This is a genomic window from Subsaxibacter sp. CAU 1640, assembly GCF_023156585.1.
Lineage (GTDB): Bacteria > Bacteroidota > Bacteroidia > Flavobacteriales > Flavobacteriaceae > JBPOFM01.
Window position 1 is genome coordinate 57,672 of the sequence record NZ_JALNMI010000004.1, and the last position, 57,671, is coordinate 115,342.

Annotated in this window: 57 protein-coding genes (2 of these 57 cut by a window edge); 31 read left to right on the forward strand and 26 right to left on the reverse strand. The window is 37.0% G+C overall.

Going from position 1 to position 57,671, the window contains the following annotated elements:
- From M0G43_RS10105 to M0G43_RS10165, 13 genes are all read left to right on the forward strand, one after another.
- Window positions 1-128: the 3' portion of a glycoside hydrolase family 3 N-terminal domain-containing protein gene (locus M0G43_RS10105; RefSeq protein ID WP_248025832.1), read on the forward strand. Its footprint begins 2,788 nt before the window's first position; only the last 128 of its 2,916 coding nucleotides appear in the window; its start codon lies off the left edge, out of view; the stop codon is at window positions 126-128.
- A 48-nt stretch (window positions 129-176) separates the two neighbouring features.
- Window positions 177-1,316 (forward strand): N-acetyl-alpha-D-glucosaminyl L-malate synthase BshA, encoded by a 1,140-nt coding sequence (gene bshA, locus M0G43_RS10110; protein ID WP_248025836.1) that lies wholly within the window; start codon window positions 177-179, stop codon window positions 1,314-1,316.
- 60 nt (window positions 1,317-1,376) lie between these two features.
- A complete protein-coding gene (locus M0G43_RS10115) occupies window positions 1,377-1,760 on the forward strand; it encodes a hypothetical protein (protein WP_248025837.1) in 384 nt (127 codons plus the stop codon).
- A gap of 116 nt (window positions 1,761-1,876) precedes the next feature.
- Entirely contained in the window at window positions 1,877-2,938 is a 1,062-nt protein-coding gene (locus M0G43_RS10120) for a T9SS type A sorting domain-containing protein (RefSeq protein ID WP_248025838.1), read from the forward strand.
- Window positions 2,939-3,013: 75 nt separating this feature from the next.
- Window positions 3,014-3,283: a hypothetical protein gene (locus M0G43_RS10125; protein ID WP_248025843.1), complete on the forward strand. Its 270-nt coding sequence runs from the start codon at window positions 3,014-3,016 to the stop codon at window positions 3,281-3,283.
- Window positions 3,284-3,650: 367 nt separating this feature from the next.
- Window positions 3,651-4,535: a hypothetical protein gene (locus tag M0G43_RS10130; RefSeq protein WP_248025844.1), complete on the forward strand. Its 885-nt coding sequence runs from the start codon at window positions 3,651-3,653 to the stop codon at window positions 4,533-4,535.
- A 239-nt stretch (window positions 4,536-4,774) separates the two neighbouring features.
- Complete coding sequence (locus M0G43_RS10135) at window positions 4,775-5,344, forward strand: SMP-30/gluconolactonase/LRE family protein (protein ID WP_248025845.1); 570 nt, start codon at window positions 4,775-4,777, stop codon at window positions 5,342-5,344.
- A gap of 149 nt (window positions 5,345-5,493) precedes the next feature.
- Window positions 5,494-5,901, forward strand: coding sequence for a hypothetical protein (locus M0G43_RS10140; protein WP_248025846.1), 408 nt, complete (start codon window positions 5,494-5,496; stop codon window positions 5,899-5,901).
- 296 nt (window positions 5,902-6,197) lie between these two features.
- Complete coding sequence (locus M0G43_RS10145) at window positions 6,198-7,631, forward strand: AAA family ATPase (RefSeq protein WP_248025847.1); 1,434 nt, start codon at window positions 6,198-6,200, stop codon at window positions 7,629-7,631.
- Window positions 7,632-7,777: 146 nt separating this feature from the next.
- Entirely contained in the window at window positions 7,778-8,086 is a 309-nt protein-coding gene (locus M0G43_RS10150; protein ID WP_248025849.1) for a hypothetical protein, read from the forward strand.
- A gap of 86 nt (window positions 8,087-8,172) precedes the next feature.
- Window positions 8,173-8,979, forward strand: coding sequence for a hypothetical protein (locus M0G43_RS10155; protein WP_248025852.1), 807 nt, complete (start codon window positions 8,173-8,175; stop codon window positions 8,977-8,979).
- Window positions 8,980-9,081: 102 nt separating this feature from the next.
- Window positions 9,082-9,513 (forward strand): hypothetical protein, encoded by a 432-nt coding sequence (locus M0G43_RS10160; RefSeq protein WP_248025855.1) that lies wholly within the window; start codon window positions 9,082-9,084, stop codon window positions 9,511-9,513.
- 139 nt (window positions 9,514-9,652) lie between these two features.
- Window positions 9,653-10,108 (forward strand): hypothetical protein, encoded by a 456-nt coding sequence (locus tag M0G43_RS10165; RefSeq protein ID WP_248025857.1) that lies wholly within the window; start codon window positions 9,653-9,655, stop codon window positions 10,106-10,108.
- Window positions 10,109-10,137: 29 nt separating this feature from the next.
- Here M0G43_RS10165 and M0G43_RS10170 read toward each other — a convergent pair whose 3' ends face one another.
- Window positions 10,138-11,103 carry an IS110 family transposase gene (locus tag M0G43_RS10170; protein WP_248025867.1) on the reverse strand — a complete coding sequence of 322 codons (966 nt, stop codon included), beginning with the start codon at window positions 11,101-11,103 and terminating at the stop codon, window positions 10,138-10,140.
- Window positions 11,104-11,453: 350 nt separating this feature from the next.
- Here M0G43_RS10170 and M0G43_RS10175 point away from each other — a divergent pair, with 350 nt between their 5' ends.
- The 3 genes from M0G43_RS10175 to nhaA all read left to right on the forward strand — a co-directional run bounded on the left by M0G43_RS10175 (window position 11,454) and on the right by nhaA (window position 14,475).
- Window positions 11,454-12,020 (forward strand): hypothetical protein, encoded by a 567-nt coding sequence (locus M0G43_RS10175; protein WP_248025869.1) that lies wholly within the window; start codon window positions 11,454-11,456, stop codon window positions 12,018-12,020.
- Window positions 12,021-12,264: 244 nt separating this feature from the next.
- Window positions 12,265-12,906 (forward strand): SMI1/KNR4 family protein, encoded by a 642-nt coding sequence (locus tag M0G43_RS10180; protein WP_248025871.1) that lies wholly within the window; start codon window positions 12,265-12,267, stop codon window positions 12,904-12,906.
- A gap of 258 nt (window positions 12,907-13,164) precedes the next feature.
- Window positions 13,165-14,475: a Na+/H+ antiporter NhaA gene (nhaA, locus tag M0G43_RS10185; RefSeq protein WP_248025878.1), complete on the forward strand. Its 1,311-nt coding sequence runs from the start codon at window positions 13,165-13,167 to the stop codon at window positions 14,473-14,475.
- A 207-nt stretch (window positions 14,476-14,682) separates the two neighbouring features.
- Here the strand turns inward: nhaA and M0G43_RS10190 are convergent, their stop codons facing one another.
- Window positions 14,683-14,868 (reverse strand): hypothetical protein, encoded by a 186-nt coding sequence (locus M0G43_RS10190; protein ID WP_248025880.1) that lies wholly within the window; start codon window positions 14,866-14,868, stop codon window positions 14,683-14,685.
- Between the two features lie 8 nt (window positions 14,869-14,876).
- The gene (locus M0G43_RS10195; protein ID WP_248025882.1) at window positions 14,877-15,209 is read right to left on the reverse strand and encodes a hypothetical protein; all 333 of its coding nucleotides are present in this window, start codon (window positions 15,207-15,209) and stop codon (window positions 14,877-14,879) included.
- 328 nt (window positions 15,210-15,537) lie between these two features.
- Here M0G43_RS10195 and M0G43_RS10200 point away from each other — a divergent pair, with 328 nt between their 5' ends.
- Window positions 15,538-15,747, forward strand: coding sequence for a hypothetical protein (locus tag M0G43_RS10200; protein ID WP_248025885.1), 210 nt, complete (start codon window positions 15,538-15,540; stop codon window positions 15,745-15,747).
- 209 nt (window positions 15,748-15,956) lie between these two features.
- Here M0G43_RS10200 and M0G43_RS10205 read toward each other — a convergent pair whose 3' ends face one another.
- From M0G43_RS10205 to M0G43_RS10215, 3 genes are all read right to left on the reverse strand, one after another.
- Window positions 15,957-16,211, reverse strand: a complete 255-nt coding sequence (locus M0G43_RS10205) for a hypothetical protein (protein WP_248025887.1) — start codon at window positions 16,209-16,211, stop codon at window positions 15,957-15,959.
- A 100-nt stretch (window positions 16,212-16,311) separates the two neighbouring features.
- Window positions 16,312-16,872 carry a helix-turn-helix domain-containing protein gene (locus tag M0G43_RS10210; RefSeq protein WP_248025889.1) on the reverse strand — a complete coding sequence of 187 codons (561 nt, stop codon included), beginning with the start codon at window positions 16,870-16,872 and terminating at the stop codon, window positions 16,312-16,314.
- A 653-nt stretch (window positions 16,873-17,525) separates the two neighbouring features.
- Window positions 17,526-18,029, reverse strand: coding sequence for a hypothetical protein (locus tag M0G43_RS10215; protein WP_248025893.1), 504 nt, complete (start codon window positions 18,027-18,029; stop codon window positions 17,526-17,528).
- 141 nt (window positions 18,030-18,170) lie between these two features.
- Here M0G43_RS10215 and M0G43_RS10220 point away from each other — a divergent pair, with 141 nt between their 5' ends.
- On the forward strand, window positions 18,171-21,101 hold the full coding sequence (locus M0G43_RS10220; protein ID WP_248025897.1) for an FAD-binding and (Fe-S)-binding domain-containing protein: 2,931 nt from the start codon (window positions 18,171-18,173) through the stop codon (window positions 21,099-21,101).
- Here the strand turns inward: M0G43_RS10220 and M0G43_RS10225 are convergent.
- The gene (locus M0G43_RS10225; RefSeq protein WP_248025900.1) at window positions 21,098-21,946 is read right to left on the reverse strand and encodes a UDP-2,3-diacylglucosamine diphosphatase; all 849 of its coding nucleotides are present in this window, start codon (window positions 21,944-21,946) and stop codon (window positions 21,098-21,100) included. The genes M0G43_RS10220 and M0G43_RS10225 overlap by 4 nt on opposite strands.
- A 185-nt stretch (window positions 21,947-22,131) precedes the next feature.
- Here M0G43_RS10225 and aroC point away from each other — a divergent pair, with 185 nt between their 5' ends.
- On the forward strand, window positions 22,132-23,199 hold the full coding sequence (gene aroC, locus M0G43_RS10230) for a chorismate synthase (protein WP_248025903.1): 1,068 nt from the start codon (window positions 22,132-22,134) through the stop codon (window positions 23,197-23,199).
- Between the two features lie 54 nt (window positions 23,200-23,253).
- Window positions 23,254-24,696, forward strand: coding sequence for a dicarboxylate/amino acid:cation symporter (locus M0G43_RS10235; RefSeq protein WP_248025905.1), 1,443 nt, complete (start codon window positions 23,254-23,256; stop codon window positions 24,694-24,696).
- Here M0G43_RS10235 and M0G43_RS10240 read toward each other — a convergent pair.
- The 3 genes from M0G43_RS10240 to M0G43_RS10250 form a co-directional block, all read right to left on the reverse strand.
- Window positions 24,693-25,604, reverse strand: a complete 912-nt coding sequence (locus tag M0G43_RS10240; protein ID WP_248025911.1) for an EamA family transporter — start codon at window positions 25,602-25,604, stop codon at window positions 24,693-24,695. The two genes, M0G43_RS10235 and M0G43_RS10240, sit on opposite strands and share 4 nt — an antisense overlap.
- 592 nt (window positions 25,605-26,196) lie before the next feature.
- Entirely contained in the window at window positions 26,197-26,610 is a 414-nt protein-coding gene (locus tag M0G43_RS10245) for a thiol-disulfide oxidoreductase DCC family protein (protein ID WP_248025915.1), read from the reverse strand.
- A complete protein-coding gene (locus M0G43_RS10250; RefSeq protein ID WP_248025919.1) occupies window positions 26,607-28,772 on the reverse strand; it encodes an endonuclease MutS2 in 2,166 nt (721 codons plus the stop codon). Before M0G43_RS10250 ends, M0G43_RS10245 begins: the two co-directional genes overlap by 4 nt.
- Before the next feature lie 45 nt (window positions 28,773-28,817).
- Between M0G43_RS10250 and M0G43_RS10255 the strand changes: the two genes are divergently transcribed.
- Window positions 28,818-29,483, forward strand: coding sequence for a uracil-DNA glycosylase (locus M0G43_RS10255; RefSeq protein WP_248025922.1), 666 nt, complete (start codon window positions 28,818-28,820; stop codon window positions 29,481-29,483).
- Window positions 29,484-29,761: 278 nt separating this feature from the next.
- On the opposite strand, the gene M0G43_RS10260 is transcribed toward M0G43_RS10255, so the two are convergent.
- From M0G43_RS10260 to M0G43_RS10280, 5 genes are all read right to left on the reverse strand, one after another.
- Entirely contained in the window at window positions 29,762-30,616 is an 855-nt protein-coding gene (locus M0G43_RS10260; protein ID WP_248025925.1) for a substrate-binding domain-containing protein, read from the reverse strand.
- Between the two features lie 47 nt (window positions 30,617-30,663).
- Entirely contained in the window at window positions 30,664-31,533 is an 870-nt protein-coding gene (locus tag M0G43_RS10265; protein ID WP_248025928.1) for a nucleoside phosphorylase, read from the reverse strand.
- Window positions 31,534-32,460 carry a DUF1835 domain-containing protein gene (locus tag M0G43_RS10270; RefSeq protein ID WP_248025929.1) on the reverse strand — a complete coding sequence of 309 codons (927 nt, stop codon included), beginning with the start codon at window positions 32,458-32,460 and terminating at the stop codon, window positions 31,534-31,536.
- A gap of 3 nt (window positions 32,461-32,463) precedes the next feature.
- On the reverse strand, window positions 32,464-32,790 hold the full coding sequence (locus M0G43_RS10275) for a translation initiation factor (protein ID WP_248025930.1): 327 nt from the start codon (window positions 32,788-32,790) through the stop codon (window positions 32,464-32,466).
- Between the two features lie 85 nt (window positions 32,791-32,875).
- On the reverse strand, window positions 32,876-33,826 hold the full coding sequence (locus tag M0G43_RS10280; protein ID WP_248025931.1) for an isopenicillin N synthase family dioxygenase: 951 nt from the start codon (window positions 33,824-33,826) through the stop codon (window positions 32,876-32,878).
- A gap of 148 nt (window positions 33,827-33,974) precedes the next feature.
- Here M0G43_RS10280 and M0G43_RS10285 point away from each other — a divergent pair, with 148 nt between their 5' ends.
- Both M0G43_RS10285 and M0G43_RS10290 read left to right on the forward strand, forming a co-directional pair.
- On the forward strand, window positions 33,975-35,975 hold the full coding sequence (locus M0G43_RS10285; protein ID WP_248025932.1) for a thiamine pyrophosphate-dependent enzyme: 2,001 nt from the start codon (window positions 33,975-33,977) through the stop codon (window positions 35,973-35,975).
- Between the two features lie 160 nt (window positions 35,976-36,135).
- On the forward strand, window positions 36,136-36,558 hold the full coding sequence (locus M0G43_RS10290; RefSeq protein WP_262917173.1) for a 3D domain-containing protein: 423 nt from the start codon (window positions 36,136-36,138) through the stop codon (window positions 36,556-36,558).
- Here M0G43_RS10290 and M0G43_RS10295 read toward each other — a convergent pair.
- A complete protein-coding gene (locus tag M0G43_RS10295) occupies window positions 36,555-37,118 on the reverse strand; it encodes an ExbD/TolR family protein (RefSeq protein WP_248025933.1) in 564 nt (187 codons plus the stop codon). The genes M0G43_RS10290 and M0G43_RS10295 overlap by 4 nt on opposite strands.
- Before the next feature lie 799 nt (window positions 37,119-37,917).
- Between M0G43_RS10295 and M0G43_RS10300 the strand changes: the two genes are divergently transcribed.
- The 3 genes from M0G43_RS10300 (at window position 37,918) to M0G43_RS10310 (ending at window position 40,848) form a co-directional block, all read left to right on the forward strand.
- Window positions 37,918-38,397, forward strand: coding sequence for an Hsp20/alpha crystallin family protein (locus tag M0G43_RS10300; protein WP_248025936.1), 480 nt, complete (start codon window positions 37,918-37,920; stop codon window positions 38,395-38,397).
- 140 nt (window positions 38,398-38,537) lie between these two features.
- On the forward strand, window positions 38,538-40,052 hold the full coding sequence (locus M0G43_RS10305) for a DEAD/DEAH box helicase (RefSeq protein ID WP_248025938.1): 1,515 nt from the start codon (window positions 38,538-38,540) through the stop codon (window positions 40,050-40,052).
- A gap of 76 nt (window positions 40,053-40,128) precedes the next feature.
- Window positions 40,129-40,848 (forward strand): hypothetical protein, encoded by a 720-nt coding sequence (locus M0G43_RS10310; RefSeq protein WP_248025939.1) that lies wholly within the window; start codon window positions 40,129-40,131, stop codon window positions 40,846-40,848.
- 5 nt (window positions 40,849-40,853) lie between these two features.
- Here the strand turns inward: M0G43_RS10310 and M0G43_RS10315 are convergent, their stop codons facing one another.
- The 6 genes from M0G43_RS10315 to M0G43_RS15850 form a co-directional block, all read right to left on the reverse strand.
- Complete coding sequence (locus tag M0G43_RS10315; RefSeq protein ID WP_248025940.1) at window positions 40,854-41,120, reverse strand: heavy-metal-associated domain-containing protein; 267 nt, start codon at window positions 41,118-41,120, stop codon at window positions 40,854-40,856.
- 120 nt (window positions 41,121-41,240) lie between these two features.
- Window positions 41,241-41,621, reverse strand: coding sequence for a hypothetical protein (locus M0G43_RS10320; protein ID WP_317231456.1), 381 nt, complete (start codon window positions 41,619-41,621; stop codon window positions 41,241-41,243).
- Window positions 41,622-42,007: 386 nt separating this feature from the next.
- The gene (locus M0G43_RS10325; protein ID WP_248025942.1) at window positions 42,008-42,619 is read right to left on the reverse strand and encodes an outer membrane beta-barrel protein; all 612 of its coding nucleotides are present in this window, start codon (window positions 42,617-42,619) and stop codon (window positions 42,008-42,010) included.
- 487 nt (window positions 42,620-43,106) lie between these two features.
- Window positions 43,107-43,544: an FKBP-type peptidyl-prolyl cis-trans isomerase gene (locus tag M0G43_RS10330; RefSeq protein WP_248025943.1), complete on the reverse strand. Its 438-nt coding sequence runs from the start codon at window positions 43,542-43,544 to the stop codon at window positions 43,107-43,109.
- Between the two features lie 62 nt (window positions 43,545-43,606).
- On the reverse strand, window positions 43,607-44,668 hold the full coding sequence (locus M0G43_RS10335; protein WP_248025945.1) for an acyltransferase family protein: 1,062 nt from the start codon (window positions 44,666-44,668) through the stop codon (window positions 43,607-43,609).
- Window positions 44,669-44,842: 174 nt separating this feature from the next.
- Window positions 44,843-45,139: a hypothetical protein gene (locus M0G43_RS15850; RefSeq protein ID WP_411039866.1), complete on the reverse strand. Its 297-nt coding sequence runs from the start codon at window positions 45,137-45,139 to the stop codon at window positions 44,843-44,845.
- 112 nt (window positions 45,140-45,251) lie between these two features.
- Between M0G43_RS15850 and M0G43_RS10340 the strand changes: the two genes are divergently transcribed.
- Together M0G43_RS10340 and M0G43_RS10345 are read left to right on the forward strand one after the other, a co-directional pair.
- On the forward strand, window positions 45,252-46,520 hold the full coding sequence (locus M0G43_RS10340) for an NAD(P)/FAD-dependent oxidoreductase (protein WP_248025950.1): 1,269 nt from the start codon (window positions 45,252-45,254) through the stop codon (window positions 46,518-46,520).
- Between the two features lie 200 nt (window positions 46,521-46,720).
- The gene (locus M0G43_RS10345) at window positions 46,721-47,164 is read left to right on the forward strand and encodes a cold-shock protein (RefSeq protein ID WP_248025953.1); all 444 of its coding nucleotides are present in this window, start codon (window positions 46,721-46,723) and stop codon (window positions 47,162-47,164) included.
- Here the strand turns inward: M0G43_RS10345 and M0G43_RS10350 are convergent.
- Together M0G43_RS10350 and M0G43_RS10355 are read right to left on the reverse strand one after the other, a co-directional pair.
- On the reverse strand, window positions 47,161-47,727 hold the full coding sequence (locus M0G43_RS10350; protein ID WP_248025955.1) for a pseudouridine synthase: 567 nt from the start codon (window positions 47,725-47,727) through the stop codon (window positions 47,161-47,163). The genes M0G43_RS10345 and M0G43_RS10350 overlap by 4 nt on opposite strands.
- Before the next feature lie 7 nt (window positions 47,728-47,734).
- Complete coding sequence (locus M0G43_RS10355) at window positions 47,735-49,744, reverse strand: DNA topoisomerase 3 (protein WP_248025956.1); 2,010 nt, start codon at window positions 49,742-49,744, stop codon at window positions 47,735-47,737.
- 144 nt (window positions 49,745-49,888) lie between these two features.
- Here M0G43_RS10355 and M0G43_RS10360 point away from each other — a divergent pair, with 144 nt between their 5' ends.
- From M0G43_RS10360 to M0G43_RS10370, 3 genes are all read left to right on the forward strand, one after another.
- Window positions 49,889-52,363: a zinc-dependent metalloprotease gene (locus tag M0G43_RS10360; RefSeq protein WP_248025957.1), complete on the forward strand. Its 2,475-nt coding sequence runs from the start codon at window positions 49,889-49,891 to the stop codon at window positions 52,361-52,363.
- 22 nt (window positions 52,364-52,385) lie between these two features.
- Window positions 52,386-55,667 carry a WD40/YVTN/BNR-like repeat-containing protein gene (locus M0G43_RS10365; RefSeq protein WP_248025958.1) on the forward strand — a complete coding sequence of 1,094 codons (3,282 nt, stop codon included), beginning with the start codon at window positions 52,386-52,388 and terminating at the stop codon, window positions 55,665-55,667.
- A 118-nt stretch (window positions 55,668-55,785) separates the two neighbouring features.
- Window positions 55,786-56,364, forward strand: coding sequence for a DUF4251 domain-containing protein (locus M0G43_RS10370; RefSeq protein WP_248025959.1), 579 nt, complete (start codon window positions 55,786-55,788; stop codon window positions 56,362-56,364).
- A 642-nt stretch (window positions 56,365-57,006) separates the two neighbouring features.
- Here M0G43_RS10370 and M0G43_RS10375 read toward each other — a convergent pair.
- Both M0G43_RS10375 and M0G43_RS10380 read right to left on the reverse strand, forming a co-directional pair.
- Entirely contained in the window at window positions 57,007-57,252 is a 246-nt protein-coding gene (locus M0G43_RS10375; protein ID WP_248025960.1) for a cold shock domain-containing protein, read from the reverse strand.
- Window positions 57,253-57,425: 173 nt separating this feature from the next.
- Window positions 57,426-57,671, reverse strand: partial view of a hypothetical protein gene (locus tag M0G43_RS10380; protein WP_248025962.1) — the end only. The gene runs 372 nt beyond the window's last position; only the last 246 of its 618 coding nucleotides appear in the window; its start codon lies off the right edge, out of view; the stop codon is at window positions 57,426-57,428.

The following is a 57,671-nucleotide window of genomic DNA, read 5'->3' on the forward strand; positions in this document are numbered from 1 at the left end:
CTGATAAGGAAATTGTGTATGTCTTTTTATCCAACAGAACTTATCCTGATGCCAATAACAATGCCTTGTTAAAAGAAGGCATAAGAACTGAAATTCAACGTCTGATTTACGAAGCGATTATCGAGTAAGTACTTTTACAATCTAACGTCTAACAACTAACATCTAACCACTAAAACATGAAAATAGGAATCGTATGTTACCCAACCTTTGGAGGCAGTGGCGTCGTCGCTACCGAACTTGGTTTGGCACTCTCAAAACGAGGTCATGAAATCCATTTTATTACCTACAGCCAGCCGGTGCGCTTGGATTTATTGGGCAATAACGTACATTACCACGAAGTCAACGTACCAGAATATCCACTGTTTCTTTACCAGCCGTATGAGTTGGCTTTGAGTAGTAAGTTGGTAGATATGGTAAAGCTGCACGGCATTGAGATTTTACATGTGCATTACGCTATTCCGCATGCCTATGCGGCCTATATGGCAAAAAAGATGTTGCAGGAAGAAGGTATTTATGTGCCGATTGTCACCACCTTGCACGGTACGGACATAACCCTTGTAGGTAGCCATCCATTTTACAAACCTGCGGTGACCTTTAGCATCAACAAATCGGATGCGGTGACGTCTGTTTCTGAAAGTTTAAAGGAGGATACTTTACGTTTATTCGATATCAAAAATCAAATAGATGTCATTCCTAATTTCATTGATTTGAGCAAATACAAAACGCATTTCACCGACTGCCAACGCGAACTTATGGCAAGGGAAAGTGAAAAAATCATCACACACATCAGTAACTTCAGAAAGGTAAAACAAATACCAGATGTTGTGAATGTGTTTTACGAAATACAAAAACAAATGCCAGCCAAACTGATGATGGTAGGTGAGGGCCCAGAAAAGGCAGGGGCAGAGCAACTGTGCAAAAAGCTCGGCATTGCAGATAAAGTAGTCTTCTTTGGTAACAGTAATGAGATTGATAAAATTTTATGCTTTAGTGATTTGTTCTTGTTGCCATCACTCACTGAAAGTTTTGGTTTGGCAGCCTTGGAAGCTATGGCATCTGGCGTACCAGTGATTTCAAGCAATACAGGAGGCATCCCTGAAGTAAATATTGAGGGCGTTTCAGGATTCTTAAGCGATGTAAATGATGTGGAAGATATGGCCAAAAATGCCATCCATATCTTATCAGACAATGAACGTTTGAAAGAATTCAAGGCCAATGCCAAACAGGAAGCTAAAAAGTTTGACATCCATAACATCGTGCCGCAGTACGAAGCTTTGTATGAAAGGACGTTGAAGTCTTGTAGTAAGTTTGTGTAATTTTTGGTGCTCCATATAAAAAGATAACACCTATCTTTAAAGTCAATTGAACCATCAACAATGAATCACATCCTCACCCTTCTTATCACTCTCTTAAGCATCAGTAGCTTTGCTCAAGAGCAGGAGTACAGTCTTGAGTATGTTACTGCCGTGCTAGATTCCATAAAGATTGCCGACATCAAAGAACCTTGCGACTGCTCTGACGGTATGGAAAAAATTGCCGATATCATGGTCAAAAGTATGGAGGGTTACACCTCTCGGCAACAGATTATGAGTGATACTCTTGGCGTCAAAATTGTAAACATCACCACCATAAAAACCCAACAGGTGGCCAAGCGTTGCCAAGGCGAACTGCGCCTAACAGACAACGATATCTACGACTGCGAGAGCTTTAAACTATTGGAAGAAAAATCCAAAGTGCTTAATAGGAAGTTTGGTAATTAAATCATCCCCAACTACTGTCGTCATTATTTTCCCATCAATCTTCTTGACTCATAAGGATATACTCAAAAAAAACCTTACATTGTACATCAATCAACCTGATTAAGTTAAGATACCTTATGAGAAATCTATCAACTCTAGTTGCGCTATGTTTGTGTGTTGTAAAAGGCATAAGTCAAGAAAATGTCATCATCAATGGCTTAAATAACCCTTTGGGTATTGCTGTGAATGGTGATGAACTGTTCATCTGCGAACATCACACCACAGCGAGTATGGGTTCCATATCAAAAATAAATCTTACAGACGCTAGCCCTGTAGCCGCACAATTGATAACAGGTCTCACTTACCCTCGCGCTGTGGCAATGGTAGGAGATGAGTTGTACTACGCAACAAATTATCTATCAAAATTCAATATTAATGATGCAACACCCACACCTCAACAAATAATGCCTGTCTACCCACCGCGTGCCTTGTTTTTGGTGGGTAATTATTTATATGTATCGGGCGAAACCAGCATCCATAGACTAGATGTTACGGCCAGTACACCTGTGCTTACCACAGTGATAAGTGGCTTAACCTCTCGCACATTGGCATTTGCTTTAGATGGTGACGAACTTTATTTTGCCTATTCTAATAGGGTATCAAAGTTTAATGTCACAGATGCCAATCCAGTGGAAGAAGTCGTAATTTCTAATCTAGAAGGTAACGTTTATGCTCTAGCCATTTATGATCAGAAATTATTTATTGGCATGTCTTTGATACCAAAGATTGTAACACTAGATGTGGAGAATGGTGCATCGCAGGTAGAATTTTTTATGACACCCACTGTGGGCAACACAGTAAATTTCCTGGTCATTGGTGATGATCTTTATGTGGCAGGCGGTACAGGTAACAGTATCTATAAAATTGAAGATTTGCCAACCCTATTAAGTGTAGAAGAATCGCAACCTTTTATGGCAACCAAAGTGTATCCCAACCCTACAGACGATATAGTTCAGTTAATGGGATTGACAGAAAGTTGCAACTATGACATTGTAAATACCCTTGGCACCAAGGTAAAGCAAGGTCTCCTAGATAGAAATGGTACACTCGATATCAATCAGCTCTCGGCAGGCATTTATTATTTAAGACTAAAGGGTGCCTCACTCAAAGCACAGACCTTTAAAATAGTAAAGAAGTAGAATTTGTGAAGCTATTCAAATAGATTCCTATCCACAATAGCGATACTCTTTACTATCGCTCATATATTAACAGCTATGAAAGACGGATTTTTTAAAATGGAATGGTTGATAGAATTGATTCAAAAACAAGAGTCTGAAAGAACGGATTGGATTGAGCAATTGAAAGCGACTGAACCACAACATAGGGTGAAGCAAGCCTATATATCGTTTATAAAATTTACCTCCGATGATTTTGATGAGAATATAGAACTATCACATTCTACAGAAGGAACTATTGTTTTAGATGTTTTAAAAGATGGGCGAATAGGAGGTATCGAATTTTTAAAATACGTTCCCCATTATTAACTATCAACCATCAACTATCCACTAAAAACCACTTCCTCGCGTTTTTCCCTCTTTCCAACCCTGCCTTTTTCCATCAATTTCGCCCTTAAAAAGGTATCTTACTGGGAAAAATGACACTACAAATGTTAAATTTTTAAGCATTTCAACGATTATATTTTAAGGAACTGAAGATGCTTCAACAGGCAGATTCTTCAATCCTGTCGTGGGGTTTGTCATCATTTTTGATACACTTTATCGTCATAATTTGCATATAATCGGATATATCTGCACTTTATCCGATGTTTTTCGTATTTCCCAACTCGCTATATTTACCAAAAAATCGGACCACGAAAAACCGGTTTAAAAAATTAACCTAAATCTAAAAAAGATGAAAACCAAAAAAACATCAGAAGCAACAGAAACCTCTTTCGAGGACATCAAACAAGGAATTAATATTACTAATGAAGCTGCGTTGGCTGCTATAGCAGAACGGAACAATGCTGCTGAAAAACGACCTGCAACACGCCTAGGCGAGAATGATGAACAACCTATTAAGTCTGCAAAGAAAGACCGCAGCATTGCGGCTACGGTGGACAATGGTAAAAAGTTTAATGCGAATATTGCCACCTTTGTACCACAATGGTTGTCCAATAATGCGTTGATAGTGTTGGAGAGTCTGCTAGCGATAGTTGTACTGGCAGGAGAGTTGGTAACCAATGTGAATGATAAAGTTGTAATGCACGGTAACCTTTTGAAGGTGCGTTTTATGCTTTTTAATAACATTGATGCGTTTGGAACGCGAGTTTTAAATGAGTTGAAGGCGAGTGGTGCGCCAAGCACTACCATAGTGCGTGCCAACCATATCATCTTAAAGATGCGTGGGAAACGTATTATTGCCATTGACCCTAATGAGACTGATGAAAAACACATCAGTGCGTGCCAAACGACGTTTGTAAACCAACTGGAACATTTTAATGAGCTGATAACGCTAGTGAGCACTGTACCGAGCTATAACCCTGTGGTTGCTGAATTGCAGTTGGCCGCTTTAAAATTACGTGCTACAGAAATGCTAGAAGCCCTTGAGAATGCGGAAGTGAGCCAAGCGGAACTGACTGCTGCAAGACGTGAGCGCAACAAATGTTTTAATGAGGAAACCGTAGGACTGGTAGATCGTTTTCAAACGGCGAAAGCTTCGGCGAAGGCGGTGTATGGTACAACGAGTGCGGAGTTTAAGTCTATTAAAGGATTGGAGTTTAGAAGGATTGAGGAGTAAAAGCCCCCTCTAACTTCCCCAAAGGGGGAGGATTAAATTGAAGTTGAAATTGAAACCACAGCTCTTTAAAAAGGGTTGTGGTTTTTTTGTTTTTTTGTCTTGCTGAATTTAATTTGGCGTTCAGGCTCACTGGCGAATAACAAAACCCTAAAAACAACACCAAAAAGTGCAGATATCCCGACAATGAAAGGTTAAAAACACTATTTTAGTGCAGATATAACAAGTTACCCAACATTTGAATGAAAGCCCGAAAAAGAATTGAAAATACTGAAGTACTTGAGTTTCTAAAACCTGATTTACTCGCTGAAATAAAACCATATTTTGGACTTGGAGGTTTTAACTTTAATCAAAATATTAAGGACTTTGAACAAAATTGGACTTACTCATATTTTGAAAAAGAAATACCAAACGGATTGAATTTTAAACTTGACGAAAATTACTTTTACTTAAGTGTTAACACCAGAAATAATGAGATTCACTTTGATATAGATTTGTTTACTGGAAAATTAAGCTCTATAATTTGTGGTAAAGGTTATAAAGGCAAATTAGATATTGGAGTCGGAATTGGAAGTTCAGTTAAAGAAGCATTAAAAAAGGACAAAAGTTTAGGATATAACTTGGATACTGATTGGATTGACAGAACTCCTTTCGATGGTTTAATAATTCATGTTCCACAGAAATTGCAAGCGGAATGTTGGGATTGTGCTTCCAGAGGAATTGAACTACCTGATTTCGAAATTGAACATATTGAATTAATTGATTTAGATTTCGCTAAAAAATTCTACGAAGGAGAACTTTATTTTGAATAAAAAAACGTTGGGTAACACCGTGTATAATTCATTGCTTCGGATTTTTCCTCTGGAAAATCCTCGCCTTCCCTTAATTTGTTTCTTTTTTCCATATCTTTTCTCTAATTTAACGCAACGAAATCATGCACAAACACGTTACCTGCAATTGAATGAAAAGCGGAATAATCATATTAACTATACTTCTTTGCGGATTGACGCAAAATTTTCAATCGGATTCTAAAAAGGAAACCAAGTATATACTGAAAGGCAAATTAATAAACGGTTTTGACGGACTTACACCTCTGTGCGGAATTTCGGCTTGGGCTACGGTTCTTGAATTTGAGATAATTGAATTTTCTGATTCGGAATATATAGACAAAACAATACCTATTATTTTTACTTGTCCAAATTCAAAAAGCAACAAACAATTTAAAGTCGGAAAAACTTATGAGTTGATTTTGACTGACAAAAATCCGTCTAAATTTGAATGGACAATGCTTGAATCAAAAAGAGAGATTCTGAATCAATATGAATTGAATAAAGAGTATTGGTTTGTAGAAAATAAAAACAGCAGGTAACACCGTATATAAGCTATGGCTTGGTCAGTCCATACATGGAAAATCCTTGAGGTTTTTATCTGCAACTGAACCGAAGATTTTACGAGGCTAATTTCTTCATTGGTTTCATTTTTTCTTTTTAACGAATAAACACTCCTTTTGTCGGTTTTGTAAAAGGGTGGTGTAGGAGTGGTTGAAATATTTGGTATGTTTGAGATACTCTCCCTAGTAATTTTAATAGAATAGCGCATAGCATTTCAATATGGTTGTTTCATTGGAAGTGTTACAGTGAATAATAAACTAATTAGCTATAATTTATGAAGTCCAAACTTACCATTAAGAAATTCAAACGAATTTATGACGAAATACAATTCACAAATTTTGCTTTTATCAATTATTTTACTGGTGAAAATAGTAGTGGTAAAACTAGTGTTTTGAATGCAATTTCATTTTTAATGGATGGTAGTAATTCAAAACATTTTTTTAGTTCTGTAAGTAAAGTTGAGCTTATAATTAACGGTAAAATTCAAAATTTGATATGGAATGAAAAAAATCCAAACAGAGTTGAGCATCAAGGAGAATTACAACCACTTATTTTTTATTTAGTATCAAATGTAGAACAGGAAAAAGGCGCGAATAATTTAGGCGGCCATGGAAAGTTTGATGAAAATATTTCCATTCATGACCAAAAAAGTACTAATGATTTTAATGAATTCATGAAAGAATTTAATTTAGAAGAGGTAACTCCAAAAAAGTTTGTTAATCAAAGTGATCCATTTGACCAAGACACTGGAAAATTAATCTTCGAAACTGGAAAAGGAAATATTAATCCGCACATGTTAGCCGATGGTCTTAAAGTCCTATTTAATTTTAAAAAAAGGTTGAAAATTTGGTTTGATGCGATTAAATCAAATGATAGAATTTCTATTTTAATAATTGAAGAACCAGAAACAAATCTTCATCCCAAATTACAAAAACAAATTCCAGAAATGTTAAATAATCTCTATGAAAATTTAGACATTAAGGTAAGGGATAGAACTTTTTTTTTCATTTCAACTCATAGTCCATTTATCATCAGTAGCTCTGCAAGATACGCTAACCAAAAAGTCTATCCTTTACAAAACGGTAAGCCGTTATTAATTGACTTCTCAAAATTAACATATAGTGAGACGGACGTGAGCGAAGGTTACGAAGGTTCACAATGTGCTTTTGTAGTTGGTCAAATGTTAGGCGCTGAAATTACTGACTTAGGATACCCGGAAAATTATGTGATATTAGAAGAGCACTCTCTTCAAGTAATACTAGATAATTTAAGAAATAAAGGAATTATCAAAAATATTCAGTTTGTATCTGCTTCAGGTATTTCCAAATCAATTGATCTCGCCGAGACCGTTTACGAGCTTGAGAAGATAAATACTCTTATAAAATGTAATCCTTATTATTTTGATAAATATTGCATTATTATAGACCATTTGGATCCGAACATTGATTCTAAATTATCGAAACGAATTCTATCATTGGGTAATAGAATTGGCCAGAGATTCGTTCAGCTTTCCAAACATTCTATTGAGGAGTATTATTCAAATATTGATCCGCAATTATATAACGAATATAAAAAAGAAATTGGCGCATCAAGCGCGAGTTCAGTTGGCAATATAAAGGCGAAATACGCGATTAAGATTGCCAATCTATTATCTAATGCAAATGATTTTTCAAAATTATTTATGAATGAGTTAGACTTTTTATTGTAAAACTATAGCTAACAACGTGTGTATTTCAAAGCCTTCGCTATCGCACAATTCCTACCGTGTAATATCAATCCAAGATTGCAAACTCCCCAAAACCCTCCTTAAAAAAAATAAATCCCATCCAATCAAATAATTGCTTAAATTAGAGAATGAAATCTCTACTGGCATTTTTGATTTTTTTAGCAGTTGTTAATTCGGCAAATGCTCAAGACACCTGCGCAAGCATTAAAATCACCATTTCAGAATTTGACGAATTGATAAAAGGCTATGAGCAAGACTCTATCAACTTCACGCAAGACATTGCAAAATATTCAAAGCTAAAGGGCAAATCTAATCGCGAAAAGTACAATAAAGCAGTAGAATTTCTAGACATTGCCAAAAAAATCCAACTTTGGGCCATAGAGGGCAAAAAACAATGGCTGGCCAAATTAGAAAATTGCTCTGAAGCTAAAAATTGAAATAAATCTTAATAGCACAGATTTTCAATCCTTCAAATTTTATATCTTCGGAATACATAGAAACTAAATCATACACAAACTGCTATATGAAAAAAACATTTGCTATAGCATTAATAATTTTGAACAATTTTGCTTTCAGCCAATCTCATAATTGTAATACAGATAATAATATCTTAAAAATTTATGAGTTTGTTCAACTCAATTTGGATTCTATAAAAAGCTATACAAAAAATGACATCATTAAAGTTTCAATTGATTTTAAAGATGCATTTGTAGAAAACACCTCCTATTCTGTTGTCAATACCACTCAAGACAGTGTTTCGCAAAAAACAAATCAAATTACAGTTTGGAAACAACTGGATACTTACATTAAGGAAACATATAAATTTTGTCCTAGTTTAGATTTTGAATCGGAAGAAAATCTATTAACTAACGTATCTATAATAATTCCTTTGAAGGAAGATTTCTTGGAAAACGTAATTGAAGATTCAAAAAATACCAACTATACAAATTATCTGATTGAAAATTTTAAAAAAATCAATGTCAATAATAAGTTCATAGTGAAGGTCAAAAAATTAAACTTGGGCGCAGAAAACAAAACAGCTATTATCAAGAGTGAACTTAATTATTACAATTCAGATATTATTCAAATTGCGCCGAATTACTATCTTCTTTTTAGTGTGGCATGCACCTCTGAAAACGGGATACCTTACAACGAATTAAAATACAAACTGTACAAAACTAGAGCTATAAATAAGTCTGATTTAATATTAAAAGACGACGTCAGAATAGACGATAATGGAATCGCAGAATTATTCTTTGAACAGAAAAACAAAATAAACGGAGAGACCATTAATGAATATGAACTAGATATTGAAATAATATTTGAATGAATACTTTAGCTAAAACCATATATGAGCTATGCCTTGGTCAGTGAAAATCCTTGCGGGTTCATCCGTAACAAAACCAGAGCCAAAACGTTGTCAGTAATTTAAATGAACCTCAAACTAAACATATTAACCCTTCTTATTTGTGGATTTTACGGATTTACACAAAATAATGATGAATTGGATTCAAACTATGGCTGCTTGGAATCTAAAGTCTATCTAAAAACAGAAATTCAAGAAAAACCTAAACGAATACTATTCTTTAAAACTCGACTTAAAAAGGTAAAAACTATTGACAGAATCTTGGACGCGGACTCAAATATTGTGCTGGAGAGAATTACCAAATCAATTGGACATGGAGACGCTTGGGAAATTAAGTCTTTTAACCGACTAAAAATTGAGAATAATAAAATAGTTGAATACCAATTAACCAATAAACCTGATTACGGAAAAGCTATTTTTTACAACAAATGCGGACTGAAAATTGCAGAGAAAAAATTAGACGCGAATCTTGTAATGGAGAAATTTATGTTTGAATAAAAAACTACTGCCAACACCGTATAAAAAAAATTGCTAGTTTTAGCTAAACCAAAGTTAGTTGCTCGTTTGCTAGCTTCCGATTTCCTTTCGGAAAATCCTCGCACACAAACACGCAACTTTCCATACACAAACACGTTAGGTGTCATTTGAAATGAACGCAGAAACAAAAAGGAACATAAGAGATAGATGGATAGAATCGCTTTTTGAAATTGCTCATTTGGAATTTCAAAATAGGCTTTGGCTTAAATCTGAATATGAAAATTCAATTGGAGATTATAACGAGTGTGTTTGCGGATATTTTGACGATTTGGATTTAGATAATGGATATTCTGACTTTATTGCAAATGGAATAATATCGGAATCGGAATATAAAATTGTAACGGAATTACACTCTGAATTTAGAAAATATACAGAGCGGACTGAAAAGCAGAATTTATCAGACAAAAATATCCTTAAAGATGTGGAATGGATAAATATTACAAACATCGGATTAAAAACGTGGACTAAATTAAAAAGGAAAACGGAATCAATTCGCGATAAAGAATTAATAACTGAATTGGAAAATAAATATCTAAAAGAAAAAAACGCCACCTAACAAAGAACTGAGTTAAAAAACAAATCTTTTTAAGCTAATCTTGACACAAAGTTTTCGTCGTACGGCAATCCGCTCTTTGCAATGGCGAAGGCCTGCTTGAGCAACTTGTTTGCCACGGCTATCAATGCCAGTTTTTTACTTTTGCCCTTTGCCACTATCCGTTCGTAGATCGCCCTGCAGGCCCTGTTGTGCTTGCAGGCCGAAAAGGCACACATAAACAACAGGTTCCGCAATTTCCTGTTGCCCACCTTGCTGATCCTGCTCTTGCCCCTTACACTGCTGCCGGACTGCCTTATGGTGGGCGTGATGCCCACATAGCTGCACAGCTGCGAAGCGCTTTCGAACTTGCTGAACCCGTCGGTGATGACTATCAGGAACAGCGCCGTTTTCACGCCCATTCCGGGAATGCCCTTGAGCAGGGTCAACTGATGTTGCTGGTCGCGTTTCACCAGTTCCAGCAGCCTCGACTCCAGCCCTTCCAGTTCTGTGTCCAGGTGCTTCAGGTTGCGCTTGAGCGAGCGGTACACGGCCTTAACGGGAATGCCAAGTGTCTCCTCTCCGTGGAGCTTGTTCTTGGTCTGCGTGCGCATCTTCACATAGCTGTCCAGAAGCCTGAAGAGCTGCAGGCACTCTGCCTGTACCTCCGTAAGGGCACTGTACATGGGCACCTGGTTTACCCGTGCGTACTCACATATAGCCTTGGCATCGCTCTTGTCGGTCTTTACCTTGGCCAGTTTCATCTGTATGAAGCGCTTTACCGAGAGTGGGTTCACCACCGAGACCGCAACACCTTTGCCATATAGGTGCTGGGCAAGCCTGTAATGGTAATAGCCGGTCGCCTCCATGACCACCAGAGAGTGTTCTGGCAAGTGTTTCAACAGTTTCCTGAACCCTTTCTCATCGTTGGCAAACTGCAAATGGCCCGAACCCTCGCTGTAGACATCAAATACCTTCTTGCTGATGTCAATACCGTAAATTTCTTTATCTTTATTCATAAGAACTGAATTTGGAAAGGACAATCTACTTACACATCAACATCTTAAAATCGAGATCAACGTCTCACAGAACTGAACGATATTTAAGTAGAAAAGAGAGGGGATTATCAATGTTGACGAACTTGAATGTTCTACGGCTATAGTAACCTTATTCCTCTCTTTTGTTCTTTCTGATTATCTAATAAATTTAATGATTTGTAAACTTAAGACGGCTATAGTTCATTGCGGCGGAATTTCCTATCGTAAATTCCTGCGTATTTGCTAACTTTGGTTTACGGCGGAATAGTTCTGGCGAACCATTCCGCAACGAAACCATAGCCAAAACCGTTACAAGCAAGCTAAACCAATCTATGAGTGAAAGTATATTATTTGATATTTTAAAGAAATCTAAAGACAATAAGGAAATAATCGGAATTTGGAAATACAATGACGATGACGGATTTTGGGCTGGATATGTAAAAGATTATAATGAAGAATTAGTTACAATCCAACACTACACCAAATATGGAAAATCTGACGGAATTATTGTTGAGCGAATCGAAAATATAAAAAGTGTTGACTTTGACGATGATTATGCAAAAGCAATGCAATGTTTGATTGACTATTCATCGGAATTGGATAAAGACGAAAAATTCGAATTGGAATTAAACGACGACGAGGAATGGCAAACGGGAATATTAAAACAACTCGTAGGAACTGACCAAATTGCTCGTTTGGAAATTAATGGCTCGGACTATTTTTCTGGATTCATCACCAAACTGTCTGAATCGGACTTGATTCTTCATTGCGTTGGTAAAATGGGAGAAGACGAAGGAACAGTAATTTACCGAATTGAAGATGTGACTGCTGTACGAGTTAATGACATTGAAAATCGGAAAAGAGTAATGCTGTTTAAATGGAGAAAAGCCAGCTTGTAACAATGTATAACCGCAATTTGCTTCGCCAGTCGCTACGCTCTAGTCGGTGGATTCTACTTTTTCCGACACGAGCACGAAGTGCGAACTGGCGAAGACAAATCGAGCTTGCGAGATTCAGCGTAGCTAATCCACTCGCAGTTTGCTGCGCCGAACCTAAAGGTTTGCTAACGTCAGTTCTAAACCGAAAAACATTATCTTTAATCCCGTAACTGACGGTTATACGAGACCGTTAGCTGTAATTAAGATGAACGAACTAAATCAAATCGAGAAAATAAAAATCAAGCTTGAGAAAGTTAGAATTTTAGATTTAGAATTTCAAGAATTTGGTGCAAGTTCTCACAAATATCAAATTAACAAACCAGCTACTGAAAAAGAAGTTGAGAAATTCGAAATTAAATATGGGATTGAACTTCCAAAAGGTTACAAACAATTTTTATTAGAAGTTGGAAATGGTGGTTTAGAATATGAAGAGAACGGAAATCTTAAACCTGCTGCTGGACCATATTACGGAATATTTGAATTATTTGATAGCGCAGAAATATTTACTGAATCCTACGCTTTAAGACAAGAAGTTTTTTTCAACTCAAATATAACAGAAAGTTATTGGAGAAGTATTACTTGGGATAAATTTGATTTAATATCAGATGAGGAATTTGATCAGTTGTATAATAAACTCCTTTCTGGAATTATGATTATCGGCTATGGTGGTTGTTCTAACTATCAAGGTTTAATTTTAAATGGAAAAGATAAAGGTAAAGTTATATATGTTTACGATGAAATAGAATACAAACCACATATAGCTGATGAAGGTTATTTTCTAGATTGGTATGAATCTTGGCTTGATAAAATAATAGAAAAAAATAAAACTACAGCTAACAATGTATAACCGCAATTACGGCGGATTCGACTGCGTCCGACACGAGCACGAAGTGCGAACTGGCGAAGCAAAGTCCTCACAAATTGTATATCTTCGGTTCACGGCACACATGAGCACTAAATGCGAACTGCAAGGGCAATTTTCAACCACATCGAGGATTCAGCGACGCTAAACCATAGCCCAGACCGTTAGAATAAATACTGATCACCAAATTGATTCACAATAAAAATGAAATTTTGATTTACACCCTATGAATAAAACTCTACCATGAGATCAGACACTATTGACAAAATTTTGTTAAATCCAATCAGCCGGTTTATAAATAATTCAACCACAAGTGGCATTGTATTATTTGCCACTGCCGTAATAGCACTGATTCTGGCCAACTCTCCTTTACAAAATGCTTATCATCAGTTTTGGGAGCACACTTTTTCAATAGGGTTTGATGAATATGTAGTGTCTAAATCTTTACACCATTGGATCAATGATGGGCTTATGTCTATTTTCTTTTTTGTGATAGGGCTAGAGCTCAAAAAGGAAATAATGATGGGTGAACTTTCAAAACCTAAAAATGCTGTTTTACCTATTTGTGCAGGGTTGGGGGGAATGGCAGTTCCGGCATTATTATATTTAATGCTCAATCCATCAGGAGAAACTTCTGCCGGATGGGGAGTACCAATGGCCACTGACATTGCATTTGCTCTTGGGATACTCTACATGTTAGGTGATAGAGTTCCTGTATCGTTAAAAGTATTTTTGACAGTACTATCTATTGTTGATGACCTAGGTGCAGTGCTGGTAATTGCCCTTTTTTATACATCAGACATTTCTTTGACGAGCTTATTATTTGGACTGGGTTTTCTTGTTGTTCTTATTGGTGCTAATTTATTAGGAGTACGCAGCGTGATTTTTTATGGAATAGTAGGAATTGGTGGTTTGTGGATGGCTTTTTTACTTTCGGGCGTTCATGCCACTGTTGCAGGGATCTTGGCAGCCCTTACTATTCCGGCAAACGTAAAGATCGAAGACAAAAAATTTGTGATAAAAATGAATGCCCTTACCAATGATTTTGAAAGGAGTACACCTAATAATGTTTCGCTTCTCTCCTACGAACAGCTGCACATTGTGGATAGGATAAGGTTTTATTCAAAAGCTGCGTTAACTCCCCTTCAGCGACTAGAGCACTCTATGGCACCGTTTGTGGCTTTTGTAGTGATGCCAATTTTTGCACTTGCCAACGCAGGCATAACTTTTTCTGGAGATTTTGCCCAAAACTTGTTTAGCAATGTTAGCCTGGGGGTAATAATGGGCCTTATACTAGGAAAGTTTATGGGAATTGTTACGATTTCAAAAATATTGGTCAAGCTAAAATTGGCCGTGCTTCCTGTTGGATTTCAATGGCGACACATTTATGGAACAGCTATGCTAGCAGGTGTTGGATTTACCATGTCCTTATTTATTACGGACCTTGCATTTATAGATTCGGCATATATTCTTCAAGCCAAAATAGGAATTTTTGTAGCTTCTCTGTTTTGTGGTATTGGTGGTTATTTAACATTGCGAAAAGCCCAAACATGATAGATGCGCATGAATGAACCTAATTAAGGGCAAAGCCACTAACATTGTATAAGCGTAATGCGGGGTTAAGTGGTGGAATTAAACAGTTGAGATTTTGATACAAATCTGTACAAATTGAAAATAGAGTGCTTTGAAACCCATACTACGCTTATACTTGACTGTTAGACAGCATTTGGAAATACAATTTGCAAGTTTAAGAACTTCACATTACAAATCAACCCTTTGAGGATTATATAACTCGATTTCTCTTTCAAAGTAAACTTCTTCTTTTTCGTTTGGCTTATTTAACACGTCGCAATAGTAAACTTTTCGAGCAAAAAGCCTAACTTTTAAAGGCTTTCTTGGATTAATTTTTGTGCAGACTATGTCTCCTGATTTAAATACATTTTCCATAATAAATTTTAATCATTTTTTACCGTTACGCAAAGCATTTTAAATGGCTGGTTTGCTTCAATTGAACTTTCTGTATATCCAGGGATAAGTATTGAATCACCTTTCTGCAAAAAAGTTGAGTTATTATTAATGACTACCTCTGCTTTGCCTTCTGCTATATACATAAACCTAGAAAAAGGGGACTTTTTAAAGGCTTGAACTTTTCCAAAATCAAAAAGTAGATATTGAATGACAACAGCATTTCTTATCAATATATTTTTAACTACAATATCATTTGAGTTATAACCTAGGATATTTGAAAGATTAAATGAAATTGCTTCTTCGAAATCTTCATTGTTCATTCCCATCACTATTCTGAATTTTGCTTTAACTTCCGCTTTAAAACTTTAGCAGCTCTTTTTTCTTTTACTGTTGTTGCCGCTGGTGTTTTATCATTTTTTTTCTTTCCCTTATTTTCTTTTGACATCTTATTCTAAATTTTTTGATTAGTGAATAAGATACCACTAATAGCAGCTAGCTAGTTACATTAACAAAAGTATAAGTTGTAGATATCACAGATTATTTGACAAGGTTAGGATATCAGTCAATTATGTAAACATAGATTAATAGGCTGTAAACTTGATGGAAATAATAGTCTCAACTTTGTAGAAACAATAAAAAAATTATATTATGAACCATTTACAGATTAATGACGCCATAACCTTAAAAGAAAAGGGTACTAAACCAAATAAACAGGCACAACTTAAAACTCTTTTAAAACCAATAATTCAAAAAATTAGGTTTGCTATTAAGGATAAGCCGATACATTTAAACTTGGCTAAAAATGGAAGAAGTCAGATAAAATTTATACGAAAAATAAAACCCATGAAATGGGAATAAAAAAAGCAGACTTTTAAGTCTGCTTCTTAAAGCCAAATAAATTAATATTTGGTCTTCCCTAATTGATTAATAGCATTACAAAGATGGTTGTCAATGACCATAATTTCGTTACATAGTAAATACCTTTAGTTACAGATATTACTGATTTATAAATTTTTAATAAAAAAAGAGCAGATTATAATAAACTGCTCTTTTAATAAACTTTGGTTTTAATTAGACTGGTTTGATTTTGTAACTGTTGTGTAGTTTGATTTTAAAATCCCAACCACTTCGTCACGGCCTTTGTCAAGCTTATTCTCTAAACGTTTTATCAAATCTAATTCTTTACCGCTCTCAAATTTTACATCTTCTGATGTAAGCTTTGGAAACTTTTCTTTTAATGCTTTGGATTGTTTGTCCCAATCACCACTAAATTTAAACATTTCACTAGACTTTCTTTCACCTTCTTTGTTCTTGGTTTCCATAATTATGTATTTAACGTACTGCTTACTTGCATTACTAATACAAAGATGAGGACTTATGTCTTAATGTCTGTTACACAAGTAGTTTATAAGATTACACATCTTACAGATTTTCTAGATTACTTTTCCTTTTTTGACCAATTTTTTTGTAGTAAGAAGGAGTGTGACCAGTAATCTTTTTAAATTGGTTGGATAAATGAGCGACACTACTGTAATTTAATTTATAAGCAATTTCGGTAAGATTGAGTTGGTTATAAAGAATCAATTCTTTTGCTTTTTCTATTTTGTGCTTAATTATAAAATGCTGAATTGTAATGCCTTTAACTTCAGAAAATAGATTTGATAAATAAGTATAATCATAGTCTAATTTTTCAGCAATGTAATCTGAATTATTAAGCTTTGGAATCTCTTCAGAATAATGAATCATATCTATAATGACATTTTTTATCCTATCTACAAGAATACTTTTGTTATCATCCATTAGTTCTAAACCAGATTTTGCCAAATTAGATTTTAGCACATTCAGAAGTTCCTCGTTAATTTCTTCTTTTGTCTCAACCATACCTAATTCAATATTGGTGTGATATAGCCCAAGCTTTTCAAGTTCATTTTTAACCATAAGCTTACATCTTAAACTCACCATATATTTAATATAGATTTTCATATCGAAATGAATCAATTAAAGGATTGAACTAAAGATAGGTTATAATTTATGATTAATACTAAAACTGAAAACTCATTTGAATAAAAACGTTGCCTAACAAAGCATTTAATTTCAATAAAAAATTGTGGACAAAACGGATATTACTCATGTCTAACATGAGGCAACTTACTAGAATCCGGTCTGCAAAGTCTCAGACCATAAAACATTAACCCCAAACAAAAAAAATCTTCAATAAAAAATAAAAAGTCATTTCCCTAGTGCGTTTCGTCAAAATTGTAGTGTGTTTTGTAAAAATTCGTTTGCGTGTTGGAAAAATCGAGGTGAGGGTTGTGAAAATCGAAATGCGTGTTGTCAAAATTTAAATATTTTTAGTCAAAACTCAAATACGTAATGTCAAAACGCGAGTGCGAATTGTCAAAATGGATGTGAGCGTTGTCAAAATCCGTTTGTATTTTGTCACAGGGCTTGTGTGTGAACAAACTGCTTAATTATCAAGTGTTTGCAAAATACGTTGTGATGGTGTTTTGGTGCTTTGTATTGGGAATGTTGCCGTATTTAATGCTATTATCCAATCAATCATCATTTTAAAACCCCACAAAAAAAGCCCCCTTTTCAGGAGGCTTCTTAATAGCTGTATAGACAGTGTTTTTTTATTAAAATTGATATCTGATACCTATCCCGATATCAAAATCAAGATTATCATCTCTATAATCGCTGTCGCCTAGTCCAAATTCTGGTCTAAAATCTAACGAAATCATCAATGGGATGTCAAAATTATATTCAATACCTATATCACCAGCAAGGAACAAATAGGTATAATCGTCATCAAAACGGTCGTTGCCCACGCGGTAGTTATAGCTATAAGACGCAAGACCGGCACCAGGACCTACATACCAGTTAAAACCGCCGTCAATGTTCCAAACCCAGTGGTACAGACCGGCAAGCTTAAACCCGTCGTAGTTTTTTCCGTTGCGAAACCCTAGGTCAAACTCCAGTCGGTTGTTGTTGCTGCCCACGGCACGCTGGTACGACACCTCCGCACCAAAACCGTCGCTGTCTCCAAGGCGAAGACCTATGGCATTATCTGCAATTTCTTGCGCTGATACTAAAGCTGTAAAGCCAAAAAAGGCCATTGCTATCAATACTAGTTTTTTCATAATTTTTCGTTTTTAAGTTTTAACAAAAATACTTTTTTAACATTTTCGTATGAAGAAATATAACGTCAAAATTCTGTTAAAATTGAATCCTTTGGTTTAATTTTAGCACAAACTTACTGTCTAACGCTTGCACTTTTTAGCTTGAACACTACAAATGTTAACTCATTACTCGACCAATTGGCCACAAAGCTAAAGGGGACGCTGCATTACGATGCGCTCACTACCGCCATTTACGCTACAGATGCCTCCGTGTATCGACGGCTTCCGCTTGCGGTGGCGTATCCCAAGGATGCGGGTGACATTAAACTGCTCATACAGTTTGCGAAGCAGCACGGCACGGCGCTGATACCCAGAACTGCTGGCACTTCGCTGGCTGGTCAGTGTGTAGGCGAGGGCATTGTGGTAGATGTGTCCAAACATTTTACGAAGATTCTCGATGTGAATGAGCGCGCCAAGACCGTGACGGTGCAACCTGGCGTGGTGCGAGATGCGCTGAATAATTATTTGAAACCTTTCGGATTGTTCTTTTCGCCGAATACCTCTACGTCGAACAGATGTATGATTGGCGGAATGGTGGGCAATAATTCGTCTGGCACAACCTCTATTCAATATGGTGTTACGAGGGATAAAGTGCTGGAGTTACAGACCATTTTGAGTGATGGAAGCGACGCCACCTTTAAAGCAATGTCTAAAGAAGAGTTTCTTAAGAAGACAGAAGAACGCACGCTCGAAGGACATATCTATAAAACGATTTATAATGAATTATCTCCGAAAGAGGTTCAGCAACAGATAAGAGACAATTTCCCAAAGCCTGAAATCCATCGTCGCAATACGGGCTACGCCATTGATGAACTATTGAAGTATGATGTGTTTGATGGCGGCCTCGACGGCTTTAATATGTGTCAACTGTTATCTGGCAGCGAGGGAACATTGGCATTTACGATGCAAATCACCTTGCAACTCGATGATCTCCAATCCAAGGAAAGCTTGATGGTGGCAGCGCATTTTAATAGCATTGAAGACTGTTTGAATAGTGTGGCACTGGTGATGCAGCACAATCTCTATACCTGCGAGATGATGGACAAGACTATCCTCGATTGTACCAAGCACAACAAAACCCAACAACAGAACAGACAGTTCATAGTAGGCGATCCGCAAGCTATTTTGATGTGCGAAGTGCGCAGCAATAGCCTTGTAGATGTTCAAACGCAGGCTGAAGCATTGATAAAGACTATTGAAACGTCCCGTTTGAGTTACGCAATGCCTGTACTCGAGGGCGATGAAATCGATAAAGCGATTGAATTGCGAAAAGCAGGTCTTGGATTACTTGGGAATATCATTGGTGATACCAAATCGGCTGCTTGTATTGAAGACACGGCTGTCGCGCTACCTGATCTTGCCAATTATATCAGTGATTTCACCCGTTTGATGGATGGTCACGGACAGAAAGCCATTTACTATGCGCACGCTGGCGCTGGAGAATTGCATTTGAGGCCTATTCTCAATTTAAAAACCGAACAGGGCGTTGCCGATTTTAGGACGATTACGACTGACGTTGCGAAATTGGTGAAGAAATACCAAGGTTCTTTGAGTGGCGAACACGGTGATGGTATTGTGAGAGGCGAATTTATTCCGATGATGATAGGAGAGGAGAACTATCAATTGTTAAGACGCATCAAGACAGCGTTTGATCCCGACAATCTATTTAATCCAGGAAAAATAGTCGATGCCTATGCTATGGATGAAGCACTGCGCTATATTCCCAATCGTGAAGAACCGGACATCGAAACGCTGCTGGATTTCTCCGCTTCCCTAGGTATTTTAAGAGAAGCCGAAAAATGCAACGGTTCAGGTGATTGTAGAAAGTTACCTGAATTTGGTGGTACAATGTGCCCAAGTTACCGCGCCACACGAAATGAAAAAGATACCACACGCGCACGAGCCAATGCGTTAAGGGAGTTTTTGACCAATTCTGATCAAAAGAATAAATTCAACCATAAAGAATTAAAGGAGGTGTTTGATCTTTGTTTGAGTTGCAAAGCTTGCGCCAGCGAATGTCCAAGCAGTGTGGATGTCGCGAGTCTCAAGGCCGAGTTTCAGTACCAATATCAAAAGGAAAACGGTGTTGGTTTTAGAACCAAACTCTTTGCCAATAATAACAAATGGAATCGTTTGGGAAGCAAGGTTCCGCAACTCACGAATTTCTTTTTTAGGAACGGTTTGACGTCTTCCATTATTAAATCTTCCTTGGGAATTTCTAAAAATAGAAGCCTGCCATTGATTTCAAATAAAAGTTTAGATAGATTCATTCAAGAACAAACAAATCAAGAAGTTAATCAAGATTATATCAAAACAGTTTATCTCTTCAATGATGAGTTTACTAACCTGTTGGATACACCCATTGGAATCGACACGATTGAACTGTTACGAGCTTTAAATTATGAAGTAAAGTTCACAAAACATCAAGAATCTGGCAGGGCATTTCTATCCAAAGGCTTGCTTGAAGAAGCCAAAAAACTCGCCAATGAAAACGTTGCCATTTTCAAGGATTTGATTTCAAAAGATACACCGTTGATTGGTATAGAACCATCAGCCGTTTTAACCTTTACGGATGAATATCTTAAGTTGGCTGATGATAAAACGGCGGCAGAGCACATCGCCAACCATACCTTTCTGATCGAAGAATTCCTTCAACAGGAAATTAAATTGGGAAACATTTCTTCTGAACAATTCACCAAAGACTCCAAAACCATCAAGTTTCACGGGCATTGCCATCAAAAGGCATTGAGAAATCAATCCAGTAGTTTCGATGTGCTGAATCTTCCCGAGAATTACAAAGTCACGATCATTCCGAGTGGCTGTTGTGGTATGGCAGGAAGTTTTGGCTACGAAAAAGAGCATTATGAGGTCAGTATGGCCATTGGTGAACAAACGTTATTTCCAGCTGTTAGGAATGCATCGACCGAGATTGTGATTGCTGCAAATGGCACAAGTTGTAGGCATCAAATCAAAGATGGTACGCAGCGAGACGCTTTGCATCCTGTCACGGTTTTAAGAAGGGCTTTGCTTTAATCTTTTTTGGGACCAACAATTGTTATGGCGGCAATCAGATCTTTTAATTCCACATCTTCCATCTCCTTGATGTCTTCATCAGCAAAGAATGGTGTGAGCTTATCGAAGTTGTAGTTATAGATTTTCCAACGTTTGAATTGGTATTCTAACGCGGTGAAGTTTTCAATCCAATCGCCAGAATTCAAATACGTGGTTTTACCGTTTTTATTCTCTTTCAGTAACATTTTCGGCTGATGTATGTGACCGCAAATCACATAATCATAACCGTTTTCAATCGCTAGGTCAGACGCCACCTCTTCAAAGTCGTTGATATACTTCACTGCAGATTTGACGCTGTTCTTTATCTTTTTCGAAAGGGAATATTTCTCTTTTCCCATCCCTTCAAGACACCAGTTGACCATTCGGTTCAAAAGAATCAAGATGTCATAGCCATAGCCACCTAACTTTGCAAGCCATTTGGCATTCTGAATAGAAACATCAAACACATCACCGTGAAAGAACCACGCCTTTTTACCATCAATCTCCAACACTTTCTTATCGACGATCGAGATATTACCAATGACCGTTCCGCTAAACTTACGAAGCATTTCATCATGGTTTCCGGTGATGTAGATGATCTCAACACCTTCCGAAGCCATATCAATGATCTTCTTGAGCACACGAAGATGCGATTTTGGAAAGTAACGCTTACTGAATTGCCAGATATCGACAATGTCGCCATTCAAAATCAGCTTTTTCGGTTGAATGCTATTAAGGTAGGTAAGGAGCTGTTTGGCGTGACACCCATAAGTTCCGAGATGGACATCGGAGATAACAGCTATTTCTACTTTACGTTTTAGTTTCAAGAGGTTAAGATTCTGCCACAAAGAACAGACTTTAAGGTTACCTAAACTTTAATCTCTAATTAATTATATATGAGTATTTTGTTACCAAATTGTTACCTTGGGAGTGCGAAGAGCAACTGAAATGTGTTCAAAAATGGATTTTTCTATGTCCTTTAATACCGTTACATTAGCGTAAAATACTTTTTATGGCAGGAAATACCTTCGGAACCTTGTTCAAACTGACTACTTTTGGTGAATCTCACGGACCAGCTATAGGTGGCGTCATTGATGGATGTCCTTCAGGAATTAAATTGGATATGGATGCCATTCAAAATGAACTCAAACGAAGAAAACCAGGCCAGTCGGAGATTGTCACGCAACGAAAAGAACCAGATACTGTTGAATTTCTTTCAGGTATTTTTGAAGGCAAAACCACAGGAACTCCCATTGGCTTTACGATAAAAAACACCAATCAAAAATCAAGAGACTATTCGCATATCAAAGACGTGTATCGACCTAGCCACGCGGATTATACCTATGAAAAGAAGTATGGTATTCGCGATTACAGAGGCGGAGGACGAAGTTCGGCACGTGAAACCGCTTGCAGAGTAGTTGCTGGTGCGATTGCAAAGCAAGTGTTGAAAGACATCACAATTACCGCTTATACATCTTCTGTGGGAGATTTGTTCTTGGAAAAACCTTATCAAGATTTAGATTTTACAAAGATTGAAAGCAATGATGTGCGTTGCCCTGATGAAGCGGTTGCCAATCAAATGATTCAAAAAATCAAGGCCATAAGAAAAGAAGGCGATACGATAGGAGGAACTGTCACTTGTGTTATTCAAAATGTGCCTGTCGGATTAGGTGAACCTGTGTTTGATAAGCTGCACGCCGAACTGGGGAAAGCAATGCTATCCATCAACGCCGTCAAAGGGTTTGAGTATGGCAGTGGTTTTTGTGGTGCGAAGATGAAGGGAAGCGAGCACAATGACCTTTTCAATGCAGATGGCAGTACGAAAAGTAATTTGTCGGGAGGTATTCAAGGCGGCATCAGCAATGGAATGGATATTTATTTTCGAGTTGCTTTTAAACCTGTGGCGACCATCATTCAAAAGCAAGATGCTTTAGACAACCAAGGAAATATTGTTGAGATGCAAGGCAAAGGACGCCACGATCCTTGTGTGGTACCACGAGCTGTGCCTATTGTGGAAGCGATGGCTGCTTTGGTTTTGGCTGATTATCAACTCTTGCAAAAGCACGAGTCTAACAGATAGATTCAATAAAGAATTATAAATAAGGAGATTCCCGCTTTCGCGAGAATGTTGCATATGAAAAAACTAGCATTACACTGGAAGATTATTATTGGAATGGTACTCGGTATCATTTGGGCATTGTTATCGAGTTCGTTGGGCTGGAGCAGCTTTACCATCGATTGGATTGACCCATTTGGAACCATTTTCATCAATCTATTAAAACTTATTGCGGTTCCTTTGGTACTGTTTTCAATCATCAGTGGTGTGGCAAACATTGGTGACCCAGCCAGTTTGGGGCGAATGGGAGGAAAGACGCTTATGATCTATTTGTTGACCACTGTGTTTGCGATTTCTTTGGGTTTAATTTTGGTCAATACCGTTAAACCGGGAAAACTTATTGATGAACAAAGCAGGATTGACAATCGTATCAGTTATGAAATTTGGGCATCATCACAAGGTTATGAAATAAAAGATGGCATCAACTATTTGAAAGATCCAGAGTTTTTTCAACGTGCTCAAGAGATATCAGATTTAACTAAAAGTGAACTCAAAGAAGCTTCAGTCTCTGACAAACTAGAAAATGCCAACAAACAAAAGAACAAATCCCCTTTACAGCCTTTGGTAGATATTGTTCCTGACAATTTTTTCTATTCCCTTTCTAATAATGGTTTGATGCTTCAAATCATATTTTTTGCACTCTTTTTTGGAGTTTGTTTGTTATTCATTCCAACGGAAAAAGCGCAGCCAGTCATTAATTTGGTAGATAGCATTAACGAAGTGTTTCTAAAAATGGTGGATTTGGTGATGCAAGCCGCACCGTTTTTTGTATTCGCATTGCTTGCTGGTGTGGTAAGCAAAATGGCAGGTGATGATATTGGGAAAGTGGTAGAAATATTTAAAGGCTTGAGTTGGTATTCGCTGACCGTTCTGGCAGGCTTGCTTATTATGATTTTCATCACCTATCCTGGAATCTTAAAAGCATTTGTAAAGAAAATACCTTATACTGGATTTTTCAAATCGATGAGTCCTGCACAAACCCTTGCATTTTCAACCTCAAGCAGTGCGGCAACGCTACCTGTCACGATGGAATGTGTAGAACAAAATCTCGGTGTCAATAAAAAAATCAGCAGTTTTGTCCTTCCGATAGGCGCCACCGTCAATATGGATGGTACCAGTCTTTATCAAGCAGTTGCCGTGATTTTCTTGGCACAGATGCATATGATTGATTTGACAATTGGACAGCAATTGACAGTTGTTATGACGACTACATTGGCGTCCATAGGTTCTGCTGCTGTACCAAGTGCTGGTTTGGTGATGTTGATTATTGTTTTGGATTCCGTTGGGTTAAATCCTGCGTGGATTGCCATTATTTTTCCTGTGGATAGAATTCTGGATATGTTCAGAACTGTCGTTAACGTTACGGGCGACGCCACAGTGTGCACCATTATTGCCAATGGTGAAAATATGTTGGATTATAAAGAACACGATCCTACGGAAACCTTTGATTTGGATTCTTAAATCTTGACGTGTATTGCTTTGCGTTTTTTTCTTTGACTTCTAAAGTTAGGAATATTGAATATAACTACGGAGACACCAATTAGCGCATAACTTACGCCTTGCAATGTGGTAATATTCTCCTTAAAGTAGAAAACAGCCAATAAGAAGTTGATAATTGGATTCAGATAGATAAAAACTCCAACGATAGATGAATTAAGCCCTTTCAAGGCATAAATGTTGAGAAACATTGGGATAATAGTAAACACTATCGCTATGACCACAATCATTCCGTAGAAAAATGATGTCTTTTCCATATCAGAAACATACACAGGGAAGAATGGAAGCAGCAAAATCACCGCAAAACCTACTTGCATAGTCAATATTAAAAATCGATCCATCTCTTGATTTTTTCGTTGCAGTACTAAATAAATTGCATAAGTAAAAGCAATGATCATACTGTAAAACAAATCCATAAAATTTCCCAAGGACAGCAATAAGCAACTTACCAAGCTCAACACTACAGAAAACCACTGGATTTTGAAAAGCTTTTCCTTTAGGATTAAATATGCCAACACCATCGTCAGAATGGGGCAGATAAGGTAAGCCAGAGAGGTTGCACTGACACTGACGTTGTTCATTACAAATATGAATATAAACCAATTAAGCGCTAGAAAGAGTCCGCTTATAACGTTGATAAACCAAATTTTCTTTTTGGTTTTTGTAGGCAACGATTGGTAAAGTGCAATGTTCTTTTTTAAGAATTTTGGACGCAAGATTAAGGAAACAATCAGCATTATGAATACCGAAATCAATGAACGGTAGCTTAAAATATCAAAAGCAGGAAATGCATCCAACGATTTTAATACCAAACTAAAAAATCCCCAAATGGTAAAAGCGCCAATAACGGCGGCATAGTATTTAGTGTTCATTTGTACCTTAAATAGAAGCCGCAAAGGTATTCTAAATCGGTTGTTGAAAGTTCTCTGAAAACGATAAATAAATCATAAAAAAAAGCCTCAATATCCAACTGTATCCTTTTTCAAATCTGTTTTAAAAACCCATCTTACGCTAGACATTCACAAAACGGGAGCTTGATTCTTCCCAACTAACGGAAGTTGGGCTCAAACTGGATGTTGGTATTAAGGCTTTATTGAATAAAATTATAACCTCAAAAGGTTAAAAAAAATAAATGTTTAGTGTAAATAAGTTCTGAATTAGTTAACCCATACTTTCAATGAGTTAACTGTAAGCTGTTATATTTCAATATTTTGAAAATTGCAGCTCACAGATGATTTTTGCATTTATACTTGATTGAACAATAAAATTGGATGTTCAACGAGAAATTTATCACGAGAAGTTAGTGTTGTGTACTTTTAAATCATTAAAATAATGTGCTATAAATCAATACTTTGTTGAAAATTTAAGTTTGTTTAGTAGTTAAATTAGTTTTAAGTTAGTTGTTAAATTGTTAGAAAAGCCCTATTCCCCGAATGAGGGCTTTTTTATATTCTATAGTGGAGATTATAGAAACTTTGCTTTTAGCTCTGGCGTAGGAATCATACATTCTTCCTTTTTACCGTACCATTTGTACCTGTTTTTGGCAATATAATCATACACCCAGTTTCTGATGAAAGCAGGTACAATCAAAAACCCAACCATTAGATTTCTAGGGAAACCCAATTTTGAAGCAATCTTTAAAGCAGCGGTCGATTTATAGCTGATGCCATTTTCTTCAGAATAAAGAAGAATGGAGTCAATTTTATTGATGTCAATTTTAAATTCTTTGATGATTTGCTCCCCAATGTCGCTTTGAAGTGCTGCAAACCGGAAAACATCGCTTTTATCGTGTTTAATAATGTATTGCACTGACGCATCGCAGAGGTTACAAACACCATCAAAAAGCACTAATTTTTTATTTTTGGGAAGCTGATTCATTTCGCTGATTCTACCAATTCCAATTGTTCAACACTTACATTGGTCGTAAACATACCATAATTAATAACAGCCTTGTTTTTTTCGAGTTTGTCGATACTTCCGATGGCTCTTCCATCCTGCAATCTCACCCTGTCGCCAACCTTGAAAATAGGTTTTGGTTTAGGCGTTTCTTCAATTTTCTTCTTCGCAGCTTTCTTTTTTTGTCGAATAACTTCTACCTTTTTCTCGGCTTCTTTGATGACCTGTTGCTCTTTGGCTTTTTGAACTTTCATTTGTTTCGCAGAAATCTTTTTGCGCTTGGAATTCTCAATCTGAACCAACTTAAATAGTTCATCCATCAATTCGCGTTTTCGTTTGTTTTCAAAGTAGTTCTCGGCCAAATCATTCATCTTTTGACCCAAATAAATCAAGCGTTGATTACTGTCATAAAGCTCTTGATAGCTTTCGAGTTTCTTCTGGATTTTGGCGTTTATTTCCTCGAGTTTTTCGGCTTCAGATTGTTTTTTCTTTTCGTTGAGTTTTAAAGATTGTTCTGTTTTTTCAAGTTTTGAACGCTCTTTTTGCAGTTTGGCAATGGTGGCATCAAACCGAACTTTACCTCGTTCAATTTTCTTTTTCGCGCGATTGATCAAACCATAAGGAATGCCGTTTTTTTGAGCTACTTCAAAGGTAAAGGAGCTACCAGCTTGACCAAGTGCCAATTTAAACATTGGCTCCAAGCTTTTCTCATCAAACAGCATATTGGCATTTTGCATAAAAGGCAATTCATTTGCCAACATTTTAAGGTTTGAGTAGTGCGTCGTAATAATGCCGTAGGCTTCACGATGGTAAAACTCTTCCAAAAACGTTTCAGCCATTGCGCCTCCAAGTTCTGGGTCGCTACCAGTTCCAAATTCATCAATCAGAAAGAGCGTGTTTTTATTACATTTCTTCAGAAAATAATTCATCTGTTTCAAACGATAACTGTAAGTACTCAAATGGTTTTCGATGGATTGATTATCTCCGATATCTGTCAAAATCCTATCAAAAAGACACACTGTACTTCGCTCGTGTACGGGAATCAAAAAACCACTTTGAAGCATTGCCTGTAGTAATCCAACTGTTTTCAATGTGATACTTTTTCCACCAGCATTCGGACCAGAGATAACAATGATTCTACTTTCTGGAGTCAATTCTATAGATTGAGGATAGGTTTTGACTTTCTTTTTTTGATTTGAAACCAATAACAATGGATGGTAGGCATCCCTTATATAGAAGTGTTTGTCGTCATTAATTTGCGGCAAAATGGCTTTAATGGAGTTAGCATATTTCGCCTTGGCAGAAATAACATCCATTTCTGTTAAGAATTGCTGATACTGCTCTAAAAGAGGTGTAAATGGCCTTACAAATTCTGTCAATTGTTTCAAAATCCGTTTGACCTCTTCCTGCTCATCAAACTCCAGATTGTTAAGTTCTCTTGTATAGCGAAAAGTAGCTTCAGGCTCGATGTATACAATACTTCCCGTTTTGCTTCCGCCGAGAATGGCACCTTTCACTTTACGTCGATACATCGCCTTGACTGCCAAAACCCGTTTGTTATCTACAACTGATTCGCGTATATCGTCTAGATAGTCAAGTGAATTGTAAGAATTCAAGGCAGACGTAAAACTCTGATTTATTTTGCCTTTTACTTCATTGATTTGCTGGCGCAAATATTGCAGTTCAACCGAGGCATTGTCCTTGACATCACCAAACCGGTCAACAATGGTATCAATTTTTTCAATAATTACTTTAGAAATCTCAATATTGGATGCAAACAAGTAGAGTTGAGGATAATACTCTTCAAACTTTTTCAGAAAGGCAATGATCTCATTGCACGAAAGGGACATCGAAGCGATCTTTTTGAAACTCATCGTTTCAAGAACAGAGTTTTCAATCTTCAGATATTTGATTTCCTTTGTGATGGGTTCAAAACCGTGGTTTGGAATGCGATTGTCATTCTCAAAAGATGATAAATACTCATTGGTGTGCTGTAATGAATTGATGACAGCCTCTCTGTTTGACAACGGTAAAATATCCAAGGTATGTTCTTTTCCTAAAGACGTGAGACAATAGCCGGAAACTTGTTCCAGGATTTTGGGGAATTCAATGTCTTTTAATGTCTTTTCGTGAATGTGAATCATTCCTTATCTTTATACTACTTTTGAAAAACAAAAGTAGAACTTTTAATGGACGTATCGATACATCAAAGCTGGAAACCTTATCTGCAAAAGGAATTTGACAAGCCTTATTTTAAAGAGCTGACGGATTTTATAAAATCTGAATATCAACAATACCAGTGCTTTCCTCCGGGAAAACAGATTTTTTCTGCGTTTGATTGGTGTCCTTTTGACGAGTTAAAAGTGGTTATTATTGGTCAAGACCCTTATCACGGTTTTGGACAAGCAAACGGTTTGTGTTTTTCCGTCAATGATGGAATACCTCATCCTCCATCTTTGATAAACATTTTCAAGGAGATAGAGACTGATTTGGGTGTTCCATATCCTGCTTCAGGTAATTTAGAGCGTTGGGCTAGGCAAGGAGTTCTGTTGTTAAATGCAACGTTGACAGTTAGAGCTCACCAAGCTGGTAGTCATCAAAATAAAGGATGGGAGCACTTTACGAATGCTGTTATAGAAATAATCAGTGAACAGAAAAAAAATGTGATTTTTATGCTATGGGGAAGTTTTGCAAAACAAAAGTCTAAACTTATAGATACCTCAAAACATAAAATATTATCAACAGGCCATCCATCGCCATTAAGCGCAAATAGAGGTTATTGGTTTGGTAATAAGCATTTTAGTAAGACTAACTCCCTGTTGGAGCAAGTTGGGCAGAAGGCAATTGTTTGGTAACTGAAACAGAAACAGGTTTTTTGGCAATGATGGTCTCAAGTACTTGATTCTTATCCGAAACTTCTTTTTTTGTGGTTTTATTGCAACTAAAGAATAATAAGAAAAAATTTAATGCAACTAAAAAAGCAAGTGTCAGAGTAATTATCATTATCATAGCATTCCAGTTAATGTCAAATTGAGGGTTTGACAATTTGGTAAACAAATATAACTACTTTTTTTTATATACACACAAAAGACAGAAAAAACTTAAAGGTTTGTTAAACATGATTCCGTAACTATCAAATCTCTTTAACAATTTGGTCATATCTTTTTGTTTTTTTCAAAATACCAACTTGTAATAACTCACTCTGTATTTTTTCTATAGTAAACGCGTCCAAAACATCCTGTGACCATTCTGTCAATTGCAGCCACTCTTGAACATCTTCAAGCTTCAATTGGTAGCGATTGGCAATGGTTCTGTCAATACTAGGTATGTATTTAAATTCTGCCGTGGTATTATTGATGATACTTAAAATGGTTTTAACATCATCCAAATTGGTATCCAAAAATTCATTACGAACAGCGATTACAAAGCAAGGCCAAGGTGTAGGCAAGGTGTCGATACATCTAAAAACCTTATCGTCTACCAATGGTTTTGTCATAAAACGTTCCCACATAAAATAATCTGCATCCGCATTCGTTAGTGCTTTTACTGCTCCTTCCAAATCTTGAATTACTTCAAACTTCAAATCGTTTTTTAAATCCCAATGATTATTTTCAGCATTGATATAAGCCATTAGGTGAGAGCCAGAGCCAAATCGGCTAATAGCTGCTCGCTGTCCCTTTAAATCTGAATTATTTTCAAAACTTGAATTATAAGCCACGTGGATGCCCCAAATTAAAGGCGACTGCACAAACGTTTGTACAATACTGCTTGGGTTTCCTTCCACAATATCCTTAATGATGCCTTCAGTCAAAATTACGGCCATATCAATGTCCTTATTGCGAAGGGCTTTGGTCATTTGTCCAGTTCCGCCGTGATAATCCTCCCAACGCAAATTGATGCCTTGTGCTTTGTATTCACCATTTTTAAGGGTTAGGTACCACGCTAGATTAAAATGTTCTGGAACACCACCTATTTTAATTGTTTTCAAATTTCAACTATTTCTAAATGTATAAATTATTCTAATCCTTTAAGCAATTATTCAACTAGCTTATCAAGACAATATAAAATTAAATCGTCTACCACTTCTTTTGGTCGGCTTGTAAACTCTCCTGTAGCTCGGTTGGCTATGATAGCATTCATTGATAGTGCTTTATGCCCTAATAGTTTTGAAAGACCATAAATGCCAGCTGTTTCCATTTCGAGATTGGTAATGGCCATTCCTTCATAATTAAAACTTGCTAGCTTATCATTAAGGTTATTATCCTGTATAGGAAGTCGTAGTATACGACCTTGTGGTCCGTAGAAACCGACATTGGTTCCTGTAAAACCAATATGTGTTCTATCTGAACTAAATTTTTCCAACAAAGATTCATCACATTTTACAACATATGGCTTCGATTTTGATGCTGCCCAATTGGTATGTGCCATTAGGGCATCTGAAATCTTTTCAAATTGAACGTGACTACTTTTATAAAAGTGTAGTAAGCTATCAAAACCAGCAGCATATTCACTAATCAAAAATGAATCGATTGGAATGTGTTTTTGAATAGATCCAGAAGTTCCAATGCGTATGATATTTAGTGAGGTCAATTCAGGTTTAATTTCTCGTTTTTCCAAATCGATATTCACTAAAGCATCCAATTCATTGAAAACGATATCAATATTGTCTGTGCCAATTCCTGTGGAAATTACTGTGATTCGCTTGCCTTTAAACGTTCCGGTTTGTGTATGAAATTCGCGTTTTCTCGTTTGAAACTCTACCTTTTCAAAATGTTTGGTAACGCTATCCACTCGATCTGGGTCACCAACTGTTATGATGGAGTCTGCTATATGTTCTGGCAGTAAATTTAAATGATACACACTCCCATCTGGGTTCAATATTAATTCGGATGCTTTTATTGGCATTTATACGGTTTTAACAAGTTTGTTTTCGGATTTGCTAAACAGGAAATCATATTTTTTGATTCCGCCATAAAACATATCGCTTTTCATTTCGGAAATGTAGTTGTGTTGCCCCAAAATGGCTTCGTGCCCTTTTCGGTTAAGCTTTAAATGATCTCGACTTTCTTCAAAAAAGATGGATAATTTCTCTATAATTCTTTCCAATTGGGTGTCTCCATAACCATAATATCCCTGATAGTTCAGGGCGTATCCCATTAAATGTTTTTTCGACTTGATATCATATTGTTTAACAATATTCAAAAGATTGAGTTCCAATCCTGACAAACCCGTTTTTGAATCGGGAAAACGTTGCAAGTGCGCCTTCAAACAATTACTTAAATAAGGGAATGATGATGATTTTACAATGACTGGTTTAAAAAGATTATGATCTTTACCACAATAAGTTTTCCATAATGAAGTGATTAAATCAATGTCTTTTTCTTCAAGACTTATTTTAGCTTTGTAATGCTTCTGAAGTTGTGCTGTCGATAATTCTGCCAGACCTTTAAGTTCTTTTTCGCCCTCAACGCGTCCACTGCAAACCAAATAGAGAGGAAGCTTGACACCTTTTTGATAGATTAGACTGACCACAGCCATCAAATTAATATGACAGAACAAATCGTATTCAAACCATAAAACAATTTCCGAATACTTATTTGGATTGTTTAAAACTGAAATTTCACTTCGAAACTCTTCTTCATTAACTTCGATATCATAAAACTCTAACAGAAATTGCTTTCTTGATTCAAAAAACTCATCAGAATCGATGATTTCTGTAGTTGGACCTTCACAAAGCATTTCTTGCCAAGTAAGAAAATCTCCTTTGATATCTATATCATTAAGGAAATTGGTCAGGCTATGACCATTAGTAATATGAAGAGTTTGTTTCAATACTTATCCTCCTACACGTTTTACAGCAAATCCCTTTTCTTTGAGCAGTTGCATAATTTTATCCCTATAATCTCCTTGAATGATAATCTTGTCATCTTTGAAACTGCCACCTACGCTCAATTTGGTTTTGAGCTCTTTGGCCAAAAGCTTAAAATCCTCTTGCGCGCCATTATAGCCTTCAAGAATAGTAATAGGTTTTCCTTTACGCTTCTCGTATTTACAAATGATTGGGTCGTCTTGAAGCCAAGTATCTGAAGTTTCTTCTTGTGGTTCAGCTTCTTCTGAAATATGTTCTGGGAACAACTTTTTAAGTTGGTCTTGCAAATCCATTTTTTTAAAGTTTGCAGTCAGCGGCCTACAATTTTCAGCGAACAATCATAGATTGACTGTAAACTGAACACTGTAAACTGAGGACTTATTTCTTGATTAATCCCAAATCGACCAAGCGCTCGTGTAAAAATTCACCAGCAGTTATATCTTCGTACTGTTTTGGGTTCTCTTTGTCGATACAGCTGTCCAACACATCAAGCTTCATTTCACTGATAGGATGCATAAAGAACGGAATGGAATAACGAGAAGTGCCCCAAAGCTCTCTCGGCGGATTTATCACTTGATGAATAGTTGACTTCAATTTGTTGTTTGTGTGACGAGATAACATATCACCAACATTAATCATCAGCTCATCTGGTTCGGCAATAGCATCAACCCATTCGCCTTTGTGATTTTTAACTTGAAGTCCACGGCCTTGCGCTCCCATCAACAAAGTAATAAGGTTAATATCTCCGTGGGCTGCAGCACGTACAGCATCTTTCGGTTCTTCTTTGATAGGTGGATAATGAATTGGTCGTAAAATAGAATTTCCGTTGTGGATATAGTTGTCAAAATAAGTTTCTTCCAAATCCAAGTGCAATGCCAAAGCTCTCAATACATATTTGGCTGTTTTTTCCAACATTTGATAAGCTTCTTTTCCAACTCTATTGAATTCTGGAAGTTCCGCCACTTCCACATTTGCAGGATATTCTTTAGCGCGCTCTGGGTCGTCATCTACATATTGACCAAAATGCCAAAACTCTTTTAAATCGCCTTGTTTTTGACCCTTGGCACTTTCCTTACCAAACGACACATAGCCACGCTGACCACCAATACCAGGAATTTCATATTTTTCCTTTACTTCAAGAGGCAATGAAAAGAAGTTTTTTACCTCACTGTAAAGGTTTTCAACTAATTTATCATCAAGAAAATGACCTTTCAGGGCTACAAAACCTATTTCCTCATAGGCTTTTCCAATTTCATCAATGAACTTTTGCTTTCTCACAGGGTCGCCTGATAGAAAATCTTGAAGATTTACACTCGGTATGGCATTCATAATATGTATATTTAAATTTATTGCAATAACAAAAATAAGTAAAATACTCATAATATAAGCATCTTGTTTCTGTCTAAAAAAAAGATGCATTACACATACCAAAACCAAATTTTAGTTACTTTTGAGTTTTATATCTAATACCAAAACTATGCTAACCTCAATAAAGAACCATATTACCTACGATAAAAGGAATTTGGATGATAGGATTCTTTTACAACTGTATAGAAATATGCTGAAACCTCGATTGATAGAGGAGAAAATGCTGATTCTATTGCGGCAAGGAAAAGTGTCCAAATGGTTTTCTGGTATTGGTCAAGAAGCTATTTCTGTAGGTGTTACGATGGCATTGCAAAACAATGAATACATTCTGCCAATGCACCGTAATTTAGGTGTATTTACTACCCGGAACATTCCGTTACACCGCTTGTTCAGTCAATGGCAAGGCAAAGCTAATGGATTTACAAAAGGTCGCGACCGTTCATTTCACTTTGGCACACAGGAATTTCATATCGTCGGAATGATTTCGCATTTAGGACCTCAACTGGGTGTTGCAGATGGTATTGCTTTGGCGAGCAATTTAAAAGAGAAAGGGCAAGTCACAGCTGTATTTACAGGAGAAGGTGGCACAAGTGAAGGTGATTTTCACGAAGCTTTGAACGTGGCATCCGTATGGCAATTACCTGTGATATTTTGCATTGAAAATAATGGTTATGGCTTGTCTACACCAACGAAAGAACAATATAACTGTAAGGATTTGGCCGATAGAGGCAAAGGCTACGGAATGGATTCGTTTGTATTGGATGGTAACAATATCATCGAAGTGTACACAAAAATGCTCAAACTTGCTGAAAGTCTGCGTAAGCGTCCAAGGCCGATTTTGATTGAATTTAAAACCTTTAGGATGCGCGGACACGAAGAAGCCAGTGGAACAAAATATGTTCCTTCTGAATTAATGTCTGCTTGGGAAGCTAAAGATCCTATTTCTAATTTCAAAGATTATTTATTGACTCAAAAGATTTTGTCTACCACAAAAGACGAAGAGTATCATAATGAAATTAAGGCTGAAATTGAAGCAGGATTGAAGTTAGCATTTGAAGAAGAAGCAATTGTACCAAATGAAAGCGTTGAATTAAATGATGTTTACAAAACATTTGAATATCATCATTTTGAACCAAAAGAAGTTAAAGAAGAAATTCGTTTTATCGATGCTGTATCTCAAGGATTGAGGCAATCGATGCAACGCCATAAAGACCTCGTGATTATGGGTCAGGATATTGCTGAATATGGTGGCGTTTTTAAGATTACTGAAGGTTTTGTAGAAGAATTCGGGAATGAGCGCGTGAGAAATACACCAATATGTGAATCTGCAATAGTTGAGGCCGCAATGGGATTATCGATTGCGGGAATGAAAGCCGTGGTTGAAATGCAGTTTGCCGATTTTGTAAGTTCTGGTTTTAACCCAATTGTCAATTATTTGGCTAAATCCCATTACAGATGGAATGAAAAAGCGGATGTAGTGGTGAGAATGCCTTGTGGTGCTGGTGTTGCTGCAGGACCTTTTCATTCGCAAACCAACGAAGCTTGGTTCACCAAAACACCTGGTTTAAAAGTGGTGTATCCAGCATTTCCGTATGATGCAAAAGGTTTGTTGGCAACAGCCATTAACGATCCAAATCCTGTCTTGTATTTTGAACATAAGGCTTTGTATAGAACCATTAAACAAGAAGTGCCTACAGATTATTTCACCATTCCGTTTGGACAAGCGTCATTATTGAAAGAAGGCAATGACATTACCATCATCACGTATGGTGCTGGTGTGCATTGGGCTTTGGACACTTTGGAAAAGAACGATGATATCGATGCTGATGTTATTGATTTGCGTACGCTACAACCTTTGGACACAGAAAGTATTTACAAATCTGTTAGAAAGACAGGAAGAGCGATCATTCTTCAAGAAGATTCACTTTTTGGAGGTATTGCCAGTGATTTATCGGCATTGATAATGGAAAATTGCTTCGAACACCTCGATGCGCCTGTAAAGCGTGTTGCCAGTATGGAAACACCAATTCCTTTTATCAACCAACTGGAAAATCAATATCTAGCAAAAGGCAAGTTTGAAGCTGCTTTGAGAGAGGTTTTGGAGTATTAGCTTTTTAGGGTTGCCACTCCTACACGAATATTTATTTGTAATTGACTCTTATTCAGCCATACAAGGTTTAGGGAAATCATTAGTGTATTCGTGGCTAAAAAAACACACTCTATTTTGAATTAAATCGTATCTTTAAATCATAACCAATCCACATAAACTCTTGAAACTAAAATGTTTTATTATTCTATATCTATTCTCGATTGGTTGTGAAAAGGAAAAAGCGGAACCGCTCAAGAACTACACTTGGGAAACCGTAAGGGTTACTGCCACAGCGTACAACTCCACAAAGAGTCAAACAGACCACAATCCGCACGTTGGTGCCTTTGGTGATAGTTTAAAACCAGGTATGAAGTACATTGCCGTGTCCCGCGATTTATATCGAAAAGGTATGAAACACAACACACCTGTTAGGATCGAAGGTCTCAAAGGTTTATATCTAGTAAAGGATAGGATGCCTTCACGTTGGAAAAACCGTATTGATATTTATATGGGTACAAACGTCGATTCTGCACGTCAATGGGGACGCAAGAAGGTCAATATCGATTATCGTATTGAACTTCCCGATACCACAAAGCTGCGTTAATTTCTTGTTTGTGCTTCCGAAAGTATAAATGGATAAGCTTCCTTCATTTCTTTCACTTGTTGCTCATTTAATTGACTTTCTGTTTTACCGAAAACATTCTTTCCATAATCTTTTCGAAGTTCATAATATGCTTGTGTCAGCACATCCTGAACAACCACATACATTTCGTATGAAGTGAAATTATCATTTGACAAAGAAATAATAGCTTCTTTAGGATTATCTGATGATTTTGGATCTTTCAAACCATTACAATAGCTGCAAGAGGTATCGCCATTATTGTCTAAAAAAGCTTTGGCTATTTGCTTTAAGTCTTTGATTGAGGCTTTATCTTCTTCTATGAACAATTCATCATTTCCATTGATGGAAACCCTTAAAATATTGCGTTCGTTGATATCAATATTGCAATTTGTGTTCGGCGGACACATTTCAGGGAGTTTTCTGTTGATGCCTTTATCGGCAGAAATGGTCGTGGTGACCAAGAAGAAGATCAATAATAGGAAGGCAATATCTGCCATAGAACCAGCATTTACTTGAGGTGCATTGTGTCTTGGAGTTTTCATAATGAGCGATTTAATGGTTTTGTTAAAGAAATCACAAATACAATGCCACAGTCAGTTTAAGATTTCAAATTTAAAATTCAAGGGTCAAGGTTATCTCTATGAATTATTGAAAATAAAAACGGGCAAGTGATGAGCTTGCCCGTTTTCAACTACACTGATTGATTGATGATATTACTTTCTCGAGGTTTCCAGGTCGTCGTAGAGTCCGTTGGAATCGTCTATGATTTTTGATAACGCTTTCATAATTGTTTGATTTGATTGATTCTGATTGATGATGCTTAAGCTCGTTAACTTGTGTAACGTCTTTTATTGTTCCAAGTTTCACCTTTTGTGTTGTGAAATAATCCTGCTGGTTTGTTCATTGATGTTTTCATAATTGATATATTTTTTGATTGATGAATTGATGATGATGTTAAGCTCGTTAGTTTTTGTAACGTCTTTTGTTGTTCCAAGTTTCACCTTTTGTATTGTGAAAGTTTCCTGTCAGTTTGTTACTGTCTAAAGTTCTCATAATTTCTAAAATTTTAATTGGTTATGTTAATGTTTATATCTAAAAGACGAGCAATTAAAATATTTGTTACAGTACTTTGTTAAACAAGGTAATGATTTAACACTTTTTAACACTTAACAAACATTAAATCAGAAGGGTATAGGTATATGTTAAATGTCAAAATGACTGAAAAATAGTGTTTCTTTATTGAAAAATTGTCAGTTTTTGACCTTAAAAAGGGTTTGGTATTCTATTTGAAATGTATCAAGCAAACAAAAAATAATTGTTGAACTATAAAATTTGATAACTATGACAACTTTAGTAAAAATGCCTAGAAATGGCAGTGAAGTTTCCACTCAAAGAAACCGTTCGTCTTTACCAAGTTTATCATCTTGGGTTGACGATTTATTTGAAACAGGTTTGGGTACAGGATTTCTTTCCAATTTCAATACTGGAATGACATTGCCAGCTGTAAACATCAAGGAAAATAAAGATGAATACTTCTTGGAAATTGCCGTTCCAGGAATGAAGAAATCAGATTTCAATATCAATGTAGAGAATAAAGTGTTATCTATTTCTTCTGAAAAAAGTGAAGAAACGGTTAATGAAGATGAAAACTATACTCGCAAAGAGTTTGGTTATTCATCCTTCAAAAGAACTTTTACATTGCCAGACACTGTAGAATCAGAAAACATCAACGCGAAGTATAATGATGGCATTTTGACCATTCATTTACCAAAACGTGAAGAGGCTAAAGAAAAGCCTGCCAAACGAATAGATGTTTCCTAATTGATACTATTTATTCGGAACATTTAAAAGAGAGACCAACACGGCTTCTCTTTTTTGTTAAATGTTTTCAACAATGGCAACCAACAACTGCTATTATGTCTTAATTTTGTACGAATTTTTTATTTGAAGAAAACCGCTGTATGTCAGATATCATAGAATTAGAAAACCAACAAGAAACCAAAAAGAATCTTTACGATTATCAGCTTGCTGACCTCAATCGTATTTTTGAGGTATTCGATAATTCGAAGGACAACTTCAACCTGTTGTACCAATTACCAACAGGAGGAGGGAAGACGGTTATTTTTTCTGAAATCGTACGTAGATATATTCAGAACCACAATAAAAAAGTGGTCATTCTTACACACCGAATTGAGTTGTGCAAGCAAACTTCAAAAATGCTTACCAGCTTTGAAGTAAAAAACAAAGTCATCAACAGCAAGGTAAAAGAGCTTCCAGACCAAGACCAATACAAATGTTTTGTGGCGATGGTAGAAACGCTCAACAACCGTTTGAATGATAAAAAGTTAAAGCTCGATGATGTAGGGCTCGTAATCATTGATGAAGCGCATTACAATTCCTTTAGAAAACTGTTCAAGTTTTTTGAGAAGTGTTTGATTCTTGGGGTAACGGCAACGCCTTTAAGTTCCAACATCAAGCTTCCTATGAAGGATAATTATGATAAATTAATTGTTGGTGATGACATTTCGACTTTAATCAAGAATGGATTTTTGGCACAGGCCGAGATGTACAATTTTGATGTGGAATTAAACACTTTGAAGATCGGTATCAACGGTGATTATACCGTTAAATCATCAGAAGCACTCTATACCAATGCCCATATGCTTGGCAAATTGATGTTTGCATATGAAGAAATGTCCAAAGGCAAGAAGACTTTGATTTTCAACAATGGTATCAATACGTCCAAAGAAGTGTATTATACCTTTAAGCGTGCTGGTTATAACATACGTCACCTCGATAATACCTGTAGCAAGCAGGAACGCAAAGAAATTCTCAAATGGTTTAAGAATACACCTGACGGAATATTAACATCCGTAAGTATTTTGACTACTGGTTTTGATGAGCCTACTGTAGAATCGGTGATTTTGAATAGAGCCACACGTTCTTTGACCTTGTATTTTCAAATGATAGGTCGTGGATCGAGGATTCTGGACAATAAAGATAAATTTATGGTGCTCGATTTGGGGAATAATGTTGTGCGTTTTGGTCCTTGGAACCAACCTGTAGATTGGCAGCACATCTTTAGGTATCCTGATATGTACTTGGATAACATTCGTAATGACGAAGACATCGAACGCGATTTTGTGTATGTGATGCCAGATTCTATCCGAAGGAAATTTAAAAAGTCAAAGGATATTGACTTTGATATGAAGGCAGAATATAATGATGCGGTAGGAAAAGGGTTGAAGTCTTTTACAGCTATTGAGCGCTCCATTGAGCAACATTCTCAAATCTGTATCGATAACAGCGAGACCATTCAAGAGGCGCGTGCTATGACCAAACTTTTGACTGACGACATAGGTTATCGGATCAAGCAATATGGCTACTGCATTATGAACAGCACTCAAAACTATAAAGACTGGCTAATGGACGAATATGTAAGGCGTCTTCGGTTGAGTTTCAACGGAAAGTTTTAACATATTCTTTCAAATTTTAGCTCCTTTTATTCGTTAGTTTTGACATTGGGAACGGTTTTTGTTCTGTAGAGAAGGTATGGACAGAATTACATCTTCAAATAAATGGTCAATATTCATCCTAGGCTTGTGTATGCTGCTTGCTATGCCTCTTGCGGCCCAAGTGGATAGTTCATCTAAATCAATTCCTATTCCAGCGGAAGAAAAAAAAGAGGAGAAGAAGGAGGTAACACCCACACCTATGATTGTTATTCCTGAAGAGAAGCCTAGTCTTACCAAGCCAAAAGAAAACATCAGTGGGATTCCCGTAAAGAATAAAGTGACGATGAAACCATCTGAAAAGGAATTCTCGATGATGGAGAAGAGCGACCTTATTGACCCTGGTACTATCTATGAAGAGAAATGGACCAACGAAAAACGCAAAAGACAGCTCGAGATGTATGATGACATTCCGCCTGAATTATTGGGTGATCAGTTTTTAGGTGAATTTAGAACCGACAGCGGCATGGTAACTGTGGTTTGTCGAGATTTTGGTGAGCAAGATGGCGACCTTATAATGGTCTATCATAATGATAAGGTGATTTTATCTCGATTAGTACTGACCAATGGTTACAAATCCTTCGAAATTCCGTTGGTGCCTGGCATCAATAAGATAGACTTTCAGGCCCTTAATCAAGGGAGTTTGGGCTTTAATACTGCCGAATTTAAACTGATTGATGACAAGGAGAAACAAATATCCCAAAATCAGTGGTTTCTTGCCACCAGTAAAAAAGCTACTCTAGTTATTACCAAAAATTAGGCACTTTATGCCAAAGGAAAGAATGGCCCTGTGGGAACGGCGTGCAATTCCAGTTCTTTTACTTTATCTTCAATAGCTTTGACGGTTACCACTTTATTGGTATGTATGACAAATACCGTAGGTTTAGAGCCGTTTTCGAACATAACGTCTTTGACGCCATCTAATTTCATTAAATTTTCTTCTATTTGTTTGAATTCATCAGGGTGTTTTGCATCGGTGGTGAATTTTTTTCCGTAGTTACCGGGAATGACGTTTTCTGATAGGAAACTCATAGTATGCGTGTTTATTAAATGTCTATTAAAATTAATTATTTTGATGGACTTTCCCTAACAATTTATTGATAGAAATGTATTTGATTAAGCGTCAGGCGGTGTCCCAGTGAGTAGTTTTGTCTATGTCCTAGTCTCTTTTGTTTTTCTTTTATTGGTATTCTTTGTATTATCCTTTGCATCGTCGTGGATGAGAGGATGATCTGTTTCGCCAAGACCGACTATCTTGATGATGTTTACAACAGCGTTATAGAGCATAATGACTACCGAAATAAGTGCACCACTCAATAACGATGATAGGCCCAAGGTGCTGTAATAGATAGTAGCATACCAATTGGCCGGCACATCATCTGCCTCTGTGATGGGCAGGTTGAAGAGTTGAAAGCATATCATTGCCACAATAAACACCGCAGTGTCTATGCGTGCTATGCGGAGCACTTGCGTATAATGGTCATCTTTTAAGCGCGACTTTGATGCCGAGCTGACACTTAAGAGTGTGAGCAAGAGGGCGAGGATGGTTGCCGATGCGAGCACGATGGTGTTGCAAAGGGTGTTGATGCCGGGCAGAGAGGTCTTGATGAGTATCTTGGCCTCATAGCCGCTGATACTACCAAGGATGAACGCCCCGATGCCTGTGATGATGGCCGCTACAATGCCACCGTACAAGGCACGTTGATTGTACTTTGTAAGCTTGAGCATGCTATGATGTGTTTTTTAGAGGATTGTGATACTAAATTAAGAGAAGTGTATGGGATAAGTGAACTCATTTGCGGTAATTGTTAACCTTAACGTTGAATTACATGGATTTACGGAGGAAGAATTTGTTCCGATCATGCGAGATTTTGTTTAGACGATGAGTGTTTGTGGTTTGAAGATGGAATTTAAGTTTTTTATATTTTGAATATGACTCCCAGATTTAAACTAAGATGGAAATTTTTTCCACTTTTTTGATCAGTACTATCTGTGAATCCAAGAAAATTATAATTTTCAACAACTCCTAAAACTTGTGGTGCTATATTAAACTTGTATCCAATGCCTCCATTAACTCCGAATTGTGTGGTGCTTGCCAAGCTTTTGATGTCTATATACCCATTTCCGTCGTTATAATTGGCCTCAGCTTTAGTCAAAATTCCGATTGCTGGACCATAGTGGGCATACCAGTTTCTGTTTTTTCCAAAATGGAAATTTAGGGTCAAGGGAATGGTGAGGTAGTTAGTTCTTTCTGAATATTCGTTGACGAAGATGAAAAAGTCGGTGCTGTTGGTTCCCATTTTTTGATAGAGCATGCCAGTGCGCAGGCTCCATCTACTATTAAAATGGTAATTGGCGTATGCTCCGAACTGAATTCCGTTAATGGATGATGAACCGAATAGGAAAGAATCTAATTGATATGAAATGCTGTAGCCGATGACGGGTATTATTTCTATATCTCCTTTTTCTCTAACTTGAGCATTGCATAATAAGCTGCTAATGGTCATTACAAAACAGAGTAGATACTTCATGTGTGAGTGGTTTTTCATTAGATACGGTCTTCTCTATTTGGTTGCGTGAAAATACTGACTAATTGTTGAGTTTTTTGAGTTTCTGATTTTATTGTGCGAGAATCACTTCGGCAGTTTGCACTTCGAACTCGTGTCCGAGAGTAAAGTCAGAAGCAATAACTTATGGCCGTTGTTGTAAATAGTTTTTAAACGTAATTTTCTGGATCTTCTCTGAAAGAAGTCAATTTTTCCTTATATGATTTTAAATATTTATCTAATTCTAAATAATCCATTTCACCATTATTTTCAACTTCAGATAACCATTTTGACTATTCTACTGAAGTCAATATTAAAGACATTATTCTTGTAGCAGAGTAAAATTCAGATTGTGTAAGTTCGGGAAAACGTTGAGATATTTTCGGTGGTATTTTAATGTCTGAATCCCAAAATGATATATAAGTATTTAGCTTGTTGCAACGTTTTCTGTGTATGGTTCGATGGGTGAAAATTACTTTTCAAGTATCTCCACTAGCTCCACCTCATACACCAATGTAGAGTTGGGGTGAGGGAAGCTGTGCTCTCCACTGCGTTTACTTAATGATGGTGGTACAATCAGTTTTTTGAGTTCGCCTTTCTTCATGCCTACCAATCCTTCGTCAACACCTGCGATGGCCTGGCTACCACCCACCAATACCTTTACAGGATTCGGCAAGGTACGAGAATCGAACAACAAGGAATCATTAGTGTAAGACATAGTTTCATGTATCAGCACTTCCTGTCCCACCTTGGTAGGCACGCCGCTACCTTCTTTAAGTATTTTATACTGAAGTCCTGAAGCAGTAGTTATAAAACCATCGGTTTCTTGCTTTTTATCAGAGTTGCAGTTAAAACTTATACAGCATATAAATAAAATGATTAGTACAGTCGATGTTGTAGTTTTGGTCATAGCTTTAGTTTTAGAGACTACAAGTTAAATTATTTTCAAACAGATATTCACAATATGTTATATTAATAAAAACACCTTTTAAGTTTTAAAAATTGCTTTTCAAATAAATGATAAGATAAGATGCTCACCAATATTGTTAAAACCAATGATACAAGTACTATTGCAATCCAATTTGAAACATTCAGATACTTAAAGATCTGTATGACTGACAGGATGACGATGGTATGATATAAATATAATCCGTATGTGTAGGTGCCCAATTTACTAAACCACAAATCATCTTTGATATGTATAGAATGAGATCCTAATGTGAACAATATCACTGTAGCAAACGAAAATGCCAAAAGTGAAGGATAAACATATGGCAGCCATTGCACATTGATATTAGGCAAGGTAAAAACGATAGCAATGGTCAAAGCCAAAAATAGATACTTTATAAAAAGTGGAATTTTTTCTGCATATACTATATAGGAGCCTTTACAAATAAGCATGTACGCTGGTATGGCCCCAAAAGCAAAATAATCTAGATTAGAGAATAAATCAAAGAGACCAAAGCCAAAATAGCTATAAATCGCTCTTGCACTATTCGAAATTATGATACTCATAACGATCAACAACGGAATGCGCTTAATTGGCAGAAAGTAGAATAAAAGACCCCATACTATATAAAAGTGTTCTTCTATGCACAGCGTCCACATAACCCTTAAGGGGGCTCCATCCGGAAATGAATTGGTGAGCATCATCATATAGTTTTCTCCAAATACCATCGATGTTAATAAATGGGGTTCATAGCCTTCAGTTACATATGGAATGTTGAGAGCCCTAAAGATATAAGGTGATAGATAGGCGAAGGCTATCATCAGATAAAATAAGGGCCAAATCCTTAAAATGCGTCTTGCAAAGAAATTTTTAAGAGAAATTTTTTGTGTTTGTTGCTTCTCATAGAGCAAAATATAAGTGATGAGAAAGCCACTTAAAACAAAGAAAAATGTAACTCCTATACCACCACTTTTTAGAAAAAAATCAATAAATACATTTCCAGATTTAGGCAGATGAAGTAAAAACACCAGTAGAAAAGAAAAAAATCTTAACGCATCAAATGTATGAAAGTGTTTCCTACCCATCTAAAAAATTATGTTGTAGCATTTTTTATAGTACTTCTTGATTAAATGGTGGCACACGATATCGTCATCATAATTGGGTTTAAAGATAGTAATTTAGAGATTAGACTTTAAATGAATCTCAATATCGAAAATTATATACAACTCCGCACTTTATGTCTCTAAAATCTAATCGCCCTAAAAAGCTAAAGTGCCTAACACCTCTAAAACTTCTAATAAATCAAATCTTGTCGCAAACATACTTTTTAGGGCAGGATATGTCATGTGGTAAGTTGAAACTGTCATGTTGCACGTTGGATATGTCATGTGGTAAGTTGGAACTGTCATGTTGCAAATAGGATATGTCATGTTGCACGTTGAATATGTTATGTGGTAAGTTGGATATGTCATGTGGTAAGTTGGAACTGTTATGTTGCAAGTTGGATATGTCATGTTGCAAGTTGGATATATCATGTGGTAAGTTGAAATTGTCATGTGTCACGTTCAAACAGCTTTATTACATAATCTTAATACCATCCATCATAATAAATTTTCGTAAATTTGTACAACTACATTTACGGAGTCATCCATTTATAACATCCTTTTGATGAAACATACCCATCAACCCAAAATAGTCATCATTGGCGCAGGCTTTGGTGGCATCACCATTGCAAAATCTCTTAAAAATAAACCCGTAGAAGTGCTCCTCATAGACCAGCACAACTACCACAACTTTCAGCCGCTCATGTACCAGATAGCTACAGGTGGTCTAGAGCCAGATAGTATTGCCTACCCAGTAAGGCGCATCTTCAGGGAGCAAGATAATATCAGTTTCAGAATGGCAAAAGTGGAAAGGGTAGAGGCTACCGCAAAAGTGCTGCACACCAGCATCGGCGACATCAGCTATGATTATTTGGTCATCGCCACAGGTAGTACAAACAACTTCTTTAATTTTGAACCGGTCAAAAACAAACTGCTGACGCTCAAGTCCATTCCAGATGCACTCAATATGCGCAGCTACATCTATCAAAATTTAGAAAAAGCCTTGGCAAATGATACGAGTCAACCTATTGAGGAGCTGATGAACGTCGCCATAGTAGGTGGTGGTCCCGCCGGAATTGAATTGGCCGGTGCCTTATCAGAAATGAAGCATTATGTATTGCCAAAAGATTTCCCAGATTTAGACTTCTCAAAAATGGAAATCCATCTCTATGAAATGGCACCAAAGCTGCTCTCGGCAATGTCTGAACAAGCATCCAAAAAAACGTTGCTCTACCTACAAAAATTAGGAGTCAATGTCTTCTTAAATGCGAAAGTAGAAGGTTATGATGGCAGCGTCCTGAAGATAGCCGATGCCGAAACCTTCAAAACCGAAACCGTCATCTGGACGGCAGGGGTAAAGGCGGCACCCATAGAAGGGCTTCCCGAAGCTTCCATTACAGGAGGCAGCCGTATTTTGGTTGATGAGTATAATGCGGTCAACAGCACAACCCATATTTTTGCCATTGGCGATGTGGCAGCTTGTATCACCAAAGAAAATCCAAGAGGTTTGCCTATGTTGGCGCCAGTGGCACAGCAGCAGGGCAAACACCTCACCAAAAATTTGATGCGGTTGATTAAGAACAAGCCGATGAAACCATTTAAATACTTCAACAAGGGCGTCATGGCCACCATAGGCCGTAACAAAGCCGTGGTCGATTTGCCAGGCTGGAAGTTTCAAGGTACCTTTGCCTGGTTGGTATGGATGTTCATCCACATCATGTCGCTGGTAGGTTTCAGGAACAAGGTAGGCGCTTTCTTGGATTGGATGGCCAATTACTTTACCTACGATAAACCTTTGGGTTTGATAATCAGGCCCTATAAGCGCCAGGAATGACAATTTATCAAAGCGATTATTAAATCTTTGAAAAGAGTTAAGTTGATATCAATATATTGATTATCTTCACCTCGCATTGTATCCACTGAAGTATTTTTTAGCAATCAATCTCTGCCATTGCCATTCTAAATGATGTTTTAAGTAATATAATCACCCGTAACTCATAATACATCATAAATTAAAATTTCTCAAAAACAAGAATGGCTAAATCACAACAAAGCTTTAACAAAATTGAAAAAGAAAAGGCTCGTGCTAAAAAGCGTGAGGAAAAACAGAAGAAAAAAGAAGCCCGCAAGTCTGAAGGCAGCAAGGGTGGCATCCCTATGGCTTATGTAGATGCCTATGGCAATCTCACCGACACACCACCAGATCCAAACGACAAGATCGAGGTAGATGCTGAAGACATTGTACTCGGTGTTCCAAAGAAAGAAGAAGCAGAGGAGGAAGATCCAGTACGAAAAGGCAAAGTGTCCTTTTTCGACAATTCTAAAGGCTTCGGATTCATTATCGATGCCGAAAACAATGAGAAATACTTCTGTCACATCAGTGGTTTGATTGATAAAATTGCAGAAAATGACAAAGTAGAATATGAGCTTGAAAAAGGCCTTAAAGGGATGAATGCCGTTAAGGTGAAAAAAATCTAAAGAATTTCCTGTAGTTCGATAACGTCGGAAGGTTGCATGTCTCCCAACAGATGACGCCCTATCCGAACGCGTACCAATCGCAAGGTTGGGTAGCCCACGGCATTGGTCATGCGTCGCACCTGCCGATATTTTCCTTCAGTAATCGTAATGGATAACCAAGAAGTGTCGCCGTGTCGATTATCACGAATACGCTTCGCACGTTCTGGAAGTTGAGGCGTATCGATACGGCGTACTTTGCAAGGCTTGGTTTTGTAAAATTTACCTTCAAAAGGTATGTACAGTCCTTGTTGCAGTTGCAGTAATGCATCTTCTGTTATAAATCCATCAATTTGAACATAATATTCTTTTTCTACAGAAGAACTATTGATGGTGTTGCTCACATTGCCATCAGTAGTAACCAACAACAAACCTTCAGAATCCTTATCCAATCGACCAATGGCCATAACGCCTTCAGGAAAGTTGTGGAATTCCCGAAGAAACTTGCTGTTGCGTTGATGTCTCGCATTGCTATCAAACTGACTCAAACACCCATAAGGTTTAAAAAGCTTAAAATGACGATGCATAATTACTTTAGATAGAAGCGTTCAACAAATTATAAACAAGCTCTTTAGTAATTTTTTGACCTTTCGCCTTACTTCGGATATCTTCAAACGACACCCTAAAATCACAACCTGTTTTATAGGCAGTGCAACCATAGGCGGTCTTGCCTTTAATCACAGTTCCTTTTTTGCATTTGGGGCAAGCCACTACATCAGGAACAGCAGCCTTCACCTTTTTCTTTTTCGGTTTGATGGGTTTTGCAGATGTCACTGCTGAAATGCCAGCGCTGCTGCTATCTGTACGAACTTCATACACCAAATCATCTACCATCTGCTTCATATTATTAATGAAGGCTGCAGCACTGTAAGTACCTTTTTCAATATCCTTTAATTGCTTTTCCCATTGACCCGTAAGCTCGGCGCTTTTTAGAAGTTCATTCTGTATGGTATCAATCAGCTGAATGCCTGTAGGTGTAGGTAATATTTGTTTCTTATTCCTTACGATGTATTTCCGCTTGAAAAGTGTTTCGATGATATTCGCACGCGTGGATGGTCTACCAATTCCATTTTCCTTCATTAAATCCCGTAACTCATCATCATCTACCTGCTTGCCTGCAGTTTCCATCGCTCGTAGGAGGGAAGCCTCCGTAAATTGTGAAGGTGCCTTGGTTTGTTTCTCCAAAAAAGAAGGCTCGTGCGGCCCTTTTTCACCCTTCACAAACGTAGGAAAAGCTGCGACTTCTTTTTTAGTATCGTTAAGATTTTCAAATACCACACGCCAACCTTTGCTCAACACTTCCTTTCCGGTAGCTTTAAACTTCACATCCGTAACTTTACCAATCACAGTCGAATTCGAGACTTGACAATCCTCATAAAACACAGCAATAAACCGACGTGCAATAATATCATAAACTTGTTGCTGACTTGGATTCAAAGGGCCTTCCATCCCAGTTGGAATGATGGCGTGATGATCGGTAACTTTCTTGTCATTAAACACTTTTGCTGACTTCTTGATCTTTTTGCCCAAAAGGGGAGTGGTCAACTCTGCATATTGCGTTAAATTTTTAAGGATGCCTGCCACTTTTGGATACAAGTCATTTGGTAAAAATGTGGTGTCAACCCTTGGATACGTTACTAATTTCTGTTCGTAAAGTCGCTGTACGATGTTCAAGGTGTCTTCCGCAGAAAAACCAAACTTGGTATTGCAATACACCTGAAGTCCTGTCAAATCAAACAGTTTAGGCGCATATTCTTTGCCTTTCTTTTTTGTAACAGATGTTACTTCAAAATTATGTTCCTTAACCTTGTTGGCAAGCTTTTCACCATCTTCCATTTTTAAAAAACGGCCTTCTTCATAACTGAATAAGGTATCGCGATACATAGTTTGCAATTCCCAATAGGGTTGAGGCACAAAGTTTTCAATCTCTTTGAAACGGTTCACAACCATAGCCAGAGTTGGAGTTTGCACTCTACCGACCGACAAGACTTGTTTGTGTCCACCATGTTTTACAGTGTACAAGCGCGTCGCATTGATGCCCAATAACCAATCGCCAATGGCACGAGAAAATCCAGCATAGTAGAGATTATCATACTTTTTGGAATCCATCAAATTGTGGAAACCTTCCTTGATAGCTTCAGTAGTTAAAGAAGAAATCCATAACCGCTTCACTTCACCTTTGTAATCTGCTTGGTGTAACACCCAACGCTGTATCAATTCGCCTTCTTGGCCAGCATCACCACAATTAATGACCAATTCCGCCTGGTCAAAGAGTTTCTTGACAATGTTGAATTGTTTTTGTACACCTTCATTGTCAACAACTTTGGTCATAAACTTTTCTGGTAACATCGGGAGGTTGTTCAAATCCCAGCTTTTCCAATAAGGTTTGTAGTCATTGGGCTCCATCAAGGTGCAGAAATGTCCAAACGTGTAGGTAACAGCATAACCATTGCCCTCAAAATAGCCGTCGTGTTTGGTGTTCGCACCCAATACAGAAGCGATTTCACGAGCAACACTAGGCTTTTCAGCAATACATACTTTCACGAATTACGAGGATTATTAGTTCAAAAGAAGTTGCAAATTACGGAAATTTATAAGTTTAAATAGGGTTTTAACAGTTGATAAAATACATTATTAAAACACGAATACTTATATTTATAAATTCATTGATTAACCAAACATTCCAATATGAGAACATCTGTGCTGTTAGCGCTTGTAATGAGTTGTTTGCTGATTCCAACCACAAACTATTCACAATCCAAAAGAAAAAAGAAAAATAAAGACAAGGAAGAAGCTGTTTCGCAAACGCCTCCGAAGAAAAAAGACAACGGCATCAAGGATTATAGCGAAGTCATCACAAAAGATGCAGTTACAGATGATGGACTTTTTAAGGTACACATACTAAAGGATAAATATTATTTCGAGATTCAGGATTCTCTGCTAAACAAAGATATGTTGTTGGTGAGTCGTATTGCCAAACTACCTTCAGGATTGGGTGGAGGCTATACCAATGCAGGCTCTGAAACAAATGAACAAATGATCGTTTGGGAACGCTTTCAAGATAAAATATTGATTAAGGTGAAATCATATAATGCGGTGGCCAATGATAGTTTGCCAATCAATATTTCGGTTCGTGCCAACAACTATGAACCGACCCTATATGCATTCAATATTGAAGCTTTTAGCAAAGACTCGAGCGCTGTGGTTATTGACGTTAGCAAATTTTATAATTCAGATGTAAAAGCCATCAGCGGTTTATCAAGTGGAATGCGTGAGGCATATAAAGTTCGAAATTTGGACGATTCACGCAGTTTTATTACTTCGGCCAAAAGTTTTCCATTGAATATTGAAGTCATTCAGGACTTTACCTATAATGCATCCAAACCACCCATCCATCCTGAAACGGAAACCATTAGCCTTCAAATGAATCAGTCGATGATTCTCTTACCAGAAAAACAGATGCAGCCACGACTTGCCGACCCAAGAGTAGGTTGGTTTACCGTGAATCAAATTGATTATAGCAGTGAACAATTAAAATCTGACGAAAAAACATACATACGTCGCTGGCGCTTGGAACCAAAAGACCCAGAAGCTTACAAAAGAGGGGAGTTGGTAGAACCCATTAAACCCATTGTGTATTATTTGGACCCAGCCACACCAGAAAAACTACGTAAATACATCAAACAAGGTATTGAAGACTGGCAAAAACCATTTGAAACTGCAGGTTTTAAGAATGCTATCATAGCCAAGGATCCACCAACCGTAGAAGAAGATCCGGAATTTAGTCCTGAAGATATACGCTATTCAGTTATTCGCTATGTTGCCAGCACCACAAGAAATGCTACTGGACCAAGCGTTTCTGATCCACGAACAGGTGAGATTATTGAAAGTGATGTGATTTGGTATCATAACCATTTGCGTTCCTACAGAAATCGTTATCTATTGGAAACAGGAGCAGCCAATCCATCCGCAAGAACTTTAAACACTCCAGATGAAGAAATCGGTGAAATGATGCGAATGGTAATTGCCCACGAAGTAGGTCACGCATTGGGATTCCCTCACAATATGGGAGCTAGTTGTGCCTATGATGTGGAAAGCTATCGCAATGGTGCATTTACACAAGAAAATGGTATTGCAGCCAGTATTATGGATTATGCGCGCTACAACTACATTGCGCAACCTGGAGACACTAATATCCGTTTTATTAGACAAATTGGGCCTTATGACCATTATGCTACCAATTGGGGCTATCGTTGGATTCCAGGTGCGACAACCGAAGGTGAAGTGCCAACTCTTGATGCTTGGATTATGGAAAAAGCTGATGATCCACGTTTTAAATTCGGAAAGCAGAGCAGTAGTTTTGATCCATCTGCACAAACAGAAGATATCGGTAATAATTCGATTAAAGCCAGTACTTACGGACTCAAGAACCTTAAATATGTTTCAGAGCACTTGCCAGAGTGGACCAGTGATGTCACCAATAATTATGATGATTTAAAAGAATTGTACGATGAACAATTATATGTTTGGAATCGATACATAGGGCACGTGACCACCCATATTGGTGGCGTGTATGAAGACACCAAAAAACCAAACCAAGGAGGTATTATCTATACACCAGCAACAAAAGCACAACAAAAAGAAGCGATGGCTTGGTTACACTCCAATGCTTTCAGTTTGCCAACGTGGTTATTGGACACTAAAACCTTGCAATCTACTGATTATGCAGGTTACACGGAGTTGTTCAGAAGGTTTCAAGTGAGACATTTAAATTCAGTTTTGGACTTTGACACTTTGGGACGTTTGATTGATGGAGAATTGGTAAGCGCTGAAAATTATTCGGCGTTGAATATGCTTCAAGATGTGCGTAAGGGAATTTGGAAAGAACTCGGAGTAAATTCTAAAGTAGATGTCTTCAGACGTAATCTGCAACGTGCATATATTGAAAGAATGAAGTATCTGATGACGGAAGAATTAAATCCAGAACGTACGCGGAAATATTTCAACGTGAATCAATCAGACATTAGAGCATTGGTGCGCGGAGAATTGAACACACTTAAAAATGCCATAAAAGCAAATAAAGGAAATGCATCAGACACTGAAACAAAATATCATTATGAAGATGCCATTAAACGTATTGAATTGATATTAGATCCAAAATAAATTGACAAAACCACCTTCCAAAATGAAAAAATCAACCTTATTTCTCATCCTCATTTTTACACTATCTATTTGCAGTCTATATTCTCAAAAAAAGAATTCAAAAAATGAAGACAAACAAGCATTGGATACCATCAATATAAGTGGTCTAAAATGGCGTAGTATTGGGCCAGCACTGACTTCTGGACGAATTTCGGATATTGCCGTCAACCCAAACAATCCTTATGAATATTATGTAGCGAGTGCCGCAGGAGGTGTTTGGAAAACAGTCAATGCAGGCAACGAATACACACCCATTTTTGACGGTGAAGGCTCTTTCTCTATTGGATGTGTGACGATAGACCCAAACAATTCCAATGTCGTTTGGGTAGGAACCGGTGAAAATAACAACCAACGTTCCGTTAACTATGGCGATGGTGTGTATAAGTCTACAGACGCTGGCGTTAGCTGGAAAAATATGGGTCTCAAAACCTCAGAGCATATTGGGCGAATTGTAGTACATCCTGACAATTCTGACGTGGTCTATGTTGCAGCCATTGGTCCTTTATGGAGCAAAGGAGGTGAACGAGGACTTTACAAGACCACCGATGGAGGCATTACTTGGAATGCAGTATTGACGGTAGATGAGCATACAGGAGTCAACGATGTGGTAATGGACCCACGCAACCCTGAAGTGTTGTATGCATCAACATTTCAACGTCGCAGACACGTTTACACCTATGTAGGTGGCGGACCAGGTTCAGGTTTACATAAAAGCAGCGATGGAGGAGCTACTTGGACAAAACTTGAAAATGGATTACCAAATACCGAAATTGGACGCATCGGTCTTGATATTTCACCAGCCAATCCTGAAATTATCTACGCCATCGTCGAAGCTGCCAATGGAAAAGGTGGATTTTTTAAATCCACCAATCGCGGCGCCAGTTGGCAAAAAATGAGCAGTCATGTTACGAGTGGCAATTACTACCAAGAAATAATTGCAGATCCCATTGATGAAAACACGATTTATTCAATGGACACATGGATGAGCGTTTCAAAAGATGGTGGAAAGACATTCAACGTAGTAGGTGAAGACTATAAGCATATCGATAATCACTGCATGTGGATTGATCCAAAAAATAATAAACATTGGCTGGTAGGAAGTGATGGTGGTGTGTATGAAACCTTTGATGAAGGCAAACATTGGGACTTTAAGGAGAATATTCCTGTGACACAGTTTTACAAAGTTGCTGTCGATAATGCAGAACCGTTTTATAATGTATATGGTGGCACGCAAGATAACTTTAGTATAGGCGGCCCTTCGAGAGTAATGACAGACCATGGTATTACCAATTTTGATTGGTTTATCACCAATGGAGGTGATGGTTTTGAATCGCAGGTTGACCCTGAAAATCCAGATATTGTATATGCACAATCTCAATACGGATTTTTGGTTAGGTATGATAAAAAGAGTGGTGAAGCAGTGGGAATTCAACCTAAAGAACGCGAAGGAGAAAATGCCTATCGCTGGAATTGGGATGCTCCATTAGTTGCAAGTAAACATAAAAGTGGAAGGATTTATTTTGCTGCAAATAAAGTATTTAGATCTGATGATTATGGAAACAGTTGGCAAGTGATAAGTGAAGATTTATCACAACAAATAGATCGTAATAAGTTAATGGTTTATGATAGAGTTGTCAGCATCGATGCTGTGGCAAAAAATGGTTCAACGTCGCCGTATGGTGCAGTGGTTGCCTTGTCAGAATCACCAATTGATGAAAATTTAATTATTGCAGGAACAGATGACGGATTGATTCAAATTACTGAAGATGGTGGCAACACATGGAGAAAAGTTTACAATATTTCCGGTGCACCAACACAATCTTATGTGAACAATGTACATGCATCAAGACATGACGTAAATGTTATTTACGCAGCCTTCAATCATCATAAATATGGAGATTTCAAACCTTATTTATTGAAATCGTCAGATAAAGGTCGTACTTGGACCAACATCAGCGGCAATTTGCCAGAGCGTGGTTCTGTTTATGCTTTTGAGGAAGACCCTAAAAATGCGGAACTGTTATTTTGCGGAACAGAGTTCAGCGTCTATTTCTCACCAAATTCTGGTGGAAGATGGAAAGCTTTAAGCAATGGACTTCCAACCATTTTAGTAAGAGATATTGCCATACAGGAACGTGAAAATGATTTGGTTTTGGGAACGTTTGGTCGTGGTTTTTATGTATTGGATGATTATTCTTCCTTAAGGACTATTAAAAATACACCTCCAAAGGAAAAAGCGATGATTTATCCAATTCGTACAGCATTAATTTGGGAAAAAAGCACACCGCTTGGTTTGCCAGGAAAGGCGTTTCAAGGAGATAATTTCTATACTTTAGATAATTTGAATCCGGAAGTAATGATCACGTATTATTATGATGAAGGGCATGAGTCTCTTGAGGATAAACGTCACAAACAGGAAAAAGAACTCATAAAAGACAAAAAAAGCACACCTTATCCAAGTTACGAACAACTTAAAGCAGAACGTGAAGAAAAGGAACCACAATTACTTTTTGCATTTAAAGATGCCAATGGCGCGATTGTTAAAAAAGAAATCAGACCTGTGAGCAAAGGTTTACAGCGTTTTAATTGGAATTTGAGGTTTGTACCACAAAATCCTGTAGACTTCAGCTCACCATCATTTTACAATCCGTTTGATGGTAAAAGAGAAGGCACACTAGTTGCACCAGGAATGTACACCGTGGAAATGCATTTATTCCAAAATGGCATGTCAACAGTACTATATCCAGCCACATCATTTGAAGTCAAGGCTTTGAACAATACGGTGATGCCGGCAGAAAACAGAGCTGATAAAGTTGTCTTCCAAAAGCAAATTGCAGCTTTGGAAGCCGATTTGGAAGTTTGTCAATTTTTGATAGGAGAGATGAACGATAAAATTAAATACATTAAAGAAGCCATTAAATTATCTGAACAACCAATGGACAACTTTTATAGCAAGGCATTGTCGATTGAGAACAAAATCAAGGATATTAATGTTCAACTCTATGGAGATCCAATAAAAGCACAATTGGATATTGACCAACCACAAAGTCCAGCCAATCGATTGGGCACCATAGGTTACGAGCAAAAATATTCAACCTCAAAACCAACGCAAACGCATAGAGATAGCTATAATATTGCTAAAGAACAAATTAAATCCATAAAAATGGAGGTAGAGCATATTTCAAAAGTTGATATGAAGCAACTCGAAGAACAACTGATAAAAGCCGGTGCGCCATATACGCCAGGTCGAGGTTTGAGGGAATAAAAGGAAAAAGTACGATCAGGGATTAAAGAGTTCATACATAGATGAATAAGCTCTAAATTTGTGAATAGTTTAGCATTGTTTTGGCTTAATAGAAGGAATTATTTTGTATATTCAAACTATGAAATATGCATTTTACATAGTATTGATGTTTATGGTTGTCGGCTGTGGAAATGGTAAGAATTATTCTGCACAAGAGGATGAGGCTTTTGAGCGATTGAGGCAGATAATTGATGATAAAAAACTTGAAATTAAATCTTATTTTGCAAGACCCATGGCTACCACAGCATTCATGCAGGTAGCAAACACCAATATTTTAGGACCAGGAAACACAGCTTCAAGCATTGATATTGCATCCAACTCAAATGGCTTTAAAATAGATGGAGATACAATAAGTGGATATTTTCCTTATTACGGCGAACAACGATTTGGTGGAAGTTATCCAGGCACAAACCATCAAGGAATAGAATTCAAAAGTGTGCCAAAGGATTATAAAGTCTCTGTTAATGAATCAAAGCACGTAGTAAATGTTCGGTTTAATATTGAGGATCAATTCCGAAGTAATGAAACTTATGACATTTTTATTACATTATATCCGAATAAAAGAAGCAACATTCAAATTAATTCTTCACACAGAACACCAATTGAATTTACCGGGACAATGAAAGTATTACGAGAGGATAAGGTTACCGTTAAATAAACTTGTTTTCACAAAATTCTATTTTACATAATATAAATTATAAGACAATGTAAAATATACTATTATCTGTACTTTAAATGGTTCAGACCACATCGTCACACTCTACGGCTTCAATATAACAAGCATACCCATCCCAAAGATCTGAATTGAAAATACCGACGTTTCGTTCAGCTTTAATTAAATTTCTTGTTGCCGATATTACACTTTCAAACCTATGGATATCTTGATCGATATATGTCACATAATATTCACGCAGACTATGGTAATGTCACGCGAAGGTTTTTTTGTATTTAAATGTGAATAGTATCGCTGTTCTACCCATTTTATATTTAATTGTAATTCTTTCAACATTCTGTCCCTTCCTGTGCGCTTATTTATGAAAACTTTCTTTTTTGGCGTCTCCAAATCACATAGAAAACGATCATCAAGATGGGTAGAATTATAAAGACCAAAACATCGAATAAACTGGTGATATCAATAGGATTATTGTCATCCGGATTTTGAGTGCCAGGTGGCAATTGAATTAGAAACAAGTGTATTATATTAAGCATCATTAAAAAGTTTTAAGATTAATCTGAATGTATAAAATACAAAAAAACCATCTAAAATTTAGATGGTTTTGGGTTTAAATATGTGCTAATTTTAAGTAAGTTTGACGTTTATCGCAACAGGTCCTTTTTCTCCATCTGCAATGTCAAACTTTACATGGTCATCATCCTTTATGGGTTGAAGCAATTGCGACTCGTGCACAAAAACACGTCTTTCTCTGGAGTTTTTGATCTGAATATATCCAAAGCTGAATTTCTTGCTAAAAAAATTGACAATTCCTTCTAAATTGATGGTTTGTTTATATAAATCAGTTGATTTTATTCTTCTTTTCGTTGACATAAAAGTTAATTTATTGGTTTCTATATATACGAAAAGCATCAAAAGCAAAGACTTTTAAGGTGTGGTAAAGTATTGTTAAATTAATTCGACATCAACTTATACTCTTCAAACAAAAAACCAGAAAATAACTGGTTGTCTTCTGGTTTTTAGATATAAATAAAATGTTATTTAGATCATTTTGTGTATTCAGATTTGTCTGCTTCTAAAACGATATCTTTAGTTGTAACAAACAGATCATTTTGCTCTTCCACTATCAGAATATTGTCAATTCCTTTTTTAGCTAATCTCTTTCTGCAGGATTTGCTCAAAAAAGGATCATTATCAAAAAGAAAGGCTTCCAAGGCATATTCTTCCTTTCCTGGTTCTTTGATAGTTGGGTGAATGTGTTTCAATTCTCTGTTTCTTGTAAAATTTCCAGG

Coding starts and splice junctions, on each gene's coding strand:
- bshA (WP_248025836.1), top strand. CDS start 177: ATGAAAATAGGAATCGTATGTTACCCAACCTTTGGAGGCAGTGGCGTC.
- M0G43_RS10115 (WP_248025837.1), top strand. CDS start 1,377: ATGAATCACATCCTCACCCTTCTTATCACTCTCTTAAGCATCAGTAGC.
- M0G43_RS10120 (WP_248025838.1), top strand. CDS start 1,877: ATGAGAAATCTATCAACTCTAGTTGCGCTATGTTTGTGTGTTGTAAAA.
- M0G43_RS10125 (WP_248025843.1), top strand. CDS start 3,014: ATGAAAGACGGATTTTTTAAAATGGAATGGTTGATAGAATTGATTCAA.
- M0G43_RS10130 (WP_248025844.1), top strand. CDS start 3,651: ATGAAAACCAAAAAAACATCAGAAGCAACAGAAACCTCTTTCGAGGAC.
- M0G43_RS10135 (WP_248025845.1), top strand. CDS start 4,775: ATGAAAGCCCGAAAAAGAATTGAAAATACTGAAGTACTTGAGTTTCTA.
- M0G43_RS10140 (WP_248025846.1), top strand. CDS start 5,494: ATGAAAAGCGGAATAATCATATTAACTATACTTCTTTGCGGATTGACG.
- M0G43_RS10145 (WP_248025847.1), top strand. CDS start 6,198: ATGAAGTCCAAACTTACCATTAAGAAATTCAAACGAATTTATGACGAA.
- M0G43_RS10150 (WP_248025849.1), top strand. CDS start 7,778: ATGAAATCTCTACTGGCATTTTTGATTTTTTTAGCAGTTGTTAATTCG.
- M0G43_RS10155 (WP_248025852.1), top strand. CDS start 8,173: ATGAAAAAAACATTTGCTATAGCATTAATAATTTTGAACAATTTTGCT.
- M0G43_RS10160 (WP_248025855.1), top strand. CDS start 9,082: ATGAACCTCAAACTAAACATATTAACCCTTCTTATTTGTGGATTTTAC.
- M0G43_RS10170 (WP_248025867.1), bottom strand. CDS start 11,103: ATGAATAAAGATAAAGAAATTTACGGTATTGACATCAGCAAGAAGGTA.
- M0G43_RS10175 (WP_248025869.1), top strand. CDS start 11,454: ATGAGTGAAAGTATATTATTTGATATTTTAAAGAAATCTAAAGACAAT.
- M0G43_RS10180 (WP_248025871.1), top strand. CDS start 12,265: ATGAACGAACTAAATCAAATCGAGAAAATAAAAATCAAGCTTGAGAAA.
- nhaA (WP_248025878.1), top strand. CDS start 13,165: ATGAGATCAGACACTATTGACAAAATTTTGTTAAATCCAATCAGCCGG.
- M0G43_RS10190 (WP_248025880.1), bottom strand. CDS start 14,868: ATGGAAAATGTATTTAAATCAGGAGACATAGTCTGCACAAAAATTAAT.
- M0G43_RS10195 (WP_248025882.1), bottom strand. CDS start 15,209: ATGAACAATGAAGATTTCGAAGAAGCAATTTCATTTAATCTTTCAAAT.
- M0G43_RS10200 (WP_248025885.1), top strand. CDS start 15,538: ATGAACCATTTACAGATTAATGACGCCATAACCTTAAAAGAAAAGGGT.
- M0G43_RS10205 (WP_248025887.1), bottom strand. CDS start 16,211: ATGGAAACCAAGAACAAAGAAGGTGAAAGAAAGTCTAGTGAAATGTTT.
- M0G43_RS10210 (WP_248025889.1), bottom strand. CDS start 16,872: ATGAAAATCTATATTAAATATATGGTGAGTTTAAGATGTAAGCTTATG.
- M0G43_RS10215 (WP_248025893.1), bottom strand. CDS start 18,029: ATGAAAAAACTAGTATTGATAGCAATGGCCTTTTTTGGCTTTACAGCT.
- aroC (WP_248025903.1), top strand. CDS start 22,132: ATGGCAGGAAATACCTTCGGAACCTTGTTCAAACTGACTACTTTTGGT.
- M0G43_RS10235 (WP_248025905.1), top strand. CDS start 23,254: ATGAAAAAACTAGCATTACACTGGAAGATTATTATTGGAATGGTACTC.
- M0G43_RS10240 (WP_248025911.1), bottom strand. CDS start 25,604: ATGAACACTAAATACTATGCCGCCGTTATTGGCGCTTTTACCATTTGG.
- M0G43_RS10245 (WP_248025915.1), bottom strand. CDS start 26,610: ATGAATCAGCTTCCCAAAAATAAAAAATTAGTGCTTTTTGATGGTGTT.
- M0G43_RS10250 (WP_248025919.1), bottom strand. CDS start 28,772: ATGATTCACATTCACGAAAAGACATTAAAAGACATTGAATTCCCCAAA.
- M0G43_RS10255 (WP_248025922.1), top strand. CDS start 28,818: ATGGACGTATCGATACATCAAAGCTGGAAACCTTATCTGCAAAAGGAA.
- M0G43_RS10265 (WP_248025928.1), bottom strand. CDS start 31,533: ATGCCAATAAAAGCATCCGAATTAATATTGAACCCAGATGGGAGTGTG.
- M0G43_RS10275 (WP_248025930.1), bottom strand. CDS start 32,790: ATGGATTTGCAAGACCAACTTAAAAAGTTGTTCCCAGAACATATTTCA.
- M0G43_RS10280 (WP_248025931.1), bottom strand. CDS start 33,826: ATGAATGCCATACCGAGTGTAAATCTTCAAGATTTTCTATCAGGCGAC.
- M0G43_RS10285 (WP_248025932.1), top strand. CDS start 33,975: ATGCTAACCTCAATAAAGAACCATATTACCTACGATAAAAGGAATTTG.
- M0G43_RS10295 (WP_248025933.1), bottom strand. CDS start 37,118: ATGAAAACTCCAAGACACAATGCACCTCAAGTAAATGCTGGTTCTATG.
- M0G43_RS10300 (WP_248025936.1), top strand. CDS start 37,918: ATGACAACTTTAGTAAAAATGCCTAGAAATGGCAGTGAAGTTTCCACT.
- M0G43_RS10305 (WP_248025938.1), top strand. CDS start 38,538: ATGTCAGATATCATAGAATTAGAAAACCAACAAGAAACCAAAAAGAAT.
- M0G43_RS10310 (WP_248025939.1), top strand. CDS start 40,129: ATGGACAGAATTACATCTTCAAATAAATGGTCAATATTCATCCTAGGC.
- M0G43_RS10315 (WP_248025940.1), bottom strand. CDS start 41,120: ATGAGTTTCCTATCAGAAAACGTCATTCCCGGTAACTACGGAAAAAAA.
- M0G43_RS10325 (WP_248025942.1), bottom strand. CDS start 42,619: ATGAAGTATCTACTCTGTTTTGTAATGACCATTAGCAGCTTATTATGC.
- M0G43_RS10330 (WP_248025943.1), bottom strand. CDS start 43,544: ATGACCAAAACTACAACATCGACTGTACTAATCATTTTATTTATATGC.
- M0G43_RS10335 (WP_248025945.1), bottom strand. CDS start 44,668: ATGGGTAGGAAACACTTTCATACATTTGATGCGTTAAGATTTTTTTCT.
- M0G43_RS15850 (WP_411039866.1), bottom strand. CDS start 45,139: ATGACAATTTCAACTTACCACATGATATATCCAACTTGCAACATGACA.
- M0G43_RS10340 (WP_248025950.1), top strand. CDS start 45,252: ATGAAACATACCCATCAACCCAAAATAGTCATCATTGGCGCAGGCTTT.
- M0G43_RS10345 (WP_248025953.1), top strand. CDS start 46,721: ATGGCTAAATCACAACAAAGCTTTAACAAAATTGAAAAAGAAAAGGCT.
- M0G43_RS10350 (WP_248025955.1), bottom strand. CDS start 47,727: ATGCATCGTCATTTTAAGCTTTTTAAACCTTATGGGTGTTTGAGTCAG.
- M0G43_RS10360 (WP_248025957.1), top strand. CDS start 49,889: ATGAGAACATCTGTGCTGTTAGCGCTTGTAATGAGTTGTTTGCTGATT.
- M0G43_RS10365 (WP_248025958.1), top strand. CDS start 52,386: ATGAAAAAATCAACCTTATTTCTCATCCTCATTTTTACACTATCTATT.
- M0G43_RS10370 (WP_248025959.1), top strand. CDS start 55,786: ATGAAATATGCATTTTACATAGTATTGATGTTTATGGTTGTCGGCTGT.
- M0G43_RS10375 (WP_248025960.1), bottom strand. CDS start 57,252: ATGTCAACGAAAAGAAGAATAAAATCAACTGATTTATATAAACAAACC.